A 55,065-nucleotide genomic window follows, 5' to 3' on the forward strand; every position below is an offset into this window, starting at 1 on the left:
ACCTGCTGAGGTGCTGGACCGGCACCTGCACCACCTGCGGACGACCCCTCACCACCAGCAGAACCAGAGCCAGAACCTAACGAAGCACTACTAGGAGGTGTCCGCGAAGTCCCGTCGTCCGCCCGGAGGGCGGGCCCTGCGGCGTTCGGTGCGTGCCCTGCTCGAAGAGCTTGGGGGAGCGTGCCGGGCGTCGCGGGGCAGGCGGGACTTTGCGGACACCCCCTAGCGGGCTTCCTCGTCCGTGCCGGTGCGGCTCAGTCCACGTTGACCGCGCTCCAGGCGGCGGCCACCGCCTTCTGCTCCGGGCTGCCGCCGCCGTAGAGGTCCTTCGCCGCGTTCAGCGTCGCCGTACGGGCACCCGCGTAGTCCGTCGAGGACGTCATGTGGACCGTCAGGGCGCGGTACCAGATCTTGCCCAGCTTGGCCCGGCCGATGCCCTTCACCGTGGAGCCGTCGCAGGTCGGGGAGTTGTGGCTGACGCCGTTGATCGTCTTGGCGCCGCTTCCCTCGGCGAGCAGGTACGCGAAGTGGTTGCCGACGCCCGAGGAGTAGTGCACGTCGAGGTCGGCCAGCGACTCGCTCCAGCAGTCGGCGGACTTCCCGTCCTTCGACGGCTTGTCCATGCGGCGCAGGGCCTCCCGGCCGAGCCCGGAGCGGACGACCTTCTCGCCGATGAGCCAGTCACCGGGGTCCTTGGCGTTGTCCGCGTAGAACTCCACCAGCGTGCCGAAGATGTCCGACGTGGCCTCGTTCAGGCCGCCGGGCTCGCCCGAGTACGTCAGCGCCGCCGTCTTCGACGTCACGCCGTGGGACATCTCGTGCCCGGCCACGTCCAGCGACACCAGCGGTCCGAGCTGCTTGCCGTCGCCGTCGCCGTACGTCATGCAGAAGCAGTTGTCGTCCCAGAAGGCGTTGTTGTAGTCCTTGCCGTAGTGGACGCGGTTGTAGGAGCCCTTGCCGTCGCCGGCGATGCCGTTGCGGCCGTGCAGGTTCTTGAAGTAGTCCCAGGTGACGTCCGTGCCGTACTGGGCGTCCACCGCCACCGTCGCGCGGTCGGAGGCCGCGCCCGTGCCCCAGTGGTTGTCGGCGTCCGAGAAGACGGTCGCGGGGGCGCGGGTCAGGCAGACCGTCAGCAGGCACTTGTCCGTCTTGTTCGCCGCGTCGCCCGTGTACGTGCCGCCCCGGGTCGCGTCCTTCAGCCGGTACGACGACCCGGACTTCGTCGTCTCCAGCGCAACCGTGCCGCCGTAGAGGGACTTGCCGTCGCCCGACGCCGATTCCAGGGTGTCCCAGGCGTCGATCCGGTCACCGGTCGTCGCGTCGGTCAGCACCGTGCGCCCGACCGGGTTGCCGAGGCCGTCGTGCGCCACCGCGTCGGTCTGCCAGGCCAGCTTCGGGGCGCCGTGCAGGGCGTCGACGACCAGCCGGGGCTTGGCGGTCAGCTTCTTCAGGGTCTCGCCGAGGTGCGCGGCGCGCAGCAGGCTCGCGGCGAGGTCGGCGGCCTTGGGGGCGGTCACCTTCGGGGTGACGCTCTTCAGCGAGAGCGCGGACTTCGTCGCCCGGCTCGCGCCGCGGTAGGTGCCGTCCGGGTTCAGGTGGAGTACGAAGTCACCGCCCAGGACCGGGAGCCGGTGGTAGGTGCGGTCGTAGCGGACGTGCCGGGTGCCGTCCTCGTCGACGACCACGTCCCGGACCTTCGTCTGCTGGGCCGGGGTTAGTCCCAGGTCCGCGGCCCGGTCGGCGAGGACCGTCTCGGCGCTCTCGATCGCGTCGGACCGGGTCGGCCGGTCCTCCGCCAGGGCGGTCGGCGAGAGCGCGGCGGCCAGCAGGGCGGCGGTGCCGGTGACGGCCACGCCTGCGATGGCGGAACGGGACCCTCGGACGTGACGTATCCGACGCATCGGTCTCCTCATACGGGCGCACCCGGTCGCGTGGGGTCGACCGGGCGCGGCGTTGATGTTGACCGCGAGTCAAGTCGGCCCGGACATGTCATGTCCATAGGCCCCGTGTGCAGGTGTGTGAGGGTGGAGAATCGTTCCTGTGACCCTCCCCTTCTTCGTCTACGGCACCCTCCGCCCCGGCGAGGTCAACCACGACCTCTTCCTGCGCGGCCGCACCCGCTCCGAGGCACCGGGACGGCTCTCGGGCGCGGTGCTGTACGAGGGGCCGGGCTATCCCTACGCGGTCGAGGAGCCGGGCGGCGGGGTCGTGCGCGGGGAACTGGTGACCGCGCACCCTCATGCGTACGCGGAGCTGCTCGCCGAGCTGGACCGGCTGGAGGACTACGCGCCGGGCAACCCGCGCAGCCTGTACGAACGCGTCGAGCGCAAGGTCGTACGCGACACGGACGGGGCGGCTGTCCGGGCCTGGGTGTACGTCGCCGCGCCCGCCGTCGCCGCACGGCTCCGGACCCGGGGGAGGCCGATCGCGGGCGGGGAGTGGCGGGCGCGGGGGTGAGAGGGCGCGGGGACTGGCGGGCGCGGGGGTGAGAGGGCGCGGGGACTGGCGGGCGCGGGGGTGAGAGGGCGCGCGGGACGGAGTGCGGCCGGGGCTCAACCGGCGTACGGCCGCTTCGCCCTGGCCTCGCGCAACGCCCGGCCCCACCACACCAGTTGGTCCAGCATGGCCTTGGCCGCCGCCTCCGGGCCGGACGGGTCGTGCGGGGTGCCCGCGTCGTCGAAGGACGCGCCGGCGTTGTGGAAGGAGACGGTGTCGCGGACCGTCACGGCGTGGAGCTCGGCGAAGACCTGGCGCAGGTGCTCCACGGCACGCAGGCCGCCGGCCATTCCGCCGTAGGAGACGAGGGCGACGGGCTTGGCCCGCCACTCGCCGAAGTGCCAGTCGACGAGGTTCTTCAGGCCCGCCGGGAAGGAGTGGTTGTACTCGGGGGTGAGGACCACGAAGGCGTCCGCGCGGGCCAGTTTCGGGGTGACGCCGGACAGCGCGGCGGCCGCCTCGGGGGTCGGTTCGAAGGACGTCGGCAGGTCGACGTCGGCGACGTCCACGACCTCGGCGACCAGGTCGTCCCGGTCCCGGAGGCGGTCGAGGAGCCAGCCGGCGACGACCGGTCCGAAGCGGCCGTGGCGGTTGCTGCCGACGACGAGGGTCACCCGGAGGGGCTCGGTCGCGGACTGGGCAGGGGCGGGTGCGTTCGTAACGGCTGTGTTCATGCGGCACAGCCTCGTACCTCAACCTTTCTTGAGGTCAAGCCCGGCAGGCGCGGCACCCGGGTCACCCGTTCACACGCGCGCTCCGCGCTTTTCCACGCCGCGCCCGCCGAACGCCCGTGACCTGCCCAAACGCCCACGAGGGGCGGCCTGTCCACCTCCCCCTGACACCCATTCACCCCAATTCTGACGCCCCCTCAGAAAGCGCGGTCGTCCCGCTGCCCGTTACCTCGGAAGGGCAGCTGCACGAACGAACAGCTCGAAGGAGCACCGATGCGACGTACCGCCCGGCCTCTGACCGGTACCGCGCTCGCCGTCGCCGCCGCGGCTCTCGCCGCCGCCCCGGCGTACGGCGTGTCCGGCGGTGACGTGGAGGTGTCCCCGTCCTCGGTCGTCCCGGGCGGGCAGGTCACGGTGCGCACGGCGGCCTGCGGCGACGGCGGCACGGCGACGGGCGACGCCAGCGCGGTCGGGGCCGGTTCCCTCAGCCTCGCGCCGGGCCCGCACGAGCAGGACGCGACCGGGCGGTTCAGGGTGCCGCCGAGCGCGCAGCCGGGGACGTACGAGATCACGGCGACGTGCACCGGGAGCGGCCGGCACATCACCGGTGACTTGGTGGTCACGCTGACGTCCGAACAGCGGCAGGTCCATCCCAGAGGGAGCGTGAAGACGGGGGTCGGCGGCGCCCTGGGCCCCGATCCCGTGCAGACCGCGGGCGGTGTGGCGGCCCTCGCCGTCGCCGCCGCGGGCGGTACCTGGCTCCTGCATCGCCGGGCGAGAGGCGACGGGATCTGACGGACACCCTCCGCTGTCCGTCGCCGGTACCGCATCTCCCCTCCCCCTCCGGGTCCGACGCCCCTCGCGGCCCGGAGGGGGGTACGGGGCGAACCCCGGGGCCAGAGGGGGGGCCGGGGGCCGGAACCGGACGGCTATCGGCGATCAGGAAAGGGTCGGCCATGCGCAGGTTCCCCAGGTACGGCAACGGGTTCGGCAACCCGGCCAACGCCGCCATGGCGGCCGTCACGGTGGTCGCCCTGTGCTCCGGGGCGTGGCTGCTGCGCATCGGCGCCGAGACGCACGCCCCGCCGCAGCCCTCCGCCGCGCAGGCCCGCGCCGGGCAGGACGGGCAGGACGGCAGGGCCGGTGAGCGGCCCGCCATGCCCGCGCTGCCGCCCTCGCCGCCCGACCGCATCCGCATCCCGGCGATCGGGGTGAACGCGCCGCTGACCGGGCTCGGCCTGACGAGGACCGGCAGTCTCGACGCACCGCCGGCCGCGCGCAAGAACCTCGCCGGCTGGTACCAGTCCGGCACCACGCCCGGCGAGCGGGGCACCGCGATCGTCGCCGGCCACGTGGACAACGCCGACGGCCCCGCGGTCTTCTACGACCTCGGTGCCCTGACCAAGGGCAGCACGATCGAGGTGGACCGGCGGGACGGCAGCGTCGCGGTGTTCACCGTGGACGCCGTCGAGGTGTACGCGGCGAAGGACTTCCCCGACGAGAAGGTCTACGGCGCCGCCCGCCGCCCCGAGCTGCGCGTCATCACCTGCGGCGGCGGCTACTCACGCGGCACCGGTTACCAGGGGAACGTCGTGGTCTTCGCGCATCTGACCGGCAGCCGGTGACCCTCCCAGGACGTTGGCCCTCCCCCAGGCCCCCAGCGGTTCCAGTGCCTCGTTCAGGGAGACGCCCCGGGGCGTCAGCGAGTACTCCACGCGCGGTGGCACCTCGTCGTACGCCTCGCGGTGCACCAGCCCGTCGGCCTCCATCTCCCGCAGGTGCGAGGCCAGCACCTTCTCGGTGATCCCCGGCAGCTCGCGGCGCAACTCGCCGAAGCGGCAGGGCCGCTCGTTCAGCGCCCAGAGGATCAGCACCTTCCACTTGCCGCCGATCACGTCCATCGCCGCGTCGATCCCGCACACGTACGCCCCCGGCCGCCGCCCCGTCGTCCCCATGCCCGAGCCCTCCCCTTCTCCTGCCTGGACCCTTCCCCCGGGGTAACCACCCACCTCGAAGTACGTACTTGAGCAGGCGCTCCCCTGAGACGAGCCTAAACGCCATGACCGACAACGCAGTTGCCTCCCGCACCCCTCTCACCCTCCTCGGCACCGGCGACATGGGCACCGCCCTGGCCCGCGCCTGGCTCGCCGCGGGACACCCGGTGACCGTCTGGAACCGCACCGCCTCCCGCGCCGAACCCCTCGCCGCCGAGGGCGCCACCGTCGCTCCGACCGCCGCGGAGGCGGTGGCCGCGAACCGGCTCGTGGTCGCCTGCCTGCTCGACGACGCCTCCGTGGGCGAGGCCCTCGACGGGGCCGATCTCGCCGGGCGGGACCTGGTGAACCTCACCACGGGCAGCCCGGGCGAGGGCCGCAGCCGCGCCGCCTGGGCCGAAGCGCGCGGTGCCCGCTTCCTGGACGGCGGGATCATGGCCGTCCCGCCGATGATCGAGGTCCCGGATTCCGGCGGGTACGTCTTCTACAGCGGCTCCCCCGAGCTGTTCGAGGAGCACCGGGACACCCTCGCCGTCCCGGCCGGCACCCGCTACGTCGGGGCCGACCCGGGCTTCGCCGCGCTGCACGACGTGGCGCTGCTGAGCGCGATGAACGGCATGTTCGCGGGTATCACGCACGCCTTCGCGCTGATCCGCCCGGAGGACATCGCCCCGAAGGACTTCGCGCCTCTGCTCGCGGACTGGCTGACCTCGATGGCCCCGGCCGTGCACCAGAGCGCCGACCAGCTGCAGAGCGGCGACTACACGAAGAACGTCGTCTCCAACCTCGCCATGCAGGTCGCGGGCAACGACACGCTGCTGCGCACGGCCGAGGAGCAGCGGGTGAGCCCGCAGCTGCTGACGCCGTACATGGCGCTGATGGAGCGGCGCCTCGCCCAGGGGCGCGGCGAGGAGGACGGCACGGGGATCATCGAGCTGCTGGACCTGCGGGCGGGGGCGTCCGCCTAGGCCACCCACTGCTCGTACGCCATGTTCCCCACCAGGGCGAACACCACCGTCAGCAGCACCACGCGCACGAAGCCGCTGCCCTTCTTCAGGGCGGTGTGGGCGCCCAGGGTGCCGCCCGCCAGGTTGAACACGGCCATCAGGGCGGCCAGTTTCCACAGGACCGCGCCCTGCCAGGCGAACGTGGCGAGGGCGCCCGCGTTGGTACAGCAGTTGACGATCTTGGCGGTGGCGGAGGCGGTGACGAGGTCGAGGTGGAGCACGGCGGTGAGGGCGAGGACCAGGAAGGTTCCGGTGCCGGGGCCGATGAGACCGTCGTAGAAGCCGATGCCGAGGCCCGCGAGGCCGATCGCCGCGAGGATCTGCCGTCGGGTGGCCGGGCCGGTCGCGGGGGCCGTGCCGAAGGCGGGCCGCAGGATCACGAAGGCGGCGACCCCGAGCAGCACCACCATGATCACCGGCTTGAGGACGTCGGTGCTCATCCCGGCGGCGAAGAAGGCCCCGGCGGACGATCCGGCGAGCGCGGCCAGCCCGATGCGCACCGCCGTGCGGACATCCACCGGGGCCTTGCGGGCATACGTCACGGCCGCGCCCGTCGTGCCCACGATGGCGACCGCCTTGTTGGTGCCCAGGGCGTGCGCGGCGGGCGTGTGCGACGGCAGCCCGAGCAGCAGCGCCGGCAGCAGCAGGAGCCCGCCGCCGCCGACCACGGCGTCGATCCACCCGGCGGCGAGAGCCGCGATGCAGAGCAGGGCGATCACGGTCAGCGATATGTCGGGCATGATCGAGACCCTATGCGACGGCCGTGCGAGGGCCGTGCGACGCCTGTGCGACGCTACCCTCACAGCCCGTCGTCACCGCGCTCCGGGAACCCTCACATCCACCCCCGGCCCCCGCTGAGGGCAGCGTTCCTCGTGGGAAACAGTCGTGATGCTGCCGGGTAACACCGGCACCGCACGCTCAAGGACATGACCTCGAATGAGCGTGTGGTGGTGATCGGCACCGGCCTCGCGGGCGTACGGCTCGCCCGGCGGCTCGGTGAGCTCGGCACGCCCGCGTTGCTGATCGGCGAGGAGGAGCACCGGCCCTACAACCGGGTGCTGCTCGCCGAGGTGCTGGCCGGACGCTACAGCCCCGAGGTGATCGCCCTGCCGGCACCCGCGCAGGCCACGCGCGGCCGGGTCGTCGGCATCGACCGCGGCGGGCGCACCGTCGAGTGCGCCGACGGCACGGTGATCGCATACGACCGGCTCGTCCTCGCCACCGGATCCAACCCCGTCCTGCCGCCCCTGCGCGGCCTGTTCACCCCCGACCACGTGCTGCCCGAGGGCGTCCACGCCTTCCGGACCATGGACGACTGCCTGGGCCTGTCCAAGGCGGTCCGCCCGGGGGCGCGGGCGGTCGTCATCGGCGGCGGGCTCCTCGGGGTCTCCGCGGCCCGCGCGCTCGCCCTGCGCGGCGCCCAGGTCGTCCTCGCCCAGCAGTCCGAGCGGCTGATGGAGCGCCAGCTCGACCCGGCCGCCTCCAAACTCGTCAAGCGGCACCTGACCGACCTGGGCGTCGAGGTGCACACCGAGTGCCGCGTACGGGACGTGCGCTGCGTCGGCGGCGCCGTCCGCTCCGTGGAGATGGCCGACGGGTACGCGCTCGACGCCGACCTCGTCGTCGTGGCCTGCGGCGTCCGCCCCCGGGTGGGTCTCGCGCAGGCGGCCGGCCTCGACATCCGCAAGGGCGTCGTCGTCGACGACGAGCTGCGCACCTCCGACCCGTACATCCACGCCATCGGGGACTGCGCCCAGCACGACGGCGTCCTCTACGGCCTCGCCACTCCCGCACTCGAACAGGCCGACACGCTCGCGGAGCTGCTGGCCGGCAACGCGGGCGCCCGCTACACCGGCACCCGCTCCCTGACGCGGCTCACGCTGAACGGGCACGACAGCCCCTTCGACCTCGCCGCCTTCGGCGAGACCGAGGCGCTCCCGGGCGACGACGTCGTCCAGCTCGCCGACGCCACCCGCGGCACCTACCGCAAGGTCGTCGTCCGCGACGACCGCCTGGTCGGCGGGGTTCTCGTCGGCGAACTCGGCACCGTCGGCGCGCTCGCCCGCGCCTGGGAGGGAGCAGAGCCGCTCCCGACTGACGGCGGCCCGCTGCTCCACCTGCTCACGAATGATGGAGGCTCCTGATGTCCACGGCCACCCCCACGATCGTGCTCGTCGGCCACGGCATGGTCGGCCAGCGCTTCCTCGAAGCGCTCGCCGAGCGCGGCCTGACCGCCACGCACCGCGTGGTCGTGCTCTGCGAGGAGCCGCGCCCGGCCTACGACCGCGTCCAGCTCACCTCGTACTTCTCAGGCAAGACGCCCGAGGACCTGTCCATGACGGACCTGCGGTTCATCGAGGACCACGGCATCGAGCTGCGCGTCGGCGACCCGGCGGAGACGATCGACCGCGAGGCGCGCAGGGTGACCGCCCGCTCCGGTCTCGTCGTCGACTACGACGTGCTCGTCCTGGCCACCGGCTCGTACCCGTTCGTGCCGCCGGTGCCGGGCAAGGACGCCGAGGGCTGCTTCGTCTACCGCACGATCGAGGACCTGCTCGCGATCGAGGAGTACGCCAAGAAGGCGACCACGGGTGCCGTGGTCGGCGGCGGTCTGCTCGGTCTTGAGGCGGCCGGTGCCCTCAAGGGCCTCGGACTCACCTCCCACATCGTGGAGTTCGCGCCCCGTCTGATGCCCGTCCAGGTCGACGAGGGCGGCGGCGCGGCCCTGCTGCGCACCATCGAGGAGATGGGCCTGAGCGTCCACACGGGCGTCGGCACGCAGGAGATCGTCGTCGGCGAGGACGGTGCCGTGACCGGCATGAAGCTGTCCGACGGCTCCGAACTGGCCACCGACATGGTGGTGTTCTCCGCCGGTGTCCGCCCCCGCGACCAGCTGGCCCGCGACTGCGGCCTGACGGTCGGCGAGCGCGGCGGCATCACGGTCGACGAGCAGTGCCGCACGGTGAACGACCCGCACGTGTTCGCGATCGGCGAGTGCGCGCTGGCCGCCGACGGCCGGGTGTACGGCCTGGTCGCCCCCGGCTACGAGCAGGCCGAGACCGCCGCCGCGACGATCGCCGCGGACGAGGCCGCCTTCACCGGCGCCGACCTGTCCACCAAGCTGAAGCTGCTCGGCGTGGACGTGGCGTCCTTCGGTGACGCGCACGGCACCGCCGAGGACTGCCTGGACGTCGTCTACTCCGACTCCCGCGCGGGCCTGTACAAGAAGCTGGTCATCGGCCGCGACGGCACGCTGCTCGGCGGCATCCTGGTCGGCGACGCGGAGGCGTACGGCACGCTGAAGGCGTTCACCGGCTCGGTCCCGCCGGTCTCGCCCGAGTCGCTGGTGCTGCCGGCCGGTGCCGGAGCGCCCGCCCAGCTCGGCCCGACCGCGCTGCCGGACGACGCGATCATCTGCTCGTGCAACAACGTCCGCAAGGGCACGATCCGCGGCGCGGTCACCGAGCACAACTGCACCACCGTGCCCGAGGTGAAGAAGTGCACCAAGGCCGGTACGACGTGCGGCAGCTGCGTCAAGGTCCTCGGCCAGCTCGTCAACGCCGAGCTGGAGGCCGGCGGCATCGAGGTCGACAAGGGCCTGTGCGGCTGCTTCTCGCAGACCCGCGAGGAGCTGTACGAGATCGTCCTCGCCCTGCGCATCAACAGCTACCAGGACCTGCTGGACCGCCACGGCCGCGAGGAGGCCAGGGGCGGTGACGGCTGCGAGATCTGCAAGCCCGCGGTCGCCTCGATCATCGCCTCCCTCGCCCCGGCGATCGGCGCGAGCGGCTACGTCCTGGACGGTGAGCAGGCCGCCCTCCAGGACACCAACGACCACTTCCTGGCCAACCTCCAGAAGAACGGCTCGTACTCGGTCGTCCCGCGCATCCCCGGCGGTGAGATCGCCCCGGAGAAGCTGATCGTGATCGGCGAGATCGCCCGCGACTTCGGCCTCTACACGAAGATCACCGGTGGCCAGCGGATCGACATGTTCGGCGCGCGCGTCGAACAACTGCCGCTGATCTGGGCCCGCCTGGTCGACGCCGGCTTCGAGTCCGGCCACGCCTACGGCAAGTCGCTGCGCACGGTGAAGTCCTGCGTCGGCCAGACCTGGTGCCGCTACGGCGTCCAGGACTCCGTCCGCATGGCGATCGACCTGGAGCTGCGCTACCGGGGGCTCAGGTCGCCCCACAAGCTGAAGTCGGCCGTCTCCGGCTGCCAGCGCGAGTGCGCCGAGGCCCAGTCGAAGGACTTCGGCGTGATCGCCACCGCCAACGGCTGGAACCTGTACGTCGGTGGCAACGGCGGTGCCACGCCGCGCCACGCGGACCTGCTCGCGCAGGACCTGTCGGACGCCGAACTGGTCCGTCTGATCGACCGGTTCCTGATGTTCTACATCCGTACGGCCGACCGGCTGGAGCGCACCTCGACCTGGCTGGAGCGGATCCCCGGCGGCCTGGACCACGTGCGGGACGTCGTCGTCCACGACTCGCTCGGCATCTGCGACGAGCTGGAGAAGCTGATGCAGGCGCACGTCGCGCACTACCGCGACGAATGGGCGGAGACCATCAACGACCCCGAGAAGCTGGCCCGGTTCGTGTCCTTCGTGAACGCCCCGGACACCCCGGACCCGGTCGTCGCCTTCGTGCCCGAGCGCGACCAGATGAAGCCCGACCTGCCGCTGCTGTCCATCGGCATGCGACCCGCCGAAGACGTACTGGAAGGAAGCGCCCAGCGATGACCCTGGCACCTGAGACCACCGACCTGAAGGTCCAGCTCGCACTGGACGGCGACTGGTTCACGGTCTGCGACCTGATCACGCTGCTCCCGGGCCGCGGGGTGGCGGCACTGCTGCCGGACGGCCGCCAGGCGGCGATCTTCCGGGACCGCTCCGGTGAGCTGTTCGCCGTCGACAACCGCGACCCGTTCACCGGCGCGGCCGTCCTCTCCCGCGGCCTGACCGGCACCCACCAGGGCCGCCCGTTCGTCGCCTCGCCCCTGCTGAAGCAGCGCTTCGACCTGGCGTCCGGGCAGTGCCTGGACGACGAGGAGGTACAGGTGACGGCGTACAAGGTGCGCACCGCGTAGGAACGCTGCCGCGCGGCTCGGAACACCCCTCCCCGGAGGGGTGTTTTCGTGTTCCGTTACCGCCTGGCAGGCTGGGGCCATGGTTGCGCAGCCGAACGACGGGCCCGGCCGCTCCTGGCTCGGCCCTCCGATCGACGCCCGTCCGCTGTTCGAGCCGGAACTAGAGGCGCTGCTGGGGCTTTTGCGGGGCCTGCGGCCCGGGCAGTGGCACGAGACGGCCGTGCCGGGCTGGACGGTGCACGACGTCGCCGTACACGTCCTCGGCGACTACCGCGCCCGACTCGGCCGCCGCGAGTTCGGCGCCTTCGCGCCGGGCGAGACCCTGGAGGCGTTCATCCACCGCGCCAACCAGGAGTGGGTCGACCGTCACCGGGACATGGACCCGGCCTCGCTCGTCGACGCCCTGGAAGAGGCCGGCAGCGAACTGGCCCGCCGCTTCGCGCACGCCGACCTGGACGCGCCGTCCCTGGGCGTGTCCTGGGCCGGGGTGGACCCGGCGCCGATGTGGCTGGACTGTGCCCGGGAGTTCACGGAGTACTGGACGCACCGCCAGCAGATCCGGCACGCGGCCGGGCTGGGCACCGACCCCGAGCCGCGGGCCCTGTCCATGGTCCTGGACACCTTCATGCGGGCCCTGCCCCACACCCTGCGCGACATCGCCGCGCCGGCCGGCACGCGGGTGGCGCTGACGGTCACCGGCCCGGGAGGCGGCACCTGGACCGTGACCGCCGGGCCGGAGGGCTGGTCCCTGGCGGAAAACTCCGGCGGCCGGCCGGCGGCCACCGTGGAGCTGGATACGGAGACCGCCTGGCGGCTGTGCACACGGGGTGTCGAACCGGCCGACGCTCTCGCCCGGGCCCGGTTCGAGGGGGACCGGCGGCTCGCCGAGGCCGTGTGCCGGATCGTGTCGATCGTCTACTGATCAACTGGCGGGCCGGGCTGTCGAGTTCCTGTCGACTTCGTCGACTCGACTGCCGTGCCTGGGGCACTTCGCGTTTCATCGAGTCACAGCTTTTCGTCACGTCACAGCGTTTCGTCGAGTCACATCCCCCCTTCCTTCCACGGAGGCCCCACCATGACTCGGAACCACCCCCAGCCGTCCCGGCGGACCGTGCTCGGCGGAGCGGTCGCGGCGCTCGCGGTGGCCGCCGGCACCGGCACGGCGCAGGCCGCTCCCGGGACCGGCTGGCCGACCGAGTTCCCGCTGCCCGACGGCTGGCTCCCCGAGGGGATCACCATCGGCAGCAGGCCGTACGCGTACATGGGCTCGCGCGCCGACGGCGCGATCTACCGCACCGATCTGCGCACCGGCAAGGGCGGGGTCCTGTACGAGGGCGCGGCCGGTCTCGCGTCCATCGGGCTGAAGCTGGACCGTGACGGCCTGCTGTATGTGGCCGGGGGCGCCGGAGGCACCGCGAGGATCGTCGACGCCCGCACCGGCGAGCTGCTCACCACCTACCAACTCACCCGTGACGCCGCCCCGTTCATCAACGATGTCGTCCTGCACGAGGACCGCGCCTGGTTCACCGACTCCCGTGCGGCCGTTCTCCACGGCGTGCCGCGCGGCCGCCGGGGCGAGGTCCGCGCCCTCCCGCTCACCGGCGAGTGGGTGCAGGCGCCCGCCGGGACCAACAGCGCCAACGGCCTGGTCGCCACGCCCGACGGGCGTGGCCTGATCGTCGTCAACGCGGGTCAGCTGTACAACGTGGACCTCAGGACCGGCCACGCCATCAGGATTACGCTGATTGGCGCCACGGACGTGGCAGGCGGCGACGGCCTGGTCCGTCTCGGCCGCACCCTGTACGTCGTCCAGAACCGCCTGAACAAAATCACCGTCTGGGACCTCGACCGGAAGGCCACCGCCGCCACGCTGACCAGGACGATCACCGACCCCCGCTTCGACGTCCCCGCCACCGCCGCCCGCTACGGCGACCGCCTGTACCTGGTCAACGCCCGTTTCACCAGCCCGCAGACGCCGGAGACGACGTTCAACGCGGTGGCCGTGTCCCTGTGAGCGTCAAGCCTTCAGAGCGCCGTACGTCACCCCGGTCAGCTCCTCGGACGCGGCCCACAGCCGCTGACCCGCCGCGTCGTTGAGGGTCCAGGGCGCCCGCCAGGACGGTGCGGGCGCCCCGCGCCACATGGCGATGTGCGGGCCGGTGAAGGAGTCGGGCCGTACGCCGGGTTCTGTCGCGGCGTACAGGATCGGCAGCGCGCCCGCCTCGGCAGGCTGCGCGATGACCCGGTTGGCGATCCGCACGAGCCGCTCGGCGGCCGGGCGCCCCTCGGCGAGCGGTCCGGTGGTCTGGAGGTTGGTGGCCGCGTACCCGGGGTGGGCCGCGGCCGCCACCAGGTCCGTGCCGTGCGCCGCCGCCCGGCGCGCCAGCTCGTGCGTGAACAGCAGGTTGGCCGTCTTGGAACGGGCGTAGGCGATCCAGCGCCGGTAGCGCCGCTCGCTGTTGAGGTCGTTGATGTCGATGTTGGCGAGGGCGTGCATCCCGCTGGAGACGACCACGACCCGGGCCCCCGGCGCCGCCAGCAGCGCGGGCAACAGCAGCCCGGTGAGGGCGAAGTGCCCCAGGTGGTTGACTCCGAGCTGCGTCTCGAAACCGTCCGCCGTCGTCCCGTACGGCAGCGCCATCACCCCGGCGTTGTCGACGAGCACGTCCAGCCGCTCGTACGGGAAACCGGCCGCGAACTCGCGTACGGAGGCGAGGTCCCCGAGGTCGAGCCGGCCGAGCTCGACCCGGGCCTGTGGCAGTTCCGCACGGAGCCGGTCCACGGCCGCGTTGCCCCGGGCCTCGCTGCGGCACGCGAGCACCACCCGCGCGCCCTTGCGGGCCAGTTCCCGTGCCGTGACGAGCCCGATCCCGCTGTTGGCGCCGGTGACGACGGCGACGCGGCCGCTCTGGTCCGGGATGTCCCGTGTGGTCCAGCCTGGCATGGCAGGCTCCCTCCGTCGGTGGCCGCGATCCACCCTACGAGGGGCCCCGCGCCGCCTGATCGAACGGGGGGCGTGCACGGCGTACTCGGCGTGCACGCCCCCGGCGTCAGGTACGGCGAGGAGGGCCCGGGCCACTGGGCCCCGGCCGCTGTCAGCCCACGGGGCTCGACCGCTGCTCCTCCGGGAGGGGCCGGGTGTCGAGGTAGAACCACTCGGCGTCGGCGGTGGGCCAGGGTGAGGGTTCCCTCACTGGTTCGCCCCACGGTTCCTCGGCCGTGGCCGTGACAGGCCGTTTGGGCAGGGGGGCGTGGGCTTCTGCCACGGGCACCGCGGCCCGGTCGCCGGCCGGCTTCGGCTCCCCCGGCATCAGCAGCTCCACCCGCAGCCCAAGTCCCCGCTGCTGGACGGTGAACTCCTCGACCTGGTTGCGGCAGGCGTGGTCCAGGTGGGTCACGCCGGTCAGGTCGAGCCGGATCCTCGGCTTCCCGGACGCGGCGGCGGCCTCCAGCGCCTCGATCACCTTCGGCAGCCGCAGGAACGTCGCGTTGCCGGCCATGACGACCTTGGCCGTGTCGTCCTCGACGTGCTGGCGGATCGTGGTCTGGGACATGCGGAGCGCGGCCAGCACGATCCCCGCGGCGAGGCCGATCAGCACGCCCTCCAGCAGCGCGGTCACCACGATGACCAGCGTGGTCAGCGTCATCACCGCGAACTCGCCCTTGTCCTGCCGCCACATCCTCGGGAACTCGGCGGGCGCGAACAGCTTCCAGCCGCTGTGCACGAGGACGCCGGCGAGCACCGAGATCGGGATCAGCGCGAGCACCTGCGGCAGCAGCAGCGCGAAGGCGAGCAGCCACAGGCCGTGCAGGGTGCGGGAGAGCCGGGTCCTGGCCCCGGCCTGGACGTTGGCCGAACTGCGGGCCACGACCGCGGTGATCGGGAGCGCGCCGAGGATGCCCGCGACGGTGTTCCCGGCGCCCTGGGCGATCAGTTCTGTGTTGTAGCGGGTGCGCGGGCCGCTGTGCATACGGTCCACGGCGGCGGCCGTGAACAGGCTCTCGGCGGACGCGATGACCGTGAAGGTGAGGATGGCGGTGATGATCGCCCCGTCCGCGAGCCCGGCGAACTGCTCCGGCCCGGGCACCGACACGGACGCGAGCAGATTGCCCACCTGGAGCGTCTTCACGTCCACGCCGGGCAGCGCGGCGACCACGATGCCGATGCCCACGGCGACCAGTGCGGCCGGGATCTTCCCGGCCGGGCCCGGCACCTTCTTCCACACGAAGCTGAGCACGATCGTGACGACACCGAGCAGGGTGGCGATCATCGCCTGCGGGTTCGTCAGGATGCCGGCCAGCAGTCCGGGGATGCCGGCCATGTTCTCGATCGCCGTGCCGGGGGCCTTGGCGTCGGCCATCGGATAGGCCTGGCTGAACATCAGCGGCACGCCGATGCCGGCCAGCATGCCCTGGACGACGGCGACCGAGATGGCCTGGAACATCCGGCCGAGCCGCACCAGTCCCAGGATGATCTGGAGGAGGCCGGCGAACAGCACGATCACGCCGAGCATGGCCACGCCGACCTCGGCGACGGTCTCCGCGACGAGCGCGGCGAGGCCGGCGGCCGGCCCGCTGACCTGGAGCGTACTGCCGCGTGCCGCGCCGACGACCAGACCGCCGATCACCCCGGAGATGATCCCGAGCTCGGCCGGCACACCGGAGGCGACGGCGACACCGATGCACAGCGGCAGGGCGACGAGGAAGACGACGAGCGAGGCGGTGATGTCGGTGACGAGGTCACCCTTGGCCGCGCCCTTGCCCCCAGCGCCCTTCGCACGACCCGCCACACGGCCCATCAGCCCGCCCAGCACACCGCCCGCGCCCCCTCCGGCCGAGCCGCCCGCCGATTCACCGGACGGGCCGCCCGACCGCCGAGTCGCGCCCCTCGCCGGGTCCCCCGCCAGGCCGCCACCGGGACCACCCGACCGACCGCCCATCGAACCGCCCACCGGTCCACCCGACCGCCGATGCGCAGCGCCCCCCGCCGAGTCCCCGACCAGACCACCGCCGGGGCCACCCGACCGACCCCCCGTCAAACCGCCCGCAGATCCGCCCGGCCCCCAGCCCGCGGTACCTCCCGCCGCACCACCCAACGGCCCGTCCGCCTGCCAGTCTCCCGAGCCCCGCGAGGAGCCGCCTGCCGCCCAGTCCCCCGCAACCTCCTCGGAACGGCCCGGCCCCCACTCCGCCGCACCCTCGGTGGAACCGCCCGACCCCCACTCCCCAGCACCCCCGTCGGAACCAGCGGACCTCCAACCCGCCGCGCCCTCCCCGCGACCGCCCGGCCCCCAGTCCCCCGAGCCCCCGGCAAAGCCACCCGAATCCCAACTCCCCGAACCCTCCGCGAAACCGCCCGGTCCCCAGTCCGAAGCACCCCCCTCGGAACCAGCCGATCCCCAACCCGCCGCATCTCCGGCCGGGCCGGCCGGGCCGGCCGGACCGATCGGACCGATCGGACCGATCGGCCGGCCACCCGGGGCGGCGCCACCCCGTGTCCGCCCCCGCGCATGCGCCCCGCTCACGCGGCATGCACCCGGAAGGCGCCGTCGTCACCGAGTTCGTAGACGAACCCCGTGTCGACCTCGTAGTACCAGCCGTGCAGCCGCAGCCGGCCCGCGTCGAGCCGCTGGCGCACCACCGGGTAACTCCGCAGCGAAGCCAGTTGGTTGACGACGTTGCCCTGGGACACCTCCGGCAGCGACGGGTCGTCCGGCGCGGACTCCAGTACGGGGGCCAGTTCGGGGCGGGCGATGTGGAGCCAGGCGTCCACGCCGGGCAGGGCGGACAGGTCGTCGCCGGACTTCAGCGCGCCCATCGCGCCGCAGTGTGAGTGACCGCACACCACGATGTCCTGAACCCCGAGCACTTCCAGTGCGTACTCGATGGTGGCCGCCTCACCGCAGGCCCCGGGCCGTCCGTAGGGCGGCACGATATTGCCCGCGTTGCGCAGCTCGAATATTTCTCCGGGCCGTGCGCCCGTAATCAGTGCGGGTATGACCCGGGAATCCGAGCAGGTGATGAACAACGCCTCCGGATATTGCCCGTCGGCCAGTTTCCGGTATTCGCCGCTGTCGAAATCGACGCGCGTCCTGAACGTGCGGGCACGGTCCAGCAATGCCTTCAACTCCGCCTCCTGAGCTGGGAGTTTTCTTCCGTGCACTCCACCGTAGAGGGGCGACCTACAGAGGAAGGTTAAGCGAACTCCAGAGCCGGGCCAGGAATTGAACATTCTTTGTCCGGATACCCGGACGAGCGGTCATCTTGTAGCGTGTTAACTCCAGGGCGGAGAATGCGAATTCACGCTGCCCGGATTCATGCCGGCTTCACGGAGAGACAGGACGTATGGGCCTACGAGTGCTGCTCATCGAGGACGACGAGACGATCGCCGAGCCGCTCACCGAAGGACTCGGCCACTTCGGGCTGACGGTCGACCACGTCGCCACCGGCGCGGACGGACTGAGAGGCCCGTACAACGACGTCGTCCTGCTCGACCTCGGACTGCCGGACATGGACGGCATCGACGTCTGCCGCGGCATCCGGCAGGTCTCGGACGTGCCCATCGTCATCCTCAGCGCCCGCGGCGAGGAGGCCGACCGCGTGCTGGGCCTGGAACTGGGCGCGGACGACTACCTGGCGAAACCATTCAGCGTGCGGGAGCTGGTGGCCCGGGTCCGTGCGGTGACCCGCCGCACGCAGCGCACCCAGCAGGCCTTCCCCGAGCGCCCGGGCGCGCCGGGCGCACAGAGCACGCCGACCGCACCGGGCACCCCCGAGCCACTGCCGCCCTACGAACCGGCCCCCTCCCCCACGTACGAGCCGGCCCCGGCCCTCTCCTACGACCCCCCTGCCACACCACCGTCGTACGACTCGCCCCCCGAGCCTCCGCACGACCCTGGCCCGCTCGTGGTGGACCGCCGTACCCGCCAGGTCTGGGTCGGCGACTGCACCGTGCCGCTCACCCCCAAGGAGTTCGACCTGCTGGCGCTCCTCAGCGAGGACCCGGGCGCGGTCTACTCGCGCCAGCAGATCCTCGACCGGGTCTGGGACCCGCACTACGACGGCCCGACCAAGACGCTGGACGTCCATGTGGCCGCGCTGCGCCGCAAGTTGGGGCACCCGGCGTGGATCAGGACACTGCGGGGCGTGGGCTTCCGGCTGGCGGTGCACACGGGGCCGAACGCCCCGCAGGTGACCTCTCCATGACCCGCCGGCTGCTGATCGGCTACCTCAGTCTCGCCGCGCTGGTGCTGCTCTGCCTGGAGATCCCGCTGGGGTTCGTCTACTCGCGCGGGGAGCGGGAGCAGGTGGTCAACGCGGCGAAGGACGAGGCCGAGTCGGTCTCCGCGTACGCCGCGCTGTCCCTCGCGGCGGGACGGGCCGAGCGTGACCTGCCCGCGCGGGTGGCGCACTGCGCTCAGCGCATCGGCGGGAAGGTGGTGATCGTCGGCGCCTCGGGCGCGCCGCTGGCCACCTCGCACCCGATGGACACCTCGGTGTCCGGCGCCCTGGCCGACCGGCCGGGCATCGCGGCCGCGCTGCGGGGCACCTCGACGGCGGACGTGCGCACCTCCACGATCGGCGGGGTCGAGTACCTGTCGGTGGCCGCGCCGGTCGGTCAGGAGGCGCGGCCGGTGGGTGCCGTGTGGCTGACGGTGCCCACGCGGACGGTGCACGAGCGGGTCCACCACGTGTGGCTGCTGCTCGCCCTGGGCGGACTGGCCGTGCTGACGGCGGTGGCCGTGGTCGGCTTCGCCTTCGCCCGCTGGGCCGGCCGTCCCATCCGTGAACTGGAGCGGGCCACGCACGAGTTGGCGGAGGGCGGCGGCCGGTTCACCCCGGTGACGATCACGAAGGGCCCACCGGAAGTACGCAGCCTGGCCGCGGCGTTCAACCGCACCGCGGCCCGCTTCGCCCATCTGCTCGCCTCCCAGCGGGCGTTCGCCGGCGAGGCCTCGCACCAGCTGAAGACCCCGCTCGCGGCGCTGCGGCTGCGCCTGGAGAACCTGGAGCCGGACGTCGCCGCCCGCGCGCGGGGCAGCCTGACCGCCGCCGTCACGGAGACGGACCGGCTCGCACGGATGGTCGAGCACCTGCTGGCGATGGCCCGGCTGGAGGAGCACGCGGCGATCCCCGCCACCGTCGACCTGGGTGCGGTCTGCGCGGAACGGCACCGCACCTGGCAGCCGCTGTTCGCCCGGGAGGACGTCTCCCTCGTGCTCTTCGCGGGCGGCGTCGGCCCGGTGCTCGCGGTGCCGGGAGCCGTCGAGCAGATCATGGACAACCTGCTGTCCAACGCCCTGCGGGCGTCCCCGCCCGGCAGCAGCGTCACGATCGAGGTGCGGGTGCCGGCCCCGCCCCGCCGCGCCCTGCGCGACAGCCGCCCCCGCTGGGTCGACCTGCACGTCACCGACGAGGGCCCCGGCATGACGGAGGAGCAGCGGGCCCGCGCCTTCGACCGCTTCTGGCGCGCCCCGGGCGCCCCCAAGGGCGGCTCGGGACTCGGCCTCGCCCTGGTGCAGCGCCTCGCCCACGCCAGCGGCGGCGAGGCGACCCTGCACGCGGCGGCGACGGGCGGCCTGGACGTCGTGATCCGGCTGCCGTCCGTACGAACGCCGACGCAGGGGCACGGTCCGGGCACCGACCGGCCGAGGGGCGGCCGGAGACGGGAGGCACCGGCGCTGCCCGCATGAAGCCCCCAGGAAAGACAACGTGAGCCCACGAACAACAAGTCGAGGCCTGCGGGCGCCTGACCCCACAGGCGGCACACAGCATGCCGTCCCGCCGCCATGAGTTATCCATGCCCCGTCAACCCTGCCCCCATAGCGTCCCTCCCGCCTCCCCCCACGCACAACCCTGCCGTCGACCGGCGGCAGGGCGGTACGGCACCTCTTGGAGTGAGAGTGGAACGTCGTAGCCTCCTGCGTGCGGCCGTCCTCGGCGGCACCTCGGCCGCCCTCGGCGGAACCCTGTGGCGCGGCGCCGCGTACGCGGCCCCGGCCCAGCCCGGCGCCGGCCCCTACGGGCCGCTGGGCTCCCCGGACGCCAACGGCATCAGACTCCCCAGCGGCTTCACCAGCCGGGTCATCGCCCGGTCGGGCCAGCGGGTCGGGACCACGTCGTACACCTGGCACAACGCCCCGGACGGCGGCGCCTGTTACGCCGACGGCACGGGCTGGATCTATGTCTCCAACTCCGAGATCAACCCCTCGGGCGGCGCGAGCGCGGTGAAGTTCTCGTCCACGGGCGCGATCACCGGCGCGTACCGCATCCTCTCCAGCACCCGGCAGAACTGCGCGGGCGGCAAGACGCCGTGGAACACCTGGCTGTCCTGCGAGGAGGTGGACCGGGGCTACGTCTACGAGACCGACCCCTGGGGCACGAAGGCGGCGGTGCGCCGCGACGCCATGGGCCGCTTCAAGCACGAGGCGGCGGCGGCCGACCCGGTCCGCCAGGTCATCTACCTGACCGAGGACGTCAGCGACGGCTGCTTCTACCGCTTCCGCCCGACGACCTGGGGCAACCTGTCCGCCGGCACGCTGGAGGTCCTCGTGGCCGGCAGCGGCACCAGCGGCCCGGTCACCTGGGCCCGGGTCCCCGACCCCTCCGGCACGACCGCCACCCGCAACCAGGTCTCCGGCGCCAAGCGCTTCAACGGCGGCGAGGGCTGCTACTACGCGGACGACACCTGCTGGTTCACCACGAAGGGCGACAACCGCGTCTGGCAGTACAACGCCGCCGCCCAGACCATCGAACTCGCCTACGACGACTCACTGGTGAGCGGCACGGCCCCGCTCACCGGCGTCGACAACGTCACCGGCTCGGCCTCCGGCGACCTCTTCGTCGCCGAGGACGGCGGCACCATGGAGATCTGCGTCATCACCCCCGCCGACGTGGTCGCCCCCTTCCTCCGCGTCGACGGCCAGTCCGGCTCGGAGATCACGGGCCCGGCCTTCTCCCCGGACGGCACCCGCCTGTACTTCTCCAGCCAGCGCGGCACGAGCGGCAGTTCCTCGGGCGGCATCACGTACGAGGTGAAGGGCCCGTTCCGCGCGTAACCAAGTGCCCTCGGCACCAGGGTCTCCGTCCCCGTCGAGTGACCCCGACACCGCCGCGCAGAGGCCCCGCCCGTCCGCCACGGGGGAAGCAGACGGGCGGGGCCAGCCAAGGAGGTCTACAGCACGGCGCGCCACTTGCCGCGGGCGAGGCGCGTCTCTCCGTCCGGATCGATCGGCCGCAACCATAAGGCGGAAAAGGCTCGTCTCACGGTCGACTTGGAGGGCCACCTTCCCAGCCGCCATCGGCGCCACCTCGTGAGGATCCCCACCCCATGGGGCGCATCAACGCAGAGACTCGCGCCCGCAACGAGAACGCCATCCGGACCGCGATGGACCGGTTCCTCAAAGGCGATCTCCCACCCGGCGACGGCTGCGACCTGAAGACACTGAGCCTTTTCCAACCTCACGTTGAGAGTGCGTGACGGAGAAGACCGCACGACTGCCACGCATGTGCTCGCCCGGCCACGACGTGACGTCGGCCCGGACCGGTGATCAGCTACGGTCTTCGACGCTGCCGTCGGCGATCTCTCGGAACAGCTCGCGAGCCTGCTCACAGAACTGCTCGACATCCGCGATGTCCGACTCGTCACCGTCTGCAAGCATCCGGGCCTGGAGTTGCTCGGAGCGCAGCCCGCCGTAACGGGCCCGCACCTCCGCGGTCACCGGCTGGACCGCGATGTGCAGGTGCTTGCGCGTGTCGGGGCCATGCGACCACATGCAGACGTAGGTCTGCTCAGGCTGGCACAACGTCTCAACGACACGAGCGGTATCGCGTAGCAAAGGGCCGAGTTCCGCCGCTGCCGTGTCGTCGAGCTCCGCGACAGCCACGACGTGCTCCCGCGGACCGACGATCAAGGTGCCGAGATTCATCGGACCGACGACGTGGTTCACCACCCAGGCAACGGTTTCGTGCAGGATGCCTCCGGGCAACTCCCGGCGCCCAGCCAGAAGGTCGCACCCAAGACACCCCGTCACATCCACGCGCGCCAGCCTATTACAGAGCCACAGTCATGCAGTCGACTGCCAACCTGGTTGCCAGGGCTGTCGGTTGGCCACGCGCAACGCGATGAAGCTCCTGGTAGGCGGATTCGCGACCGAGATCGCCCGCTGCCAGGAACTTCATTGTCTACCTGTCTGCCTTCCATTTGCCCACCGCGCACCTGCGGTCCTGACCGCCCGGCTGGTCATGCGTCTGGGCATACCTCCGCGCTACTCGCGGCTGGATTCGAGGTGGGCGTAACCCCTGGCCCGTTGGTTGGTGACAAGAGGCCAACTCGAAATGATCAAGAGGTACTACCGCTCGGCACCGCTCGTAGAACATCTGTCGCATCCGAGTGCGAACACGGACCAGAAGCTCAACACCGGCCCGAAGCGACACGACCTAGGGAGGGGACACGGCGTCTGCCGACACAACGGACCGGGAGGCGGGAGTCTGGGGGGGGACCCGTCCCGCCGGAGGCTTACGGTCCTCCGACGGGACGGGCGTTGTGGGACCCGGACCCGGCCCCCTCCGCCGCGGTTTGCGATCCACGACGGAGGAGCGTCCATGGGGGTGCGACCCCGACCCGGACGGTCGCCGTAGGGACCCATTCCGCCGGGGCGGCAGGTCAGGCTCTGCGCTGGGTACGTCTGTGGCAGGAGCAGCCACAGCGGCGCTGGAGCAGGATGCCGGACGCGTGGGGCAGCGGGACGTCCTCCGTCTGGCGGCAGGCGCCGTGCAGCCCCTTGTACTCGGGCCGCTGGGCGAGCGTGCATTCCGCCGATCGGGGCGGGGCCTCCGTCACGGGCGCGATCACGACGCGCCCTCGCCCGACAGGCTCGCGTAGTCGTCGCACAGGGCACGGACCGAGCGGGCGAGCTTCTGTACGACCGCGACACGGACGAAGTGTGTGTCCCCGGGGCCCAGGCGGAGCTTCATCCGGGCCTCGCCGGCGCCGGTCAGGGCGCGCTCGCGCAGGTCGTCTTCCCTGGGCAGAAGGGAAGCTGCCCGTTCCACCTCGGGGTGAAGCAACTGGAGGTGCCCCCGCAGCCGGACCCGCAGAGTCTCCAGCTCCTCATCCAGGAGCGGACCGGCTCCCCGCCCAAGCACGCGCTCGGTTGCGGCACGCATGGCCCTAATGTCCAGCGGCAGCACGCTCGTTGCCGGTACGGTCATGACTCATCGTCCTCGTCATCGGACAGGCAGCCGCCCGCCATCACCAGGGCCACCACGTCCGCGGCCTTGCACAAGACGCCCGGCCGGGGGATCACCACCGACCAGTACGAGGCCTGTGTCTCCTCGTCCAGGCCGATGCGGTCCACGCGCGGCACGCCCAGGTAGGTGGTTGCCTCACCGAGGCACTCCACGACCGGTGAAGGCCACTCGTAGACGGTGCCGGGCGGCACGAGCACGTAGTAGCGGGCGAACCCCGGGTCATGGATGACCGGGCCGTCGTTGAGGTACTGAGCCAGTCGCGCCTCAACGACGGACGGGTCGGTGCTTCCGGTGGCGGCGTGCACGACGTTTGCGGGGATGCGGACGGCGTCGAAGGAGTGTCCGAGCGGGATCATCGCGAGCCCCGCAGCGCTGTCCCACTCCCTGCGGGCCGTGCTCGGCGACGGGTGGCCGGAGGCCAGCCACCCTGAGATGGTGGCCGAGGACGGCGGACCGGACTGTGTGCGTGCCTTCACCACCATCATGCATCCCCCCACGGGCCTGCCTGGGCGCCCGCGTAGACGCGCTCACCCAGGCGCGCCACGTAGGGCCTGACCAGGACGCCTGTGTCCTCCCACGGCGGAGGCACCTGCCGTTCCCGGCGGTGACTGCGTACGGCCATGAGCCGCATGCCCCGTACCTCAGGCGACGGCTGATGAGAAGGCATGGGGAGCACCGCGCACGGCGCGGAGGTGCGGCGGTGCCGACCGGGGGTGCACGGTCCGAACAGCACCGCTCTTACCCGTTCGAGTGCTCGTGATAGGAAAGCCATTGTCGACGCTCCTTTGCAGCGTTGGCCACGCCCCGGGGCCGTTCGCGCGGTCGCCGGGGTTTGATCTGTCTTGCATCGAGAGTCGTCGTCAGCGCGCAAAAGCGGGATGACCGGCGGGTGTTACCGAGGCGGTAATACACTCGTTCCTGGTTCGGTACGGCGCGACGAAGCGCATACGATCACACCGGAAGTTGGCCCCATGGACGCCATCACCCCTGGACTGCTCGCCCCTGAAATCCTCGAACGGGAAGACGTCAAGCGCGCCCTGGCAGAGCACGACTTCTCCGCGGCCTTCTCACTCATCAAGAAATGGGGCGGCCTGTCGCAGAACCGCATTGCGGCGGCCTGCCAGCTCACCCCCGGCAAGGTCTCCACGATCATCAATGGGCAGCAGCAGGTCACCAGCTTCGACGTGATCTGCCGCATCGCCGACGGGCTGCGCATCCCCGGGCGCATGGTAGGGCTCGCCGACCGGCCGTGGGAAAGACAGTCCGGTGCCCCAGACCCGCCAACGCCTCCAGCCGCACGCACATCAGATGACGGACCCTGGGAACCCGTAGCGACCGTAGGCCTGGCAGCAGATCTGACCAGGAGCGATCTCGTGATGGACCGCCGCTCAGCCACACGTGCCCTCGCTGGCACCGCCCTGTCCGGGGCCAACCTGCTCGATCACCTGGAGGGCTGGCTCAAGCCCGCGCCACCACACCCAGCGCACCGCCGGGGCCGCATCGGACAACGGGAAGTCCGGGAGCTGGAAACGACGGCACGCGCCTTCCGGGCCTGGGACCACCGGTTCGGCGGAGGCCTGCGCCGAAAAGCTGTGGTTGGACAGCTCAACGAGGTTGCCGGTCACCTCGAAGAGCACCAGGCGCCGGACATCGAGCGCGGGCTCTTCCAGGTCATGGCCTACCTCAGCGGCACGGCAGCCACGATGGCCTGGGACTCCGGGCTTCAGAAGCAGGCGCAGAACTACTACATGCTGGCGTTGCGCGCCGCTCACGCCGCCGGCGACGTAGCGTTCGGTGCCAACGTGCTGGCTGGCATGGCCCGACAGATGCTCTATCGGGACCATCCGCAAGATGCCCTCGAACTCGTGCACCTTGCCCAGAAGCGAGCCAAGCAGGCAGCCGGTCCTCGCGTGCGGGCCATGCTCCATACGCGCGAGGCGTGGGCGTACGCGGCAATGGGCAGGGCTGCGGCGTTCCGGCGGGCCACCGGCGAGGCCATTGAGGTGCTCGCCGAAGCCGAAGCAGACGAAGAGCCGTACTGGATCTCCTACTTCGACGAAGCCGAGCTTGCCGGTGTCACCGGCGGCCGTCTGCTGGACATGGCTCGCGCAGACCCACAGCAGCACGCAGAATCCGCCGCCGAGAACATCCGGAGCGCCCTCGCTGGCCGCGGTTCCGAGGCAGGACGCAGTCACGCTCTGGACCTGATCGGACTCGCAGAATCCCACTTCCTGATGGGGGACGTGGCCAGCGCTGTCGACCACACCCACCGGGCAGTCGACGCCGCCTCCCGCACCAGGTCAAGCCGCGTCCGCACCCAGCTCGGCCAGCTGTACCCGTACACGGTGGGGCGGTCTGCATCGCGTACGGTCTGGGAAGCGCGGGCAAGGATCCGCGAAGTCCTGTCGAGCTGAAGGAGCAACGTGACCACGATCGCCGTGACTGGGCACATGGACCTGACCGACAGCAGCGTGCCCCTCGTACGCGACGCGCTGCGGGAGACGCTGAAGCCGTACGCCAGCGACCTGACTGGTGTCTCGTGCATCGCGAAAGGATCCGACTCGATCTTCGCCGAGGTCGTCGTCGAGCTCGGTGGCCGTCTCGTCGTGGTGATTCCGTCGCAGGACTACCGGCAGAACAAGGTCAAGCCCGATCACGAAGAGACCTTCGACCGGCTCATCGATGCCGCAGCCGAAGTCGTGGTCCTGGACCACGAGACCGCGAACCGCTCGGCGTACGAGGATGCCAACCGGACGCTACTGAAGCGTGCGACCCGTCTCGTCGCCGTATGGAACGGAGAGCCTCCGAGCGGCAAGGGCGGCGGCACCGCGGACACTGTGCTCGAAGCCAGGGAGGCAGGGCTCCCGGTAGACGTCGTGTGGCCGGACGGGGCTGCACGACGCTGACGTCCACCCCGTACTTCTCTCCAGTCTGGAACCCGAGGCCCGCCCGGGCCCGGATCTCCAGCGCGGACCTGACCCGCGCCTGCCGGTGACCATCGGCGCGTCCAGCCGTTCCACCGTTCGGGCAGCTCGTCCCGGGCTGCCCGGCCGACGGAAGGAACACCACCGTGGACACGACCGTGCCCGCCACCGACGTACACCGCGTGCTGCCGCGTGACGAGTGGGTCAAGACGCTGCCGCAGACCATCGTCGCGTCGTGCGTGCTGCTCCTCGACGCCGAGGACCGGATCCTGCTGCTGCGCTACGCCGAGGGCCAGCCCGGTGTCGGGCTCTGGGGGCTGCCGGGCGGCATGCTCGACCACAGGGAGGACCCCGTCGGCGCCGCGTGCCGGGAGCTGCACGAGGAGACCGGCATCGCCCTGGACCGGGCGCCCCGGCTCATCGGCTACGACCACCGGGCCGATGTGAAGGGCACGGGCCCGGTGATCGACTTCTACTTCCACGGCGGCCGTCTAGCCCCCGGACAGACCGTCACGTGCAGCAGCGAACACGACCAGCACGGCCTGTTCGCCCTCACCGACCTCGAGTCCACCCGGCTGGCCACCCCGCTGCCGACCCTCACCGCGCTCCACACGGCCGCCCTGACAGGAACCGTCGTATGTCTGCGGGAAGGACTGCCCCGCTGACAGCCTTCAGGCCCGTCACGACGTGGACATCAGGTCCGCCTCCCCAGCACCCGGTCCTGATGGATCATCGCGAGAACGAGAGACCGTCCACGGACGCAGTCGCGGAGCCGGCCCACGTGCGCCCTTGAAGGTCCGTCAGTCGGCGTCGTCGATCTCGATGTCGAGGATCTCCGCGAGCCGGGACAGCCCCTCGAGGGCACGCTCCTTGTGCGCGGACACGACGCGGGTGCGCTCGGCTGGTGGCAGATGCCGGTCGGCCTCGCCGAGGAGGTCCGCGTACTCGCCGAGTACCTGGACCGCGAGATTGGCGAGCTGTCCCGCTCTGCGGTGCACGGGGTCGCCCGGGTTCAGATCCGCTTCGAAGATCTCCAGCGCCTCGTCCAGGTGCGAACGACGGCCCGTGCTCAGGGTGCCCGGGGCAGGTGTGTTGTCCATGCCCGAGTGTCCCGCACCTGGCCCCCGGACCAAGCCGGAAGAGCGGGGGCAGCACCTCCGCACAAAAGGTGCCGCCCCCGCTCTCCTCCGTACGCCGGAGCCGCCGCGATCGGTGAGGGTGGTCGGGGACCGCCGACGGCTCCGGGTCCTGAGCGGCCCCGCGCGGGCCACGGTGAGGTGGTCGCGCGCGGGCCACGGTCTACCGGTGGTCGCTGCCCTGCGACTGCACCGCCGCCCGGCCCGCCTCCAGCCGGGCCACCGGGATACGGAACGGGGAGCAGGAGACGTAGTCGAGACCGACCTCGTGGAAGAAGTGGACCGACTCCGGGTCACCGCCGTGCTCGCCGCAGACGCCGAGCTTGAGGTCGGGACGGGTCTCGCGGCCGGCCTCGGCGGCGAGCTTCACCAGGGAGCCGACGCCGTCCTTGTCGATCGTCTCGAACGGGGAGACGCCGAAGATGCCCTTCTCCAGGTACGCGGTGAAGAAGCTGGCCTCCACGTCGTCCCGGGAGAAGCCCCACACCGTCTGGGTGAGGTCGTTCGTGCCGAAGGAGAAGAACTCGGCCGCCTCGGCGATCTGGCCGGCGGTCAGGGCGGCGCGCGGCAGCTCGATCATCGTGCCGATGGACAGCTTGAGCTTCGTGCCCGAGGCCGCCTCGACCTCGGCGATGACCTGGTCGGCCTCCTCGCGCACGATCTCCAGCTCCTGCACCGTGCCGACGAGCGGGATCATGATCTCGGCGCGCGGATCGCCCTTGGCGGCCTTGCGCTCGGCCGCGGCCTCGGCGATCGCCCGGACCTGCATGGTGAACAGGCCGGGGATGACCAGGCCGAGGCGCACCCCGCGCAGCCCCAGCATCGGGTTCTGCTCGTGCAGCCGGTGCACGGCCTGGAGGAGGCGCAGTTCGTTCTCGTGCGGCTCCTGGCGGGACTCGGCGAGGGCGACGCGCACCGACAGTTCGGTGATGTCGGGCAGGAACTCGTGCAGCGGCGGGTCCAGGAGGCGGACGGTGACCGGGAGGCCGTCCATCGACTCGAAGAGCTGGACGAAGTCCTGCTTCTGGAGCGGCAGCAGTTCCTTGAGGGACTCCTCGCGCTCGGCCTGGGTGTCGGCCAGGATCAGCCGCTCCACCAGCTCGCGCCGGTCGCCGAGGAACATGTGCTCGGTGCGGCACAGCCCGATGCCCTGGGCGCCGAAGCGGCGGGCCCGCAGCGCGTCCTCGGCGTTGTCCGCGTTGGCCCGCACGCGCAGCCGGCGCTTGCGGTCGGCGAACGCCATGATGCGGTGGACCGCCTCGACCAGCTCGTCGGCGTCCTCGGCACCGGCGTGCATCCGGCCCTCGAAGTACTCCACGACCGGCGACGGCACGACCGGCACCTCACCGAGGTAGACCTTGCCCGTCGAGCCGTCGATGGAGACGACGTCGCCCTCCTCGACGATGTGCCCGCCCGGCACGGTCATCCGGCGGCGCTTGGTGTCGACCTCCAGCTCCTCGGCGCCGCAGACACAGGTCTTGCCCATGCCGCGCGCGACCACGGCCGCGTGGGAGGTCTTGCCGCCGCGCGAGGTCAGGATGCCCTCGGCGGCGATCATGCCGTCCAGGTCGTCGGGGTTGGTCTCGCGGCGGATCAGGATGACCTTCTCGCCCGAACGGGACCACTTGACGGCGGTGTAGGAGTCGAACACCGCCTTGCCGACCGCCGCGCCCGGGGAGGCCGCGATGCCCCGGCCGACCGTCTCGACCTTCGCGCTCTCGTCGAAGCGCGGGAACATCAGCTGCGCGAGCTGGGCGCCGTTGACGCGGGTGAGCGCCTCGGCCTCGTCGATCAGGCCCTGGTCCACCAGCTGGGTCGCGATGCGGAAGGCCGCGCCCGCGGTGCGCTTGCCGACCCGGGTCTGGAGCATCCACAGCACACCGCGCTCGATGGTGAACTCGATGTCACAGAGATCCTTGTAGTGGTTCTCCAGCGTCTCCATGATCTGCATCAGCTGGTCGTACGACTTCTTGTCGATCCGCTCCAGCTCCGCGAGCGGCACGGTGTTGCGGATGCCCGCGACCACGTCCTCGCCCTGCGCGTTCTGCAGGTAGTCGCCGTAGACGCCCTGGTGGCCGGAGGCGGGGTCGCGGGTGAAGGCGACGCCGGTGCCGGAGTCCGGGCCGAGGTTGCCGAAGACCATCGAGCAGACGTTGACGGCCGTGCCCAGGTCGTGCGGGATGCGCTCCTGGCGGCGGTAGAGCTTGGCGCGGTCGGTGTTCCAGGAGTCGAAGACCGCGTGGATGGCGAGGTCCATCTGCTCGCGCGGGTCCTGCGGGAAGTCCCGGCCGGCCTCGGTCTTGACGATCTTCTTGAACTTGGTGACGAGCTTCTTGAGGTCGGCGGCCTCCAGCTCGGTGTCGACCGTGACCTTCTTGGTCTCCTTGACCTTCTCCAGCGCGTCCTCGAAGAGCTCGCCGTCGACGCCGAGGACGGTCTTGCCGAACATCTGGATGAGGCGGCGGTAGGAGTCCCAGGCGAAGCGCTCGTCGCCGGCCTGCTTGGCCAGGCCCTGCACCGACTTGTCGGAGAGGCCGATGTTGAGGACGGTGTCCATCATGCCGGGCATGGAGAACTTGGCGCCCGACCGCACCGACACCAGCAGCGGGTCGTCGGCCTGGCCGAGCTTCTTGCCCATGCGCTGCTCCAGCGCGTCGAGGTGCGCACTCACCTCGTCACGCAGTGCCGCCGGCTCCTCGCCGCTGTCCAGGTAGACCTTGCAAGCCTCGGTGGTGATCGTGAAGCCGGGCGGGACCGGAAGGCCCAGGTTCGTCATCTCGGCGAGGTTCGCGCCCTTGCCACCGAGGAGGTCCTTGAGGTCCTTGTTGCCCTCGGTGAAGTCGTAAACGAACTTCACGCCCTCAACACTCTTACCGTGCTCAGCTACGTGGGGATCTTTGTTTTCCGACACGGGTCTCGACTCCTCGAGGACGCGGTGGCTGCCCTGACGGCGAGGAACATACCCAGATCAAAGGCGTCTGGGTACGTCCACTCGCGCGTCATACGCCTGTAACCACTCGTCCGCCAGCGGATCGAAAGTCAAAGCTCGGCAAGCGATCACAGCCGTATGTTTTCACTTCTTGAACGCACGAACCTCCATTGAGGCCGTTGAGCGCTCATGTGAGCGGCGTTCGGCACGATTGATTTCGCTCGATGAACGATCAAAGGGTGGCACTCAGTGCCACCCTTTGGAGAAGTGCAGCCGCTCAAGATCCGCTCATCTGAGCGCAACCCTTATCAAGGGTGGCGAGAATCACGCTGCCACAGCCGACGGAATTTCACCATGCGGACGCGTCTCGGGACCGAAATGTCCCCGTCACACCCCGAGCGCGCGCAGCCGCTCCTCCACCCGCTCGGGGGCGTAGAGGTGCTCCACGACCATCGCCCCGGCCCCGGCCAGCGCGGACCGCTCGCCGAGCCGTGACGTCACGACGTCCAGGTGGGCGGTGGAGCGGGGCAGCGCCCGCTGGTAGAGCAGTTCGCGCACGCCCGTGAGGAAGGGGGTTCCGGCCAGATCTCCGGCGATCATCAGCACCCCGGGGTTGAGCAGCGTCACCACGGTCGCCAGCACGTCCCCGACCCGGCGCCCGGCCTCCCGGGCGAGGCCGACCGCCTCCGGATGCCCGGACGCCAGCAGGTCCCGCACGTCCGAGCCGGAGGCCGCCGGCACCCCGGCCTCCGCCAGCCGCCGCGCCACCGCGCCACCGCTCGCGACGGCGGCAAGACAGCCGTAGGAACCGCACCGGCACAGCATCCGGGCGCCCTCCGGCACCCGGATGTGCCCGATGTCCCCGGCACCCCCGTCGATGCCCCGGAACACCGCGCCGTCCACCACGACCCCGGCGCCGATGCCGGTGGAGACCTTGACCAGCACGAAGGCGGAGCAGTCGGGATAGCCGGTGCGCTGTTCGCCGTATGCCATCAGGTTGGCGTCGTTGTCCACCAGCACCGGCACCTCGGCGGCGCCCGTGTGCTCGGTGAGCGCCCGGGCCAGCCGGTCCCTTATCTCGTAGCCGTCCCAGCCGGGCATCATCGGCGGCTGGACGACGCGGCCGGTCTCGGTGTCGACCGGGCCGGGCACGGCGAGGCCGACCCCGCACACCGACTCGGCCCCGCGTCCGGTCTTCTCCAGCAACTCGCCGAACCAGCGCCCGAGTTCGCCCAGCACGAGGTCCGGCCCGTCCTCGACGACGAGGGTGCCGGAGTGCTCGGCGAGGATCTCGCCGCTCAGCGACAGCACGGCCGCCCGCGCGTGCCGGGTGTCGAGGTCGGCGGCCAGGACCACCGCGTGCTCGTCGTCGAACTCCAGGGTGATGGAGGGGCGCCCGCCCAGCGGGGAGTCCACCGGCCCCCCGGCGCCCTCGCGCAGCCAGCCCGCGCGGAAGAGCCGGTCGAGCCGCTGCCCGACGGTGGCCCGGGACAGTCCGGTCGCCTGCTGGAGCGCACCCCGGGTCACGGCGCGGCGACTGCGCACCAGCTGGAGCAGTTCGCCGGCGCTCGCCTGGCCGGCACCTCGTCCCGTCCTGACGGGCCGTCCGGTCATGCACACCCCCTTGTGTTTCTCAACCTTGCCTTACATAGTGGGTTTTGCGTGTTAAATAGACGTAACCCCACGGTAGCCGCAGCCGAACCTGTCGGCCGGACGTCTTTCCGGAGAGCCCCGAGTGGACAGCACCGCCCAACGCGCCCCTCGTCCCACGGGACGAACCGTTGCATACGATCCGTCCAGCGCCGCGTCGCCCCTGCACGTCAGGGCCGCCGCCGTGCTGGAGGCCGCCTGGACGGGCACGTCCACCGTGCCCTCGCGCGGCCTGTATCCGCACCAGTGGTCGTGGGACTCGGCGTTCATCGCGATCGGCCTGAGGCACGTGTCGCCGTTACGGGCCCAGACGGAGCTGGAGACGCTGCTGGCGGCCCAGTGGACGGACGGGCGGATCCCGCACATCGTCTTCAACCCCTCCGTCCCGCTCGACGCGTACTTCCCGAGCCCCGACTTCTGGCGCTCCTCGACCGCGGGACGCGCCGCGGGCGCCCCGCGCACCGTACAGACCTCCGGGATCGTGCAGCCACCGGTGCACGCGCTGGCCGCGTGGCTGGTGCACCTCGCCGACCCCGGTCTGTCCCGGGCGCGCGGCTTCCTCACCCGGGTGTATCCCCGGCTCGCGGCCTGGCACCGGTATCTGCTGCACCGGCGCGACCTGGGCGGGGGCGGGCTGGTGTCCGTCGTGCACCCGTGGGAACAGGGTATGGACAACAGTCCCTGCTGGGACCTTCCGCTCTCCCGGGTCACTCCCGCCCCGGCCCGCTCCTTCCGCCGCGCCGACCTCGACCACGGCTCCCCCGAGGACCGGCCGACGGATCTGGACTACGGGCGGTACGTGCGGCTGGCGAGCGACTACCGGGATCGTGGGTATGCCGACGGACCGGGCGACTTCGCCGTGGAGGACCCGGCGTTCAACGCCCTGCTCATCGCCTCCGAGCACGCCCTGGCCCGGATCGCCCACGAGCTGGGCGCGGCGGGTTCGGCCCGGCAGGACCGCGCCGAGCGGCTCACCGCCGCCCTGGTGGAGCGGCTGTGGGAGCCGTCGGCGGGGATGTTCCTGTGCCGTGACGTGCGCGCCGGGGAGCTGATCCCCGAGCGCGGTGTCTCCGGGCTCGTCCCGCTGCTGCTGCCGACCCTGCCGCGCGACCTCGCGGCCACCCTGGTGCGCACCGTCTGCGGCCCGCACTTCGGCCTCGGCGGCACGACCCGGCTGGTGCCCAGCTACGACCTGCTCGGCGAGGCCTTCGACCCGCACCGCTACTGGCGCGGCCCGGCCTGGTTCAACACCAACTGGCTGCTGGAGCGCGGGCTGCGGCTGCACGGCGAGCGCGGCCGGGCCGACGCCCTGCGCAAGGGGATCCTGCACACCGCGGGCGCCTCCGGCTTCGCGGAGTACGTGGACCCGTACACCGGACAGGCCTGCGGCGCCACCGGCTTCGGCTGGACCGCCGCGCTCACGCTCGACCTGCTGCACGACCGGCCCGCAGGGGGCAGGAACGGCGTCACGGCGATCGATGATGATCAAGGGAGAGGACCGGGGTTGACTTCCTCCCCCGCCTAAAGGCGGGGGATTCCAGCGGTCGCCCGCTGGGGTTCCTGCTTCACCGACGACCGCCCCGTCCGGGAGGACTCCCGTTGAGGTCTTACACCGTCTCCACAGGCAGACGCCGCCAGCCCGGCGGCCAGAATGTTGCGTGCCGCGTTCACGTCGCGGTCATGCACGGTGCCGCACTCGCACGTCCACTCGCGGACGTTCAGCGGCATCTTCGCTGCGATCGTGCCGCAGGTTCCGCACAGCTTCGAGCTGGGGAACCAGCGGTCAATCACGACGAGTTCGCGCCCGTACCAGGCGCACTTGTACTCCAGCATCATGCGCAGGTCCGTCCACGCCGCGTCCGAGATCGCGCGTGCAAGCTTGCCATTCTTCAGCAGGTTGCGGACGGTCAGGTCCTCGATCACGACCGTTTGGTTCTCACGGACGAGCCGAGTCGACAGCTTGTGCAGGAAGTCACGGCGACGGTCGGCGATCCGCGCATGGACCTTGCCGACCTTGCGGCGGGCTTTCTCCCGGTTCGCCGAGCCCTTCGCTTTCCGCGACAGCTCACGCTGTGCGCGGGCCAGGCGAGCGCGGTCACGCCGCTCGTGCTTCGGGTTGGTGATCTTCTCTCCGCTGGACAGCGTCACGAGGGAGGTGATCCCGGCGTCCAGGCCGACCGCCGCATTTGCGGCGGGAACCGGGGTGATGGTGTCCTCGCACAGCAGGGACACGAACCAGCGTCCCGCCGCGTCACGGGACACGGTCGCCGTCGTCGGCTCCGTGCCCTCCGGCAGCGGCCGCGACCAGCGGATGTCCAGCGGCTCCGGCACCTTTGCCAGAGTCAGTTGCCCGTCACGCCACTTGAAGGCGCTGCGGGTGTACTCGGCCGACGCGCGGGACTTCTTCCGGCTCTTGTAGCGCGGGTACTTCGCGCGCTTGGCGAAGAAGTTCCCGAACGCAGCCTGAAGATGGCGGAGCGCCTGCTGGAGCGGGACGGAGGAGACCTCCGTCAGGAAGGCGAGTTCCTCGGTCTTCTTCCACTCCGTGAGTGCGGCGGACGACTGCACGTAAGAGACACGGCGCTGCTCGCCGTACCAGGCCCGCGTGCGCTCCTCCAACGCCTTGTTGTACACGAGGCGGACGCAGCCGAACGTACGCGACAGCTCAGCTGCCTGTTCGTCCGTGGGGTAAAAGCGGTACTTGAAAGCCCGCTTGACCTGCTGCGCCATGCCTCACATTCTATCAGCTCCCGTGTGAGCAACAGGCATCGACCGATGGACGGTACATGCCGGTCCGCCCTGGCGGCGAACCGGCTTCCTCTGCCCTGCTCCGCAGGAGCTTCGTTTCCTCCCCGGCCTGAAGGCCGGGGTATCCACGAAGGAGAGAGCCGATGACGGACCGGCATCATCTGCTCGTGCACGGCGGGACGTTCGCCGCCGTCGGCGACCGCGGCGACATCAGCGGCTACCGGGGCGGCAGCGCCCCGGACGGAATGTTCGTACGGGACGCGCGGCACCTGAGCCGGTGGCAGCTCACCGTCGACGGGGCCGTGCCCGACACGCTGACGCCCGTGGCCGACGGGGACACGGCGCGCTGTGTCCTCGTCCCGCGCGGCGGGCGCAACGAGCCGCCCGCGTACACGCTCTTCCGCGAACAGGCCGTCGGGGACGCCTCGTTCGTGGAGTCGCTGCGGGTCACCAGCAACCGCCCGGCGCCGACGACGGTCCGCCTCGCGGTCACGGCCGACGCCGACTTCACCGACCAGTTCGAACTGCGCGCCGACCACCGCACCTACACGAAGGCCGGCGCCGTCCGCTCCCGCCAGGTCCTCGGGCACGGCGTGGAGTTCAGCTACCGGCGCGGCGAGTGGCGGTCCGTCACGACCGTGACGGCCGAGCCCCAGCCGGACGCCGTGGAGGAGACCGGCACCGGCGCCCGCCGCCTGGTGTGGATCCTGAACCTCGAACCGCACGGCACGGCCGAGCTGGTCCTGCGGGTCATGGCCCGCCCGCACGGCGACAGGCGTGCCCTGCGCGTGCCCCGCTCCCCCGCCGCCCTGAAGGAGCAACTCCTCGACCGGGAGGGCCGGTTCACGGAGGGCGTGGCCCTGCCGGCCGGCTGGCCGGAGCTGTCCACGGCCTGCGCCCGGGGCCTCGCCGACCTGGCCGCGCTCCAGGTCCCGGCGAAGGGTCCGGACGGCGAGGAGCTGCGCGTCCCGGCCGCCGGTGCGCCCTGGTTCCTCACCCTGCTGGGCCGGGACGCCCTGCTGACCTCGTTGTTCGCCCTGCCCTACCGGCCCCGGCTGGCCGCCGCCACGCTGCCCGCGCTGGCCGCGACCCAGGCCACGGACACCGGTGTCAGCGAGGTCGCCCAGCCCGGGAAGATCGTGCACGAGGTGCGGCACGGCGAACTGGCGCACTTCGGCCAGGTCCCCTACGCCCGCTACTACGGCTCGGTCGACGCCACACCCCTGTTCCTGGTCCTGCTCGGGGCGTATACCGAGCAGACCGGCGACACGGGCCTGGCCCGCCGTCTGGAGCCGCATGCCCGGGCGGCGGTCGGCTGGATGCTCGACCACGGCGGCCTGACCTCGCGCGGGTATCTCGTCTACCGCGCCGACCAGGGCGGCCTCGCCAACCAGAACTGGAAGGACTCCCCCGGCGCCATCTGCTCCGCCGAGGGCACCCGCCCGGGCGGCCCGGTGACGGCCGCGGGCGCCCAGGGCTACGCGTACGACGCGCTGCGCCGCACGGCGTGGCTCGCGCGCACGCTCTGGCAGGACGCGACGTACGCGGACCTGCTGGAGCAGGCGGCCGGTGACCTGCGCGACCGCTTCCAGCGGGACTTCTGGATGCCGGAGCGTTCCTTCCCGGCGCTCGCGCTCGACGGCCGGGGCCGGCAGGTCGACGCGCTCGCCTCCGACGCCGGGCATCTGCTGTGGTCGGGCCTGCTGGACAAGGAGTACGGCGAACAGGTCGGCCGGCGCCTGCTGGAGCCGGACTTCTTCTCCGGCTGGGGCGTACGCACCCTGGCCGCCGGCCAGCCCGCCTACCACCCGCTCTCCTACCACCGCGGCTCGGTCTGGCCGCACGACAACGCGCTGATCGCACTGGGCCTGGCCCGCTACGGGCTGCACGACGAGGCCCGCGCGATCGCCCGCGGCCTGGTCGACGCGGCGAGCGTGACCGGCCACCGGCTGCCGGAGGTCCTCGCGGGCTACGGCCGCGACACCCATCCCGAGCCGGTGCCCTACCCGCACGCGTGCGTCCGTGAATCCCGCTCGGCATCGGCCCCGTTGGCACTGCTCACGGCGGTCGGCGGCGCCTGAGGGCCGCCCTCTCCGGGCCGGTTGGCCGGTCGTTTGCCCGGAGTTTGCCGAGCGCTGGCCCGGTGAGCTGAACACAGCTGCCGGGCGCCCCGTACGGAACTGCGGCGGACCCGTACCCCCACGCGGGTCCGCCACCTCGCCGCGTTCCGCACGGGAAGGACCTCCGGGTGCCTGTCTTCACACGCTTCAGCCGGTCGCCGCAGCCGGGCATCCCAGGGGCCGGGGCCGAGACGGAGCGTGACGAGACGGCGGCGGAGGTCCTCGCAGATGAGGTGGAGGCCCCCGGGTCCAGATTCCGGCTCGCCCATCTCCGCACCTGGCGCACGCGCCACCCCCGGGCCGCCCGTGCCCTCCGACTGACCACCACCACCCTCGCCGCCGTCCTGGTCCTCGGGGCCCTGCTCCTGCCCAACACCCTCCCGGCCGTCGAGCCGGACAGCTTCGCGCGGATCCCGGCGGAGGCGGTCATCGGGGCCGTCGTGATGCTGGTGCTGCCGCGCCGGCCCCGGCTGGCGGCGGCGGTGCTGTACGGGCTCGGTCTCACCGCGCTGACCACGGTGAACCTGCTCGACATGGGGTTCAACGAGTACCTGGGCCGGGGCTTCAACGCCGCGCTGGACTGGGACCTGCTCCCGGACGCGCAGGCGTACGTCGAGGACACGCTGGGCGGGGGCGTCGCGACCGCCGCGGCCGTCGGTGCGGTCGTGCTCGTCCTGCTCGTGGCGGCCGTCATGGTCGCCGCGACGATCCGGCTCGCCGACGTGCTGGCCCGCCACCGGCCCCGGGCGACCAAGGGCGCCCTGCTCGCCGGCACCGCCTGGGTCACCTGCTCCGCGCTCGGCCTGACGCTGTTCGGCGGCCCGATCGCCTCCGAGCGCGGGGCCGGGGCCCTGCGGGTGCACGCGCAGCGGACGGTGGAGTCGCTGCGGGACGAGGCGGCGTTCGTGCGGCAGTCGAAGGCGGACACCTTCGGCAACACTCCACCCGACCAGCTGCTGCCGGACCTGCGCGGCAAGGACGTGATCTTCACGTTCATCGAGAGCTACGGCCGCAGCGCCCTCGAGGACCCGATCATGGCACCCGGCGTCGACCGGGCCCTCGACACGAGCACCGAGGCCCTGACGAAGGCCGGTTTCCACGCCCGCAGCGGCTGGCTGACCTCGGCGACCTTCGGCGGCAGCAGCTGGCTCGGCCACTCCACGACCATGTCCGGCCTGTGGATCGACAACCAGCGCCGCTACCGCACGGTCACCGCGGGCGACCACCTCACCCTCACCAAGGCGTTCCGGAAGACCGGCGCGTGGGACACGGTGGGCGTCATGCCGGGCGTGCAGAAGGGCTGGCCGGAGGAGAAGTGGTACGGCCTCGACAAGCTCTACGACGCCTTCGACCTGGGCTACCGGGGCCCGAAGTTCAGCTGGTCGACCATGCCCGACCAGTACGCGCTGGAGGCGTTCCAGCGCCAGGTGCACGGCAAGAAGCGCGACAAGCCGCTGATGTCGTTCGTCATCCTGACCTCCAGCCACCAGCCCTGGGCGCCCCTGCCGAAGCTGGTCGGCTGGGACGACCTCGGCGACGGCTCGGTCTTCGACGCCGTCCAGAAGGCCGGCAACGAGGCGTCGGACGTCATCACCGACACCACCAGGTCCCGGCAGGAGTACGGCAAGTCCATCCAGTACTCGGTCACCAGCCTCACCCAGTGGCTGGAGCGCTACGGCACCGACGACACCGTCCTGGTCTTCCTCGGCGACCACCAGCCCATGGCCCGGGTCAGCGGCAACCGCGCCAGCCGGGACGTGCCGGTGTCGATCGTCGCGAAGGACCCGAAGGTCCTCGACAAGGTCGCCGACTGGAAGTGGACGGAAGGCCTCAAGCCCGGCCGCGACGCCCCCGTCTGGAAGATGAGCGCGTTCCGCGACCGCTTCCTCAAGGCGTACGGCTCCACCCCGCACGCCTCGGGAGGCTGATCAGCCGCCGGAGGTGTCCAGCTCCGCGTCCTCGCCGATGCCCGCGCAGTCGTACGGGTCCTTCAGCCAGCCGTCCGGCAGCACCACCCGGTTGTTGCCGGACGTACGGCCGCGGGGCCCGTCGGCGCCGGCGGGCCAGGGCTGATCGAGGTCCAGCTCGTCGAGACCGGCCCGCAGCTCTTCGAGCGAGGAGGTGATCGCGAGCCGCTTGCGCATCTCGGAGCCGACCGCGAAGCCCTTCAGGTACCAGGCGACGTGCTTGCGGAAGTCGATCACGCCCCGCGACTCGTCGCCGATCCACTCGCCGAGCAGCGTGGCGTGCCGGACCATGACGTCGGCGGCTTCCCGAAGGGTGGGTCGTGCGATGTCCTCGGTGCGCCCCTCGAAAGCCGCTACCAGGTCGGAGAACAGCCAGGGCCGCCCCAGGCAGCCACGGCCCACGACCACGCCGTCGCAGCCGGTCTCCCGCACCATCCGCAGGGCGTCCTCGGCCGACCAGATGTCGCCGTTGCCGAGCACGGGGATCTGAGGCACGTGCTCCTTCAGCCGGGCGATGGCGTCCCAGTCGGCGGTGCCGCCGTAGTGCTGGGCGGCGGTGCGGCCGTGCAGCGCGATGGCGGTGACGCCCTCCTCGACGGCGATCCGGCCGGCGTCGAGGTAGGTGATGTGGTCGTCGTCGATGCCCTTGCGCATCTTCATCGTCACGGGCAGGTCGCCGGCACCGCTGACCGCCTCGCGCAAGATGGCCCGCAGCAGATTCCGCTTGTACGGGAGCGCGGACCCGCCGCCCTTCCGGGTCACCTTCGGCACCGGGCAGCCGAAGTTCAGGTCGATGTGGTCGGCGAGGTCCTCCTCCGCGATCATGCGGACGGCCTTGCCGACGGTCGCCGGGTCCACGCCGTACAGCTGGATGGACCGCGGCCGCTCGCTCGCGTCGAAGTGAATGAGCTGCATCGTCTTCTCGTTGCGCTCGACCAGCGCCCTGGTGGTGATCATCTCGCTCACGAACAGGCCCTTGCCGCCGCTGAACTCCCTGCACAGCGTGCGGAAGGGGGCGTTGGTGATCCCGGCCATGGGGGCCAGGACGACGGGGGGCTGGACGGTGTGCGGACCGATCTGGAGGGGCGTGGACATTCCTCCATTGTGCCGTGCCATGAGTTGGCAAAATTCATTAGTTAGCCACACTATCGAAATCGGCTACGATGAAGCCCATGCCCGAGCTCAGCCACCGCCGCCGCATGCTGGTGCTCGCGATCTGGGTTCGCGGTGCTGGTGCTGGGGGCGGTGAGCAGTGGGCTCGGGGGACGGCCGAGCGGACGGCTCAGAGGCTGGAGTCGGCGGAGGTGCGGGAGGCGGCGGGATGTGACGGCGGCCGCGGCACGCGCTCGGCGTCGACCGGGGTATGAAGGAGACCGCGATCACCACGTCCGGCGCAACCCGCCCCGCCGCACGCCGAGCACGGCGAGAAGGCCCGGACGAAGCTGGTCGAGGGCCTGGCCGAGATTGACCTTGTCCGGGACATCGCGCGTGGCGAGGCTCTTTGTTGAGTGTCAATGGCCAACGGGGGGAAGCCATGCTGCGCATCCATTTCACCGGCAGTGATCTGGAAAGCGTGCGCATCGCCCGCCGCCCGGACCCGCTGTGGGAGATCGTGTGCAGTGTGTGCCGCTTACAAGCACGGGAGGGCGCCGTCGCCTTCGACCCGTGGCGGCAGACGGTCGCCGGGTTGGTCCGCCGGGACGAGACGGCCCGAGGGGCAGCGTCGGCGCTGTTCAGTCTGGTGCCGCGTGCCGCCTACTTCCCGGACTTCCTCACCCCGCCCGTCGAGGACGGTCCCGATGATCTCCAGACGGGCATCGACAGGGTGCTCGCGACGCCGCGACGCCGCCTGCGCCAGGAGCTGACCCTGTTGACGGCGAGCGGCGGACGGCCGTGGGCGGGCGCTGCACTGGCACGTGGTGACGTCACCGCGCTCACCGCGCTGGGCCGGAAACTCCGTACCTACCACCAGGAGTTCATCGCGCCGCTCTGGGACCGCATCAGCGCGGCCACGGCGGCGGACCTGGCCCTGCGCACCCGCGCCCTCGTGGACGGCGGTACGAGGGCGCTGCTGAACAGTCTGCGACCGATGGCGGTGTGGGAGCCGCCCGTGCTGACAGTCGACTACCCGGTCGAGCACGATCTGCACCTGCAGGGCCGCGGCCTGCTGCTGGTCCCTTCGTACTTCTGCTGGCGGCGCCCCATAACCCTGGCCGACGGCCAACTGCGACCTGTGCTCATCTACCCGGTCGACAAGACCCACTCGACGCCTGCCACTTCCACGGCGTCGCTGGCCCGTCTGCTGGGGCCCACCCGCGCCGCACTCCTGTACGAGGCTGCCACACTCACCTGCCCCACCACCTCCGAGCTCGCCGACACGACGGGGGTCTCCCTGCCGAGCGTCAGCCAGCAACTGGCCGTGCTGCGAGACAGTGGACTCATCACGTCCCGGCGGGACGGCAAACGCGCCCTGCACACCGCAACCCCCTTGGGCCGACGGCTCCTTGGCGGCTCTTGACGCCCCGGTTCCGGGTGAGCAAGCGGCGGATGTGACCGACGTTTTGGCTGCAGCCAAAACCACGCGCGTCCGGCGCCCAGGCCACCGCATGCTGCTGCAGGAAGCCAACCGCACACATACCAGGGGGAATCCGCATGCGCACACGTTCCGTCCTCGCCACGGCCACCGCAGCAACCGCCCTTCTCACCGCCGGCATGGTTCCCGCAGCCAGCGCCGCACCGGCCCCCGCAGGCCAGAGCACGGCGGCAAGTGCGCCCACGGTGTCACCGGCCGCGAGCTACTTCCACACCTCGGGCCCCGGCTACACCTGCCCCACCGGCAACCTGTGTGCCCGCGTATGGGACCCGACGGTGAACAAGTTCAAGGTGTTCAAGCTCTACGACTGCCACACCTACTCGCTCTCGAACTGGGGAGGTACCGGAGGCTACGCGAACAGGCAGACCGGCAGCCGCGCGACGGCGACGTTCTACGGGCAGTCCGGCAACGTCCTGAAGAACGTGCCGGTCGGGGATTCCAGCACGAGCTACAACTGGACGCCGGTGTGGAAGATCCGCAACTGCTACTGACCGGCTGCCTGCGGTAGCCGCTGACGTACGCGAACCGCCGGCCCGCTCGCCGGGGAGTGGAGCGGGCCGAGGTCACTCGGACCTGAGCAGCGACGGCCGGAAATCCGTTACCGCAGGTGCGCGGCGGTAACGTCACGTCGGCCTTTCGCTATTGCGTGCAGCTTCTCGAGGCGCTCTCGCGAGTCCTGGTCCGCCGGTACGTACGTGACGATCCGCGGGCCCGTCCCCGGCGTCAGCCAGAAGTCCGTGTGGTCGACGGTGATGCGGCCGACGTGGCGGTTGAGGAACTCCTTGCGCTTGGTGCGGTGGGCGACGACCTCGTGGCGGTCCCAGGCCGTGCGGAAGGCGGGGGACTCCGTGCGCAGTCGCCTCAGGAGCATCGTCCAGGCGGGCTCGGCGAGATGGCCGGCCATCGCGGCCCGGAAGCGCGCCGCCATCAGCCGCTGCGTCTCCTCCAGGTGCACGATCGACGACTGCCACTCGGCGTGCGTGTAGGACAGGACCATGCAGTTGCGGTCCTCGGGCGGCACCGCGTCCAGGTCGCACAGCAGCAGCCCGTACGTGCGGTTGTGCGCGAGGATGTCGTACCGGCTGTTCTGCAGGCACGCCGGGAACGGCTCGACCTGCTCCAGCACCGCCCGCATCGCCGGCGTGACCGACGGGCACGTGGTCGCCGGTGTCGGGTCGGCGGCCCCGGCCAGCCGGAAGAGGTGGGCCCGCTCGCTGGGGTCGAGCAGCAGCGCGCGGGCCAGCGCGTCGAGGACCTGGACGGAGACCTGGATGTCCCGGGCCTGCTCCAGCCACGTGTACCAGGTGACGCCCACGGCGGAGAGCTGGGCGACCTCCTCGCGGCGCAGCCCCGGCGTCCGGCGCCGGCGGCCGCGGGGCAGACCGACCTGCTCGGGGGCGATCCGCTCCCGGCGGCTGCGCAGGAACGCCGCCAGCTCGTGCCGCCGGACGTCCGCGTCACCGCGGGCCTCGGGCGGCTGGGCCACTGTCTCCTGCGCCATGGTCGTCATACCCTTCAGCCTGCCGCCGCCCGGACCCTGTTTCCAGGTGGCGCTGCTACCAGGATAAGAACACTCTGGTACCAGCCTGGGCGGCGCCGCAGGCTGATGACGTGACCACGGAATCCCTCACTTCACGTCCCATCCGCTCCCCCGCCGCCGCGGCTCCCGTGCTCGGCGGGCTCGGACTGTTCACCCTGCTGCTGGCCGCGGCGCTCCCGCTCATCGACTTCTTCATCGTGAACGTCGCCCTGCCCACCATCGGCGCCGACCTCGCAGCGAGCGAGTCGGTCCTCGAACTCGTCGTCGCCGGGTACGGGGTGTCGTACGCGGTCCTGCTGGTTCTCGGCGGCCGGCTCGGTGACCTGTTCGGCCGGCGGCGGCTGTTCCTCGTCGGCATGGCGGCCTTCGGGCTGACCTCGCTGGCGTGCGGACTGGCGCCCGGCGCCTGGTCGCTGGTCGCGGCCCGGGTCGCCCAGGGCGCGTCGGCCGCCGCGATGCTGCCGCAGGTGCTGGCCACCATCCAGGCGACCACGACCGGCCCCCGGCGGGCGAAGGCCATGGGGCTGTACGGCGCGACGGCCGGGCTGTCCATGGTGGCCGGGCAGATCCTCGGCGGGGTCCTGGTGGCCGCCGACATCGCGGGGACCGGCTGGCGGTCGGTGTTCCTCGTCAACGTGCCGGTCGTCCTCGCCGGGCTGGTCCTGGCCGCCCGCGCGGTCCCCGAGACCCGCTCCACGCGCCCGGAGCCGGTCGACGTCCCGGGCACGGTCCTCCTGGCGGCCTCGCTCCTCACGCTGCTCGTCCCGCTCACCGAAGGCCGGGCGGCGGGCTGGCCGCTGTGGACCTGGCTGTCGCTGGTGGCGTTCCCGTTCGCGGCGGCGGCGTTCTACGTCGTGGAGCGGCGGGCCGACCGTGAGGGCCGTACGCCGCTGGTCCCGCCGAGCCTGTTCGCGCTCACCTCGCTGCGCCGCGGGCTGCTGCTGGTGCTGCCCTTCTCCATCGGCTTCAGCGGCTTCATGTTCGTGATCGCGGTGGCGTTGCAGCAGGGCGCCGGACTCGACCCGGTCGCCGCGGGGCTGGCGCTCGCGCCGCTGGCGGTGGTGTTCTTCGTCTTCTCGCTGCTGGGCCCGCGGCTGGTCGCCCGGTACGGCACGCGGGTGGTGACGGCGGGCGCCGCGCTCCAGGGGCTGGGCCTGGCGCTGATGGCGGTGGCCGCCTGGCGCTTCTGGCCGCATCTCGGCTTCGTCGAGCTGCTCCCGGGGGCGGCGGTCGCCGGCGCGGGGCAGGCGCTGCAACTCCCCGTCATCTACCGGGTCATCCTCTCCGAGGTGCCGGCCGCACGCGCCGGTGTCGGCAGCGGCGTGATGATCACCACTCAGCAGTCGGCGCTGGCACTCGGGGTGGCGACCCTGGGCACGCTGTTCCTGTCCCTGGTCCCGGGGATGGGCATGCGGGACGCCCTGGTCACGACGCTGCTGGCGCAGCTCGCCGGTGTCGTGCTGACCGGCCTGCTGAGTCTCCGGCTGCCGCGCACGGTCGCTTGAGGTATCTCACGGCCTGATAAATCGCGTCCGGGAAAACCCTGTTGATGTTGGTCTTGCAGCACACTCCTTGCTGCGAGCAGACCGGATCCGCCGGATTCCTGGACGCGGGAGGCGTCATGGCGCAGATCGACACCAGCAAGGTCAGCCGCTGGGACCAGCACGGCCGGGAGCACGTGGTGCGGGTGCGGCGCACGGGCGTGCAGCGCACGATCAGATGCGACACCTGCGGCTGGCGCAGAGGCGCCCAGTTCCTGCCCTGGCTGAAGGCCGAGGAGCACCTGGCGGAAGCCCACCAGGCGACGGTTGACCCGACGGCGGCGTGAACGGCCGGGCGGGCCCTGCTCGGACATCCCCTAGTAGAGGATCGAGGGCAGGTACGCCCCGTCGGGCTGGTTGTACAGGCCGATGGTCATCAGGCTCAGCAGCTGCACGACCTCGAGGCCGTTGGACAGACACCACTTCAGCAGCACGCTGTCGCTCGCGGGGACGAGGATGCCCGGGCCGGCGAACTGCGGGGCCGCCGCGATCAGGGCCTGGAGATCCGGAGTGGTCTCGCCGACGGCGTGCGCGAAGAAGGCCAAGTCGGTGGCGTACCCGGTGACGCGTCCCGCGCGCTCGACGACCCGGGCAGTGCCCTGCTTGAGCCCGTCGGCGACCTCGCCGCCCCGGTCGACGCCGTGCACCTGCCGGCACACGTCGTTGCAGGCGCCGAGGTCCGCGTCCGTGGCCTCCCGCACGGTGTAGTCGGGCAGGGCACGCCCGATCGGCGGGCCCTGGACGCAGGCGATTGTGGCCCGGTGGACGAAGCCCAGGCTGACGTACAGCGAGAACGACCTGTTGTGGTAGCCGCTCTGCAGCAGCCGGATACCCGGCGCGGCGCGCTCGTCGGCCCGCCGCATCACGTCCCGCATCAGGCGGCGGCCCACGCCCGCGTTCTGCACGGCGGGGTCGACGGTGACGGGCCCGACCCCGACGACGGTCGAGCGTTCGTCGAGGAAGTTGCTGCCCACGATCCGCCCGTCGAGCTCGGCGACGACGCTGTAGAAACCGGGGTGCGTCAGGGCTCCTTCGATCACCGCGACACCCACGTCGGGGCTCGGGATGACGGGTGGGAACGCGTGCTCCGCGGCGATGCCGGCGAAGGCCTCGTAGCAGATCCTTCCGCACTGAGCGGCGTCGTCCGCAGTGCCCGGGCGCACTATGAGATCCACGACCGCCATCCCTCAGCGCCCCCGCGCGGCGACCCACGCCTCCCTTCCCATCCTGTGCCTCTGCCTGCCGGGGCGCACCCGGAAGCTACGGCGACACGGCGATCCCTTCAGGGCCGCAGGCCTCGCACCAGCAGGTCGACGACCGAGGCGAAGTCGGCCTCGGCCCCGGGCTCTTCCCACTCCCGCGCGTAGCAGGGGTCGTGGAAGCGCCCCGTCGCCTGGAAGACCGCGCGGGCCGTGGCCTGCGGGTCGGTGGCGGTGAAGTCGCCGGTCTCGATGCCGGCCTGGATGATGCGGGCCAGCTGGGACGTCAGGTCGGTGATGTGCTCACCCACCGCCGGGCCGTTCTCGTCCGTGAGGACCATGTACGTGGCGAACAGCTCCGGATCGTCGCCCGCCTTGCGGCGCTTCGCGGCGAACAGCGCGGCGAGCCAGTCCCGCAGCCGGGCCTCCGGGTCGCGGTCCGCGGCGACGATCCCGGACAGTTCCCCGGACGTGCGGTCCAGCCAGCGCTTGGTGACCGCCTCGCGCAGCGCCGCCTTGGTGCGGAAGTGACGGTAGACGCTGCCGTGGCTGACGCCGAGCGCGCGGGCCACGTCCACCACGGTGGCCTTGGCCGGGCCATGGCGGCGCAGCACCTCCTCGGTCGCCTCGAGGATGCGCTCGGCGGTCAGAATCTCGCTGGTCGGTGCCATGGCCCTGACCGTACCTGGAGCCCGCTTCAGCTCTCGAGGTGCGCCATCTGGGCCGCCGGGTAGCGGTCGCCGGCGGCGGCGCCGGGCGGTACGGCTTCCTCGATCGCGGCCAGGTCGGCCGCGTCCAGCGTCACGTCCAGCGCGCCCAGCGCCTCCGTGAGCCGGTCGCGGCGGCGGGCGCCGACCAGGGGCACGATGTCCTCACCGCGGCCGAGAACCCAGGCGACGGCGATCTGCGCGACGCTGACGCCCTTCTGCTCGGCGATCTTCCGAAGCGCCTCGACGAGGTTCAGGTTGTGCCGGAGGTTGTCGCCCTGGAAGCGCGGCGACATGGCCCGGAAGTCGCCGGCGCCGAGCTGCCGGTCGGCGGTGAAGTGGCCCGAGATCAGGCCCCGGGAGAGCACGCCGTAGGCCGTGATGCCGATGCCCAGCTCGCGTGTGGTGGGGAGGATCTCGTCCTCGATGCCGCGCGAGATGAGGGAGTACTCGATCTGGAGGTCCGAGACGGGTGCCGTGGCGGCGGCCCTGCGGATGGTCTCGGCGCCCACCTCGCTGAGGCCGATGTGCCGCACGTATCCCTTCTCGACCAGTTCCGCGATGGCGCCGACCGTCTCCTCGATGGGCACGTCGGGGTCGAGGCGGGCGATGCGGTAGACGTCGATGTGGTCGACGCCGAGCCGCTGGAGGGAGTACGCGGCGAAGTTCTTCACGGCGGCGGGCCGGCCGTCGTAGCCGGACCAGCCGCCGTCCGGGTCGCGCAGGGCGCCGAACTTCACGCTGACCAGGGCCTGTTCACGCCGGGCGGCGGGGGCCGCGCGCAGGGCCTCGCCGATCAGCATCTCGTTGTGGCCCATGCCGTAGAAGTCGCCGGTGTCCAGCAGGGTGACGCCCGCTTCGAGCGCCGCGTGGATGGTCGCGATGGACTCGGCCCGGTCCGCCTCGCCGTACAGCGCGGACATGCCCATGCAGCCGAGGCCGAGGGCGGAGACCTGGGGGCCGGTGGTTCCGAGTGTCCGGGTTCGCATCGTCATGCGTTCCACTGTGACATGACAGCTGACAGATATCAATATCTGTCATTCAATACTTGTCGGGGAATCCCGGCTACCGCGCCGTGAACGCCAGCTTCGCTCCCAGCGCCACGAACGACCCCGCGAAACCGCGCCGCAGCCACGCCATCACCCGCGGCCGCCCGACCACATGGCTGCGCACCGACGCGGCCAGCACCCCGTACACGGCGAACACCACGAAGGTCGCCAGCATGAACACCCCGCCGAGCCCCACCATCCGCACCACCGCGTGCGGCTCCCCGGGGCTCACGAACTGCGGCAGGAACGCGAAGAAGAAGATCGTCAGCTTGGGATTGAGGATGTTGATCAGCACACCCCGCACGATCACCCGCCGCGCGGACAGCGGTGCCGCCCGCTCCTCCACCACGAGCGCCTCCTTGTCCCGCACCGTCGCCCACGCCATGTACAGCAGGTAGGCGACCCCGGCGTACTTCAGCACCTGGAACGCGGTCGCGCTCGCGTGCAGCAGGGCGGCGACCCCGGTGACCGTGGCCAGCAGATGCGGCACGATCCCGAGCGTGCAGCCGACGGCCGCGACGACACTGGCCCGGCGCCCCCGGGAGAGCGCGGCGGCGAGGGTGTAGACGACGCCGGTGCCCGGCGTGGCGACGACGACCAGGGTGGTCAGCAGAAAAGCGATGCTCATGGACTCACCCTGGCGCCGCCCCGCCCGGGGATACAGGACCAATCGGCGCCGGCTCCGGGGGACCAATCCGGGGAGGCCTCCCCGGAGGCGCTCAAACGCGACGGTGCCGGGTCCCCGAGGAGGACCCGGCACCGTCGTACGACGTGAAGCGATCAGCAGCCGACCAGGCGGGCCGCCAGGTAGCCCTCGATCTGGTCGAGGGAGATGCGCTCCTGCTTCATCGAGTCACGCTCGCGGACGGTGACCGCGTTGTCCTCCAGGGTGTCGAAGTCGACGGTCACGCAGAACGGCGTGCCGATCTCGTCCTGGCGGCGGTAGCGGCGGCCGATCGCGCCGGCGTCGTCGAACTCGATGTTCCAGTTCTGCCGGAGCGCCTGGGCGAGGCCCTTGGCCTTCGGGGACAGCTCCGGGTTCCGGGACAGCGGGAGCACCGCGACCTTCACCGGCGCCAGGCGCTGGTCCAGGCGCAGCACGGTGCGCTTCTCCATCTTGCCCTTGGCGTTGGGCGCCTCGTCCTCGACGTAGGCGTCGAGGAGGAAGGCGAGCATCGCCCGGCCGACACCGGCCGCGGGCTCGATGACGTACGGAGTCCAGCGCTCGCCGGCCTCCTGGTCGAAGTAGGTGAGGTCCTGGCCGGAGGCCTTGGAGTGGGCGCCGAGGTCGTAGTCGGTGCGGTTGGCGACACCCTCCAGCTCGCCCCACTCACTGCCGCCGAACTGGAAGCGGTACTCGATGTCGGCGGTGCGCTTGGAGTAGTGGGAGAGCTTCTCCTTCGGGTGCTCGTACCACCGCATGTTCTCTTCGCGCAGGCCGAGACCGGTGTACCAGTTCCAGCGCTGCTCCATCCAGTACTCCTGCCACTTCTCGTCCTCGCCCGGCTTGACGAAGAACTCCATCTCCATCTGCTCGAACTCGCGGGTGCGGAAGATGAAGTTGCCGGGCGTGATCTCGTTGCGGAAGGACTTGCCCATCTGGGCGATGCCGAACGGCGGCTTGCGGCGCGAGGTGGTCTGCACCTGGGAGAAGTTGGTGAAGATTCCCTGCGCGGTCTCGGGGCGCAGGTAGGCGATGGAGCCGGAGTCCTGCGTCGGGCCGAGGTGGGTGGACAGCAGGCCCGAGAACTGCTTGGGCTCGGTGAACTGGCCCTTGTTGCCGCAGTTGGGGCAGTTGACGTCGGCCAGGCCGTTCTCCGGCAGGCGCTTGTGCTTGGCCTCGTAGGCCTCCTCCAGGTGGTCCGCGCGGAACCGCTTGTGGCAGGAGGTGCACTCGGTCAGCGGGTCCGTGAAGGTGGCGACGTGGCCGGAGGCGACCCAGACCTCGGGGGCCAGGATCACGGACGAGTCGATACCGACGACGTCCTCGCGCGACGTCACCATGTAGCGCCACCACTGGCGCTTGAGGTTCTCCTTGAGCTCGACACCCAGGGGGCCGTAGTCCCAAGCGGCGCGCTGACCGCCGTAGATCTCACTACAGGGGAATACGAAGCCACGGCGCTTGCTCAGGCTGACGATGGTGTCGATCTTGTCGGCGGCCACGGTGCTCTCTTCATTACGACGACGGGCGACGAAGCGAGTTGCTTCCAGCGAATGCTTCAGGTTACCGGCGGGGGCGCCCCCTCAATCAAATCGCTCCCCCTTCCGCGACCGCCAGGCCCCCTCCACGGAACCCGCTCAGCTCGTTTGTTGACAACGGTTTCCATATTTGTTGAAAATGAGTGTCATGAACGTACGACGACGCCTCATATCCGCCACCGCGGTCACCGCGGCCACCGCTCTCGGCCTCGGTGCTCTCTCCGCCTGCTCCAGCGACAGCGCGGCGACGGGCAACACGGACAAGTTCGACGTCGTCGCGTCGTTCTACCCGATGGCGTTCCTCGCCGAGCAGATCGGCGGCGACCACGCGAACGTCACCAGCCTGACCGAGCCCGGCCAGGAGCCGCACGACCTGGAGATCAGCACCCAGCAGCGGGCGCAGCTCGAAGAGGCCGACGCGGCGCTCTACCTCAAGGGCCTCCAGCCCGCCGTCGACGAGGCGGTCTCGCAGACCGGCATCAAGACGAAGATCGACGCGGCCACGCTGACGACGCTCGAGGACCACGGCAGCACCGAGCACAACCACGAGGGCGAGGAGGGCCACGCCGAGGAGGAGGGCCACGCCGAAGAGAAGGGCCACGCCGAGGAGGAAGAGCACGCCCGCGACCCGCACGTCTGGCTGGACCCGGTGAAGTACGCCGAGGTCGCCGAGGGCGTGGGCAAGGCCTTCGAGAAGGCCGACCCGGACCACGCCGCCGACTACAAGAAGAACACCGAGGCCCTGGTCGAGAAGCTGAACGGCCTCAACGGCGAGTTCGAGAACGGCCTGAAGAACACCAAGACCAAGGTCTTCTTCACCAACCACGCCGCCTTCGGCTACCTCGCCGAGCGCTACGGCCTCACCCAGGAGGCCATCTCCGGCCTCGACCCCGAGAGCGAGCCCAGCGCCGCCCGGGTCAAGGAGCTCCAGCAGGAGGCCAAGGCCGACGGCGTCACCACCGTCTTCTACGAGACACTCGTCTCCGACAAGACCGCGAAGACCCTCGCCCGCGACGCGAAGCTGAAGACGGACGTCCTCGACCCGCTCGAGGGCATCACCGACAAGTCCCGCGGCGACGACTACTTCCAGGTCATGGAAGCCAACCTCAAGGCCCTCCAGGCGGCCCTGGGAGCCAAGTGATCGACCCATCGGAGGGCGGCATGACCGAGCCCGTCGTATCCCTGCGCGGCGTCCGCGCGGACCTGGGCTCGCGCCCCGTCCTGCGCGGCATCGACCTCACCGTGCACCACGGTGAGGTCGTCGCGCTGCTCGGCGCGAACGGCTCCGGCAAGTCCACGGCCGTGCGCGGCATCATCGGCCAGGTGCAGACCGGCGCCGGCGAGATCGAGCTGTTCGGCACGGACCGCAGGCGGTTCCGCGACTGGCACCGCGTGGGCTACGTCCCGCAGCGCACCACGGCCGCGGGCGGGGTGCCCGCCACGGTGACCGAGGTGGTCTCCTCGGGCCGCCTGTCCCGGGCCCGCTTCGGCGTGCTGCGCAAGGCGGACCACGCGGCCGTGCGCGCGGCCCTGGAGCTCGTCGGCATGGCGGACCGGGCCAAGGACTCGGTCAACGCCCTCTCGGGCGGCCAGCACCAGCGTGTCCTGATAGCCCGCGCGCTCGCCTCCGAGCCGGAACTGCTGATCATGGACGAGCCGATGGCCGGCGTCGACCTGGCCAGCCAGGAGGTCCTCGCGCACACGCTGCGCGAGCAGGTCTCCCAGGGCACGACCGTGCTGCTCGTGCTACACGAACTGGGCCCCCTGGAGCCCCTCATCGACCGGGCGGTCGTCCTGCGCGACGGCTGCGTCGTGCACGACGGCCCGCCCCCGAAGGCTGTCGGGCAGCACGCCCTGCCCGGCCACGACCACGTACACCCGCACGCACCCGCGGGCGCCGAACCGATCCGCACGGGACTGCTGAGCTGATGGAGATCCTCGACTACGCCTTCATGCAGCGGGCGCTGCTCGCCGCCGTCCTGGTCGGCATCACGGCCCCCGCGGTGGGGATCTACCTGGTCCAGCGCCGCCAGGCCCTGATGGGCGACGGCATCGGCCACGTGGCGATGACCGGCGTCGGCCTGGGCTTCCTGCTGACCTGGTCCCCGGTGTGGATGGCCACCCTCGTCTCGGTCATCGGCGCGGTCCTCATGGAGCTGATCCGCTGGTACGGCAGGACCCGCGGCGACATCGCCCTCGCGATGCTGTTCTACGGCGGCATGGCCGGCGGTGTGATGTTCATCAACCTCGCGCCGACGGGCTCCAACGCCAACCTGACGTCGTACCTCTTCGGTTCCCTGTCGACGGTGTCCGAGTCGGACGTCACGGCGATCTGCATCCTGGCCGCCTTCGTCGTCCTGGTCACCCTCGGCCTGCGCCGGCAGCTGTTCGCGGTCAGCCAGGACGAGGAGTTCGCGCGGGTGACGGGCCTGCCGGTGCGCGCCCTGAACCTGCTGACCGCGATCACCGCGGCCGTCACGGTGACGGTGGCGATGCGCGTGGTCGGGCTGCTCCTGGTCAGCGCGCTGATGGTGGTGCCCGTCGCGGCCGCCCAGCAGATCGGCCGCAGCTTCGCCGCGACCTTCGTGATCGCCGTGGCCATCGGCGTGAGCGTGACGATCGGCGGCACCGTCACCTCGTACTACCAGGACGTCCCGCCCGGCGCGACGATCGTGCTGCTGACCATCGGCGCCTTCGTCGTGCTGACGGCGCTCGCGGCCCCGCTGGCCCGCCGCCGCGCCCGTGCCCGGGCCGCCGCGGACCCCGCCCACGACCCTGCCGAGTGCGCGATTCCGGCCACCCGGGAGACAGCCGACGAGGTCGGCGTCTGACCGCCCCCACCCCGGGCTGGCACAATGGCCCGGGCAAGGCAGACGTGAGGAGGCAACGGTGACGACCGCTGGACCGTCCGTGAAGGGCCGCGCCACCAGGCAGCGTGCCGCCGTGGCGGCGGCCCTGGACCAGGTCGACGAGTTCCGCAGCGCGCAGGAACTGCACGACATGCTCAAGCACAAGGGCGACTCGGTCGGGCTCACCACGGTCTACCGCACCCTGCAGTCCCTCGCCGACGCCGGCGAGGTCGACGTCCTGCGCACCGCCGACGGCGAGTCCGTCTACCGCCGCTGCTCCACCGACGACCATCACCACCACCTGGTGTGCCGCAACTGCGGCAAGGCCGTCGAGGTGGAGGGCCCGGCCGTGGAGAAGTGGGCGGAGGCCATCGCCACCGAGCACGGCTTTGTGAACGTGGCCCATACGGTGGAGATCTTCGGTACTTGCGTGGACTGCGCGGCCTCGGCGAAGTAGCGGAAACAGGGCGGCCCGGCCGCCACTTGAGAGGCTGCCGGGCCGGGCGGGGCCGGTGAGGCCTACTGCTGCTTGCCTTCCATGGCCAGCAGCTCCTCGTTCGGGATGGCCCCGCCGAACCGCCGGTCCCGCGAGGCGAACTCCAGGCACGCCCGCCACAGGTCGCGGCGGTCGAAGTCCGGCCACAGCACGTCCTGGAAGACCATCTCGGCATACGCGCTCTGCCAGATCAGGTAGTTGGAGGTGCGCTGCTCACCGCTCGGACGCAGGAACAGGTCCACGTCCGGCATGTCCGGGTAGTACATGTACTTCGCGAAGGTCTTCTCGTTGACCTTCGACGGATCGAGCTTCCCGGCCTTCACGTCGGCCGCCAGCGCCTGCGCCGCGTCGGCGATCTCGGCGCGGCCCCCGTAGTTCATGCAGAAGTACAGCGTGAGCCGGTCGTTGCCCTTGGTCTGTTCCTGGGCGATCTGGAGCTCCTTGGCCACGGAGCGCCACAGTTTGGGCATCCGCCCCACCCAGCGCACCCGCACGCCCAGCTCGTCCAGCTGGTCCCGGGTCTTGCGGATGAAGTCCCGGTTGAAGTTCATCAGGAAGCGCACCTCGTCCGGCGACCGCTTCCAGTTCTCGGTGGAGAAGGCGTACAGGGAGATGGCGCCCACGCCCATCTCGATGGCGCCCTGGAGCACGTCGAGCACCCGCTCGGCGCCGACCTTGTGCCCCTCGGTGCGCGGCAGGCCCCGCTCCTTCGCCCAGCGCCCGTTGCCGTCCATGACGATCGCCACATGCTGTGGTACGAGCTCTCCGAGCTTCGGCGGCCGCGCGCCGGACGGGTGGGGCTCCGGCGTCCTGTACTCCCGGCGCTGCCGCCCCAGGATCCCGCGTACGGCCATGTGTTTCTCGTCTCCTCGTGCTTGCTTGCTTCGCTTACTTCTCGACGTAGCGCAGGGAGCGCAGCCCGCGCTCCATGTGCCAGTGCAGATACGCGGACACCAGCCCGCTGCCCTCCCGGACGTACCGCGCCTCGCAGGCGTCCGCGGTCTCCCAGTCTCCCGTAAGCAGCGCGCCGAGGAGTTCCAGGGCCTGGGGCGAGGGTACGACGCTGCCGGGCACCCGGCAGTCCACGCAGACGGAACCGCCCGAGGCGACCGAGAAGAACCGGTTGGGCCCGGGCATGCCGCACTTCGCGCAGTCGGTGAAGCTCGGGGCGTACCCGTTGACGGCGAGGGACCGCAGCAGGAACGCGTCCAGCACGAGATGCGGCGCGTGCTCCCCGCGGGCGAGGGTCCGCAGCCCGCCGACGAGCAGCAGATACTGCTGCACGGCCGGCTCCCCCTCGTGATCGGTGAACCGCTCGGCGGTCTCCAGCATCGCGGTCCCGGCGGTGTACCGCGCGTAGTCGGTCACGATCCCACCGCCGTACGGCGCGATGGTCTCACTCTGCGTGCACAGCGGCAGCCCGCGCCCGACCAGCTCGCTCCCCTTGGCGAAGAACTGCACGTCGACGTGGGAGAAGGGTTCGAGGCGCGCACCGAACTTCGACTTCGTCCGGCGCACGCCCCTGGCCACCGCCCGTACCCGTCCGTGACCGCGGGTGAGCAGTGTGATGATCCGGTCCGCCTCACCCAGCTTCTGGGTGCGCAGCACGATGCCGTCGTCGCGGAACAGACTCATGACGCCATTCTCGCAGGGTCACCGCGTCAAGGGACCTCACCCCTGCTGCGGGCGTTGGCATACGCCGTCGCCGCGCGCAGCCGCTCGGCCGGGGTGGCGTGCCGGACGGCACCGGGGTCGGCGTCCCACTCCTTCCCGCCCCCGTACGGCCTCAGCTGCACGTAGGGCCCCTCATGCCCCATGACGATGCCGATGCGGCCGCTGCGGGTGTCCACGACGTACGCGCCGACCGGGGGCTTCATCGCAGCACCGCCGCGAGCCGCCGGGCGGTCTCC

53 protein-coding genes (1 of these 53 only partly in view) are annotated in these 55,065 nt (G+C 71.5%); 27 read left to right on the top strand and 26 right to left on the bottom strand.

Annotated features, from left to right (window positions below; translation table 11 throughout):
• Positions 1-254: 254 nt before the first annotated feature.
• The gene (locus ACIBNA_RS38195) at positions 255-1,901 is read right to left on the bottom strand and encodes a M4 family metallopeptidase (RefSeq protein WP_399169839.1); all 1,647 of its coding nucleotides are present in this window, start codon (positions 1,899-1,901) and stop codon (positions 255-257) included.
• A gap of 139 nt (positions 1,902-2,040) precedes the next feature.
• Between ACIBNA_RS38195 and ACIBNA_RS38200 the strand changes: the two genes are divergently transcribed.
• On the top strand, positions 2,041-2,457 hold the full coding sequence (locus ACIBNA_RS38200; RefSeq protein ID WP_399169842.1) for a gamma-glutamylcyclotransferase family protein: 417 nt from the start codon (positions 2,041-2,043) through the stop codon (positions 2,455-2,457).
• A gap of 95 nt (positions 2,458-2,552) precedes the next feature.
• Here the strand turns inward: ACIBNA_RS38200 and ACIBNA_RS38205 are convergent, their stop codons facing one another.
• On the bottom strand, positions 2,553-3,170 hold the full coding sequence (locus tag ACIBNA_RS38205) for an NADPH-dependent FMN reductase (protein ID WP_399169843.1): 618 nt from the start codon (positions 3,168-3,170) through the stop codon (positions 2,553-2,555).
• Positions 3,171-3,440: 270 nt separating this feature from the next.
• Here ACIBNA_RS38205 and ACIBNA_RS38210 point away from each other — a divergent pair, with 270 nt between their 5' ends.
• Both ACIBNA_RS38210 and ACIBNA_RS38215 read left to right on the top strand, forming a co-directional pair.
• Positions 3,441-3,962 carry a hypothetical protein gene (locus ACIBNA_RS38210; protein ID WP_399169844.1) on the top strand — a complete coding sequence of 174 codons (522 nt, stop codon included), beginning with the start codon at positions 3,441-3,443 and terminating at the stop codon, positions 3,960-3,962.
• 161 nt (positions 3,963-4,123) lie between these two features.
• A complete protein-coding gene (locus tag ACIBNA_RS38215; protein WP_399169845.1) occupies positions 4,124-4,792 on the top strand; it encodes a class F sortase in 669 nt (222 codons plus the stop codon).
• Here the strand turns inward: ACIBNA_RS38215 and ACIBNA_RS38220 are convergent.
• Positions 4,730-5,122, bottom strand: a complete 393-nt coding sequence (locus ACIBNA_RS38220) for a helix-turn-helix domain-containing protein (protein WP_274816123.1) — start codon at positions 5,120-5,122, stop codon at positions 4,730-4,732. The two genes, ACIBNA_RS38215 and ACIBNA_RS38220, sit on opposite strands and share 63 nt — an antisense overlap.
• Before the next feature lie 104 nt (positions 5,123-5,226).
• Here ACIBNA_RS38220 and ACIBNA_RS38225 point away from each other — a divergent pair, with 104 nt between their 5' ends.
• Entirely contained in the window at positions 5,227-6,129 is a 903-nt protein-coding gene (locus ACIBNA_RS38225; protein WP_399169846.1) for an NAD(P)-dependent oxidoreductase, read from the top strand.
• Here the strand turns inward: ACIBNA_RS38225 and ACIBNA_RS38230 are convergent.
• A complete protein-coding gene (locus ACIBNA_RS38230) occupies positions 6,126-6,908 on the bottom strand; it encodes a sulfite exporter TauE/SafE family protein (RefSeq protein ID WP_399169847.1) in 783 nt (260 codons plus the stop codon). The two genes, ACIBNA_RS38225 and ACIBNA_RS38230, sit on opposite strands and share 4 nt — an antisense overlap.
• Positions 6,909-7,094: 186 nt before the next feature.
• Between ACIBNA_RS38230 and ACIBNA_RS38235 the strand changes: the two genes are divergently transcribed.
• The 5 genes from ACIBNA_RS38235 to ACIBNA_RS38255 all read left to right on the top strand — a co-directional run bounded on the left by ACIBNA_RS38235 (position 7,095) and on the right by ACIBNA_RS38255 (position 13,270).
• Positions 7,095-8,312: an NAD(P)/FAD-dependent oxidoreductase gene (locus ACIBNA_RS38235; protein WP_399169848.1), complete on the top strand. Its 1,218-nt coding sequence runs from the start codon at positions 7,095-7,097 to the stop codon at positions 8,310-8,312.
• Positions 8,312-10,909, top strand: a complete 2,598-nt coding sequence (gene nirB, locus ACIBNA_RS38240) for a nitrite reductase large subunit NirB (RefSeq protein ID WP_399169849.1) — start codon at positions 8,312-8,314, stop codon at positions 10,907-10,909. Before ACIBNA_RS38235 ends, nirB begins: the two co-directional genes overlap by 1 nt.
• Complete coding sequence (gene nirD / locus ACIBNA_RS38245) at positions 10,906-11,256, top strand: nitrite reductase small subunit NirD (protein WP_399169850.1); 351 nt, start codon at positions 10,906-10,908, stop codon at positions 11,254-11,256. Before nirB ends, nirD begins: the two co-directional genes overlap by 4 nt.
• 79 nt (positions 11,257-11,335) lie before the next feature.
• Complete coding sequence (locus ACIBNA_RS38250; protein ID WP_399169851.1) at positions 11,336-12,178, top strand: maleylpyruvate isomerase family mycothiol-dependent enzyme; 843 nt, start codon at positions 11,336-11,338, stop codon at positions 12,176-12,178.
• 153 nt (positions 12,179-12,331) lie between these two features.
• The gene (locus tag ACIBNA_RS38255; RefSeq protein ID WP_399169852.1) at positions 12,332-13,270 is read left to right on the top strand and encodes an SMP-30/gluconolactonase/LRE family protein; all 939 of its coding nucleotides are present in this window, start codon (positions 12,332-12,334) and stop codon (positions 13,268-13,270) included.
• 3 nt (positions 13,271-13,273) lie between these two features.
• On the opposite strand, the gene ACIBNA_RS38260 is transcribed toward ACIBNA_RS38255, so the two are convergent.
• The 3 genes from ACIBNA_RS38260 to ACIBNA_RS38270 all read right to left on the bottom strand — a co-directional run bounded on the left by ACIBNA_RS38260 (position 13,274) and on the right by ACIBNA_RS38270 (position 17,383).
• Positions 13,274-14,200, bottom strand: a complete 927-nt coding sequence (locus ACIBNA_RS38260) for an oxidoreductase (RefSeq protein ID WP_399169853.1) — start codon at positions 14,198-14,200, stop codon at positions 13,274-13,276.
• A gap of 151 nt (positions 14,201-14,351) precedes the next feature.
• Positions 14,352-16,055: a SulP family inorganic anion transporter gene (locus tag ACIBNA_RS38265; protein WP_399169905.1), complete on the bottom strand. Its 1,704-nt coding sequence runs from the start codon at positions 16,053-16,055 to the stop codon at positions 14,352-14,354.
• A gap of 722 nt (positions 16,056-16,777) precedes the next feature.
• Complete coding sequence (locus ACIBNA_RS38270) at positions 16,778-17,383, bottom strand: carbonic anhydrase (protein ID WP_399169854.1); 606 nt, start codon at positions 17,381-17,383, stop codon at positions 16,778-16,780.
• A 218-nt stretch (positions 17,384-17,601) separates the two neighbouring features.
• Between ACIBNA_RS38270 and ACIBNA_RS38275 the strand changes: the two genes are divergently transcribed.
• The 3 genes from ACIBNA_RS38275 to ACIBNA_RS38285 all read left to right on the top strand — a co-directional run bounded on the left by ACIBNA_RS38275 (position 17,602) and on the right by ACIBNA_RS38285 (position 21,314).
• Positions 17,602-18,462 carry a winged helix-turn-helix domain-containing protein gene (locus tag ACIBNA_RS38275; protein ID WP_399169855.1) on the top strand — a complete coding sequence of 287 codons (861 nt, stop codon included), beginning with the start codon at positions 17,602-17,604 and terminating at the stop codon, positions 18,460-18,462.
• Complete coding sequence (locus ACIBNA_RS38280; RefSeq protein WP_399169857.1) at positions 18,459-19,949, top strand: sensor histidine kinase; 1,491 nt, start codon at positions 18,459-18,461, stop codon at positions 19,947-19,949. The genes ACIBNA_RS38275 and ACIBNA_RS38280 overlap by 4 nt, the downstream gene beginning before the upstream one ends.
• A 210-nt stretch (positions 19,950-20,159) precedes the next feature.
• On the top strand, positions 20,160-21,314 hold the full coding sequence (locus ACIBNA_RS38285) for an alkaline phosphatase PhoX (RefSeq protein ID WP_399169858.1): 1,155 nt from the start codon (positions 20,160-20,162) through the stop codon (positions 21,312-21,314).
• Between the two features lie 492 nt (positions 21,315-21,806).
• Here ACIBNA_RS38285 and ACIBNA_RS38290 read toward each other — a convergent pair whose 3' ends face one another.
• From ACIBNA_RS38290 to ACIBNA_RS38305, 4 genes are all read right to left on the bottom strand, one after another.
• On the bottom strand, positions 21,807-22,295 hold the full coding sequence (locus ACIBNA_RS38290) for an HIT family protein (RefSeq protein ID WP_399169859.1): 489 nt from the start codon (positions 22,293-22,295) through the stop codon (positions 21,807-21,809).
• Positions 22,296-22,921: 626 nt separating this feature from the next.
• On the bottom strand, positions 22,922-23,110 hold the full coding sequence (locus tag ACIBNA_RS38295) for a hypothetical protein (protein ID WP_399169860.1): 189 nt from the start codon (positions 23,108-23,110) through the stop codon (positions 22,922-22,924).
• Positions 23,107-23,424 (bottom strand): DUF6415 family natural product biosynthesis protein, encoded by a 318-nt coding sequence (locus ACIBNA_RS38300; protein ID WP_399169862.1) that lies wholly within the window; start codon positions 23,422-23,424, stop codon positions 23,107-23,109. Before ACIBNA_RS38300 ends, ACIBNA_RS38295 begins: the two co-directional genes overlap by 4 nt.
• 41 nt (positions 23,425-23,465) lie before the next feature.
• Complete coding sequence (locus tag ACIBNA_RS38305; RefSeq protein WP_399169863.1) at positions 23,466-23,984, bottom strand: hypothetical protein; 519 nt, start codon at positions 23,982-23,984, stop codon at positions 23,466-23,468.
• A gap of 495 nt (positions 23,985-24,479) precedes the next feature.
• On the opposite strand from ACIBNA_RS38305, the gene ACIBNA_RS38310 reads away from it, so the two are divergent.
• From ACIBNA_RS38310 to ACIBNA_RS38320, 3 genes are all read left to right on the top strand, one after another.
• The gene (locus tag ACIBNA_RS38310) at positions 24,480-25,922 is read left to right on the top strand and encodes a helix-turn-helix domain-containing protein (protein WP_399169865.1); all 1,443 of its coding nucleotides are present in this window, start codon (positions 24,480-24,482) and stop codon (positions 25,920-25,922) included.
• Positions 25,923-25,931: 9 nt separating this feature from the next.
• The gene (locus ACIBNA_RS38315; protein ID WP_399169866.1) at positions 25,932-26,414 is read left to right on the top strand and encodes a hypothetical protein; all 483 of its coding nucleotides are present in this window, start codon (positions 25,932-25,934) and stop codon (positions 26,412-26,414) included.
• Positions 26,415-26,578: 164 nt separating this feature from the next.
• Positions 26,579-27,097: an NUDIX hydrolase gene (locus ACIBNA_RS38320; protein ID WP_399169867.1), complete on the top strand. Its 519-nt coding sequence runs from the start codon at positions 26,579-26,581 to the stop codon at positions 27,095-27,097.
• A gap of 135 nt (positions 27,098-27,232) precedes the next feature.
• On the opposite strand, the gene ACIBNA_RS38325 is transcribed toward ACIBNA_RS38320, so the two are convergent.
• From ACIBNA_RS38325 to ACIBNA_RS38335, 3 genes are all read right to left on the bottom strand, one after another.
• Positions 27,233-27,532 (bottom strand): hypothetical protein, encoded by a 300-nt coding sequence (locus ACIBNA_RS38325; RefSeq protein WP_399169868.1) that lies wholly within the window; start codon positions 27,530-27,532, stop codon positions 27,233-27,235.
• Positions 27,533-27,731: 199 nt separating this feature from the next.
• Complete coding sequence (gene ppdK / locus ACIBNA_RS38330) at positions 27,732-30,479, bottom strand: pyruvate, phosphate dikinase (protein WP_399169869.1); 2,748 nt, start codon at positions 30,477-30,479, stop codon at positions 27,732-27,734.
• 405 nt (positions 30,480-30,884) lie between these two features.
• Positions 30,885-32,111 carry an ROK family protein gene (locus tag ACIBNA_RS38335; protein ID WP_399169870.1) on the bottom strand — a complete coding sequence of 409 codons (1,227 nt, stop codon included), beginning with the start codon at positions 32,109-32,111 and terminating at the stop codon, positions 30,885-30,887.
• 121 nt (positions 32,112-32,232) lie between these two features.
• Here ACIBNA_RS38335 and ACIBNA_RS38340 point away from each other — a divergent pair, with 121 nt between their 5' ends.
• Positions 32,233-33,672, top strand: coding sequence for an MGH1-like glycoside hydrolase domain-containing protein (locus ACIBNA_RS38340; RefSeq protein ID WP_399169871.1), 1,440 nt, complete (start codon positions 32,233-32,235; stop codon positions 33,670-33,672).
• Here the strand turns inward: ACIBNA_RS38340 and ACIBNA_RS38345 are convergent.
• Positions 33,669-34,877, bottom strand: coding sequence for an RNA-guided endonuclease InsQ/TnpB family protein (locus tag ACIBNA_RS38345; protein ID WP_399169872.1), 1,209 nt, complete (start codon positions 34,875-34,877; stop codon positions 33,669-33,671). The two genes, ACIBNA_RS38340 and ACIBNA_RS38345, sit on opposite strands and share 4 nt — an antisense overlap.
• A gap of 161 nt (positions 34,878-35,038) precedes the next feature.
• Here ACIBNA_RS38345 and ACIBNA_RS38350 point away from each other — a divergent pair, with 161 nt between their 5' ends.
• Positions 35,039-36,976: a glycogen debranching N-terminal domain-containing protein gene (locus tag ACIBNA_RS38350; protein ID WP_399169873.1), complete on the top strand. Its 1,938-nt coding sequence runs from the start codon at positions 35,039-35,041 to the stop codon at positions 36,974-36,976.
• A gap of 167 nt (positions 36,977-37,143) precedes the next feature.
• Complete coding sequence (locus tag ACIBNA_RS38355) at positions 37,144-38,943, top strand: sulfatase-like hydrolase/transferase (RefSeq protein WP_399169874.1); 1,800 nt, start codon at positions 37,144-37,146, stop codon at positions 38,941-38,943.
• On the opposite strand, the gene dusB is transcribed toward ACIBNA_RS38355, so the two are convergent.
• Positions 38,944-40,077, bottom strand: coding sequence for a tRNA dihydrouridine synthase DusB (gene dusB / locus ACIBNA_RS38360; protein ID WP_399169875.1), 1,134 nt, complete (start codon positions 40,075-40,077; stop codon positions 38,944-38,946).
• Positions 40,078-40,154: 77 nt separating this feature from the next.
• Between dusB and ACIBNA_RS38365 the strand changes: the two genes are divergently transcribed.
• From ACIBNA_RS38365 to ACIBNA_RS38375, 3 genes are all read left to right on the top strand, one after another.
• Complete coding sequence (locus ACIBNA_RS38365; protein WP_399169876.1) at positions 40,155-40,349, top strand: hypothetical protein; 195 nt, start codon at positions 40,155-40,157, stop codon at positions 40,347-40,349.
• 167 nt (positions 40,350-40,516) lie between these two features.
• Positions 40,517-41,500 (top strand): DUF5937 family protein, encoded by a 984-nt coding sequence (locus tag ACIBNA_RS38370; RefSeq protein ID WP_399169877.1) that lies wholly within the window; start codon positions 40,517-40,519, stop codon positions 41,498-41,500.
• A 134-nt stretch (positions 41,501-41,634) separates the two neighbouring features.
• Positions 41,635-42,066 carry a hypothetical protein gene (locus tag ACIBNA_RS38375; RefSeq protein WP_399169878.1) on the top strand — a complete coding sequence of 144 codons (432 nt, stop codon included), beginning with the start codon at positions 41,635-41,637 and terminating at the stop codon, positions 42,064-42,066.
• Between the two features lie 107 nt (positions 42,067-42,173).
• On the opposite strand, the gene ACIBNA_RS38380 is transcribed toward ACIBNA_RS38375, so the two are convergent.
• On the bottom strand, positions 42,174-43,085 hold the full coding sequence (locus tag ACIBNA_RS38380; protein ID WP_399169879.1) for a helix-turn-helix domain-containing protein: 912 nt from the start codon (positions 43,083-43,085) through the stop codon (positions 42,174-42,176).
• A gap of 101 nt (positions 43,086-43,186) precedes the next feature.
• On the opposite strand from ACIBNA_RS38380, the gene ACIBNA_RS38385 reads away from it, so the two are divergent.
• Positions 43,187-44,620, top strand: a complete 1,434-nt coding sequence (locus ACIBNA_RS38385) for an MFS transporter (RefSeq protein WP_399169881.1) — start codon at positions 43,187-43,189, stop codon at positions 44,618-44,620.
• Between the two features lie 116 nt (positions 44,621-44,736).
• Entirely contained in the window at positions 44,737-44,943 is a 207-nt protein-coding gene (locus ACIBNA_RS38390; RefSeq protein ID WP_010042152.1) for a hypothetical protein, read from the top strand.
• A gap of 30 nt (positions 44,944-44,973) precedes the next feature.
• Here the strand turns inward: ACIBNA_RS38390 and ACIBNA_RS38395 are convergent, their stop codons facing one another.
• The 5 genes from ACIBNA_RS38395 to ACIBNA_RS38415 form a co-directional block, all read right to left on the bottom strand.
• On the bottom strand, positions 44,974-45,840 hold the full coding sequence (locus ACIBNA_RS38395; protein WP_399169882.1) for a GNAT family N-acetyltransferase: 867 nt from the start codon (positions 45,838-45,840) through the stop codon (positions 44,974-44,976).
• Positions 45,841-45,938: 98 nt separating this feature from the next.
• Entirely contained in the window at positions 45,939-46,526 is a 588-nt protein-coding gene (locus ACIBNA_RS38400) for a TetR family transcriptional regulator (protein ID WP_399169883.1), read from the bottom strand.
• 26 nt (positions 46,527-46,552) lie between these two features.
• A complete protein-coding gene (locus ACIBNA_RS38405) occupies positions 46,553-47,557 on the bottom strand; it encodes an aldo/keto reductase (RefSeq protein ID WP_399169885.1) in 1,005 nt (334 codons plus the stop codon).
• A 70-nt stretch (positions 47,558-47,627) separates the two neighbouring features.
• Complete coding sequence (locus ACIBNA_RS38410) at positions 47,628-48,239, bottom strand: LysE family translocator (protein ID WP_399169887.1); 612 nt, start codon at positions 48,237-48,239, stop codon at positions 47,628-47,630.
• A 152-nt stretch (positions 48,240-48,391) separates the two neighbouring features.
• A complete protein-coding gene (locus ACIBNA_RS38415; RefSeq protein WP_399169888.1) occupies positions 48,392-49,774 on the bottom strand; it encodes a glycine--tRNA ligase in 1,383 nt (460 codons plus the stop codon).
• Between the two features lie 184 nt (positions 49,775-49,958).
• On the opposite strand from ACIBNA_RS38415, the gene ACIBNA_RS38420 reads away from it, so the two are divergent.
• Genes ACIBNA_RS38420 through ACIBNA_RS38435 form a run of 4 tightly spaced genes read left to right on the top strand, consistent with a single transcriptional unit; the run spans position 49,959 to position 53,116 of the window.
• Positions 49,959-50,951 carry a metal ABC transporter substrate-binding protein gene (locus ACIBNA_RS38420; RefSeq protein ID WP_399169890.1) on the top strand — a complete coding sequence of 331 codons (993 nt, stop codon included), beginning with the start codon at positions 49,959-49,961 and terminating at the stop codon, positions 50,949-50,951.
• A 20-nt stretch (positions 50,952-50,971) separates the two neighbouring features.
• Positions 50,972-51,739, top strand: coding sequence for a metal ABC transporter ATP-binding protein (locus tag ACIBNA_RS38425; RefSeq protein ID WP_399169891.1), 768 nt, complete (start codon positions 50,972-50,974; stop codon positions 51,737-51,739).
• Positions 51,739-52,641 (top strand): metal ABC transporter permease, encoded by a 903-nt coding sequence (locus ACIBNA_RS38430; protein WP_399169892.1) that lies wholly within the window; start codon positions 51,739-51,741, stop codon positions 52,639-52,641. The genes ACIBNA_RS38425 and ACIBNA_RS38430 overlap by 1 nt, the downstream gene beginning before the upstream one ends.
• Positions 52,642-52,699: 58 nt before the next feature.
• Complete coding sequence (locus ACIBNA_RS38435) at positions 52,700-53,116, top strand: Fur family transcriptional regulator (protein ID WP_399169893.1); 417 nt, start codon at positions 52,700-52,702, stop codon at positions 53,114-53,116.
• Between the two features lie 62 nt (positions 53,117-53,178).
• Here ACIBNA_RS38435 and ACIBNA_RS38440 read toward each other — a convergent pair whose 3' ends face one another.
• The 4 genes in view from ACIBNA_RS38440 to ACIBNA_RS38455 are tightly spaced (at most 34 nt apart) and all read right to left on the bottom strand, a layout consistent with a single transcriptional unit that may run on beyond the window.
• Complete coding sequence (locus ACIBNA_RS38440; RefSeq protein ID WP_399169894.1) at positions 53,179-54,009, bottom strand: isoprenyl transferase; 831 nt, start codon at positions 54,007-54,009, stop codon at positions 53,179-53,181.
• A gap of 34 nt (positions 54,010-54,043) precedes the next feature.
• Positions 54,044-54,790, bottom strand: coding sequence for a DNA repair protein RecO (recO, locus tag ACIBNA_RS38445; RefSeq protein ID WP_356924168.1), 747 nt, complete (start codon positions 54,788-54,790; stop codon positions 54,044-54,046).
• Between the two features lie 26 nt (positions 54,791-54,816).
• A complete protein-coding gene (locus tag ACIBNA_RS38450; RefSeq protein WP_086599578.1) occupies positions 54,817-55,032 on the bottom strand; it encodes a hypothetical protein in 216 nt (71 codons plus the stop codon).
• Positions 55,029-55,065 carry the final stretch of a hypothetical protein gene (locus ACIBNA_RS38455; RefSeq protein WP_274816170.1) on the bottom strand. 170 nt of this gene lie beyond the right edge of the window, so 37 of the gene's 207 nt are visible here — the last part of the coding sequence; its start codon lies beyond the right edge, outside the window; its stop codon occupies positions 55,029-55,031. The genes ACIBNA_RS38450 and ACIBNA_RS38455 overlap by 4 nt, the downstream gene beginning before the upstream one ends.

Origin of the sequence: Streptomyces sp. NPDC050164, from assembly GCF_044459945.1 — a bacterium.
Classification (GTDB): domain Bacteria; phylum Actinomycetota; class Actinomycetes; order Streptomycetales; family Streptomycetaceae; genus Streptomyces; species Streptomyces coeruleorubidus_A.

Bases quoted from the DNA above. Each gene is read 5' to 3' on its own strand.
- ACIBNA_RS38195 (WP_399169839.1), bottom strand. From the start codon at position 1,901: ATGCGTCGGATACGTCACGTCCGAGGGTCCCGTTCCGCCATCGCAGGC.
- ACIBNA_RS38205 (WP_399169843.1), bottom strand. From the start codon at position 3,170: ATGAACACAGCCGTTACGAACGCACCCGCCCCTGCCCAGTCCGCGACC.
- ACIBNA_RS38210 (WP_399169844.1), top strand. From the start codon at position 3,441: ATGCGACGTACCGCCCGGCCTCTGACCGGTACCGCGCTCGCCGTCGCC.
- ACIBNA_RS38215 (WP_399169845.1), top strand. From the start codon at position 4,124: ATGCGCAGGTTCCCCAGGTACGGCAACGGGTTCGGCAACCCGGCCAAC.
- ACIBNA_RS38220 (WP_274816123.1), bottom strand. From the start codon at position 5,122: ATGGGGACGACGGGGCGGCGGCCGGGGGCGTACGTGTGCGGGATCGAC.
- ACIBNA_RS38225 (WP_399169846.1), top strand. From the start codon at position 5,227: ATGACCGACAACGCAGTTGCCTCCCGCACCCCTCTCACCCTCCTCGGC.
- ACIBNA_RS38230 (WP_399169847.1), bottom strand. From the start codon at position 6,908: ATGCCCGACATATCGCTGACCGTGATCGCCCTGCTCTGCATCGCGGCT.
- ACIBNA_RS38235 (WP_399169848.1), top strand. From the start codon at position 7,095: ATGACCTCGAATGAGCGTGTGGTGGTGATCGGCACCGGCCTCGCGGGC.
- nirB (WP_399169849.1), top strand. From the start codon at position 8,312: ATGTCCACGGCCACCCCCACGATCGTGCTCGTCGGCCACGGCATGGTC.
- nirD (WP_399169850.1), top strand. From the start codon at position 10,906: ATGACCCTGGCACCTGAGACCACCGACCTGAAGGTCCAGCTCGCACTG.
- ACIBNA_RS38250 (WP_399169851.1), top strand. From the start codon at position 11,336: ATGGTTGCGCAGCCGAACGACGGGCCCGGCCGCTCCTGGCTCGGCCCT.
- ACIBNA_RS38255 (WP_399169852.1), top strand. From the start codon at position 12,332: ATGACTCGGAACCACCCCCAGCCGTCCCGGCGGACCGTGCTCGGCGGA.
- ACIBNA_RS38260 (WP_399169853.1), bottom strand. From the start codon at position 14,200: ATGCCAGGCTGGACCACACGGGACATCCCGGACCAGAGCGGCCGCGTC.
- ACIBNA_RS38265 (WP_399169905.1), bottom strand. From the start codon at position 16,055: ATGGGCCGTGTGGCGGGTCGTGCGAAGGGCGCTGGGGGCAAGGGCGCG.
- ACIBNA_RS38275 (WP_399169855.1), top strand. From the start codon at position 17,602: ATGGGCCTACGAGTGCTGCTCATCGAGGACGACGAGACGATCGCCGAG.
- ACIBNA_RS38280 (WP_399169857.1), top strand. From the start codon at position 18,459: ATGACCCGCCGGCTGCTGATCGGCTACCTCAGTCTCGCCGCGCTGGTG.
- ACIBNA_RS38300 (WP_399169862.1), bottom strand. From the start codon at position 23,424: ATGCGTGCCGCAACCGAGCGCGTGCTTGGGCGGGGAGCCGGTCCGCTC.
- ACIBNA_RS38310 (WP_399169865.1), top strand. From the start codon at position 24,480: ATGGACGCCATCACCCCTGGACTGCTCGCCCCTGAAATCCTCGAACGG.
- ACIBNA_RS38325 (WP_399169868.1), bottom strand. From the start codon at position 27,532: ATGGACAACACACCTGCCCCGGGCACCCTGAGCACGGGCCGTCGTTCG.
- ACIBNA_RS38335 (WP_399169870.1), bottom strand. From the start codon at position 32,111: ATGACCGGACGGCCCGTCAGGACGGGACGAGGTGCCGGCCAGGCGAGC.
- ACIBNA_RS38345 (WP_399169872.1), bottom strand. From the start codon at position 34,877: ATGGCGCAGCAGGTCAAGCGGGCTTTCAAGTACCGCTTTTACCCCACG.
- ACIBNA_RS38350 (WP_399169873.1), top strand. From the start codon at position 35,039: ATGACGGACCGGCATCATCTGCTCGTGCACGGCGGGACGTTCGCCGCC.
- dusB (WP_399169875.1), bottom strand. From the start codon at position 40,077: ATGTCCACGCCCCTCCAGATCGGTCCGCACACCGTCCAGCCCCCCGTC.
- ACIBNA_RS38365 (WP_399169876.1), top strand. From the start codon at position 40,155: ATGCCCGAGCTCAGCCACCGCCGCCGCATGCTGGTGCTCGCGATCTGG.
- ACIBNA_RS38370 (WP_399169877.1), top strand. From the start codon at position 40,517: ATGCTGCGCATCCATTTCACCGGCAGTGATCTGGAAAGCGTGCGCATC.
- ACIBNA_RS38375 (WP_399169878.1), top strand. From the start codon at position 41,635: ATGCGCACACGTTCCGTCCTCGCCACGGCCACCGCAGCAACCGCCCTT.
- ACIBNA_RS38380 (WP_399169879.1), bottom strand. From the start codon at position 43,085: ATGACGACCATGGCGCAGGAGACAGTGGCCCAGCCGCCCGAGGCCCGC.
- ACIBNA_RS38390 (WP_010042152.1), top strand. From the start codon at position 44,737: ATGGCGCAGATCGACACCAGCAAGGTCAGCCGCTGGGACCAGCACGGC.
- ACIBNA_RS38395 (WP_399169882.1), bottom strand. From the start codon at position 45,840: ATGGCGGTCGTGGATCTCATAGTGCGCCCGGGCACTGCGGACGACGCC.
- ACIBNA_RS38400 (WP_399169883.1), bottom strand. From the start codon at position 46,526: ATGGCACCGACCAGCGAGATTCTGACCGCCGAGCGCATCCTCGAGGCG.
- ACIBNA_RS38405 (WP_399169885.1), bottom strand. From the start codon at position 47,557: ATGACGATGCGAACCCGGACACTCGGAACCACCGGCCCCCAGGTCTCC.
- ACIBNA_RS38410 (WP_399169887.1), bottom strand. From the start codon at position 48,239: ATGAGCATCGCTTTTCTGCTGACCACCCTGGTCGTCGTCGCCACGCCG.
- ACIBNA_RS38420 (WP_399169890.1), top strand. From the start codon at position 49,959: ATGAACGTACGACGACGCCTCATATCCGCCACCGCGGTCACCGCGGCC.
- ACIBNA_RS38425 (WP_399169891.1), top strand. From the start codon at position 50,972: ATGACCGAGCCCGTCGTATCCCTGCGCGGCGTCCGCGCGGACCTGGGC.
- ACIBNA_RS38430 (WP_399169892.1), top strand. From the start codon at position 51,739: ATGGAGATCCTCGACTACGCCTTCATGCAGCGGGCGCTGCTCGCCGCC.
- ACIBNA_RS38440 (WP_399169894.1), bottom strand. From the start codon at position 54,009: ATGGCCGTACGCGGGATCCTGGGGCGGCAGCGCCGGGAGTACAGGACG.
- recO (WP_356924168.1), bottom strand. From the start codon at position 54,790: ATGAGTCTGTTCCGCGACGACGGCATCGTGCTGCGCACCCAGAAGCTG.
- ACIBNA_RS38450 (WP_086599578.1), bottom strand. From the start codon at position 55,032: ATGAAGCCCCCGGTCGGCGCGTACGTCGTGGACACCCGCAGCGGCCGC.